This window comes from Pseudomonas sp. YuFO8, assembly GCF_035065025.1.
Taxonomy (GTDB): Bacteria; Pseudomonadota; Gammaproteobacteria; order Pseudomonadales; family Pseudomonadaceae; genus Aquipseudomonas; species Aquipseudomonas putida_AE.
Genome location: NZ_JAXDEQ010000027.1, coordinates 1 through 55,640 on the forward strand (window position 1 = coordinate 1; position 55,640 = coordinate 55,640).

Consider the following 55,640-nt stretch of genomic DNA (forward strand, 5'->3'; position numbering starts at 1 on the left):
GATTTACTCCTGTTTATAGAGGCAGGTAGCAAAATCAGCCTTGCATCCATTCTCCCTATTGGTGCTGTTATCTACGGCATGCTCTCCAACGTCCGAGCCCTGGCCAAAAGCTACCCGGTCCGCTTCAACCGCCAACGCCGCGAAGTCTGCTACATCGACGACACCACCCATCGAGTGCTGATCGTGCCCTGGGAGAGCGTGGTGGCCTGGGTCGCCCGCAGCCAGGGCGTGACCAGCTACGGTGCGATGCGCGATTACACCTTCGGCATGGGGCTGGAGGACGAAGAGCACGACACCGTGCAGTTTGTATTGTCGGCCCAACCCAGCGATGCGCACGCGCTGGGCATGTGGACGTTCATTCGCAATTACATGGAAGAAGGGGAGCAGGTGGATACGCCCAACCCCATGCTTGCCATTCTGGGGCTGACACCCACCGAAGACGAACTCAAGCCTTACGAAGGCCTGCACACCTTTGAGATCGAACGCAAAGGCGCACGCTTCATGGGTTCCTTAGACGATGACGGCGCGGACCTGACCGCCGCGCAACGACACCAATACGGTTACGGCAAGCGAACCCGATGGCCTCTGCGCTGGTGGTACGTCAGACGGGTGATAGTGTTCTGGAAAATGCCCTACCTGATCGCCGAATGGGCCCACCGCAAGGGTCGCCCGACCCTGCCTGAAAACGTGCAAGCGTGGTCGCAACCGTTGCCCCCCGAACAATGGGCCCAGCCCAGCCCCGCCCTGCAAAAAGCGAACAGACTGGTCAAGACCGCCATGGACAAAAAAGGTGCGACCTACGTCGACGCCTGCAAGGCGGCGGGGCTGCATTGAACCCGTCACTGCACACTTGGCCCAGCGGCCGACTGATCGCGGGCGACGGCCGACCATGTGGATCATGTCGCGAGCAACTGAATAGCTACCAGCCTTTGACGCCGCTCATATCGGGTAGCTTGTGGGCAATGCCCTTGTGGCAGTCGATGCAGGTTGCCTCGCCGTTGGCCAATGAGGTCGAGTGCATGGCCGCCGCCCGTTTGCCCTGGCGGGTAAAGTCCATGAACTCGAAATTGTGGCAGTTACGGCATTCGCGCGAGTCGTTGGCCTTGAGCCTGGCCCATTCATGTTCGGCCAGTTCACGGCGCAGGGTGAGGAACTTGTCGCGGGTGTCGATGGTGCCGAACAGCTTGCCCCAGACTTCCTTCGATGCCTGCATCTTACGCGCGATCTTGTGGGTCCATTCATGGGGCACGTGACAGTCCGGGCAGCTTGCGCGCACACCCGAGCGGTTGGTGTAGTGGATGGTGTCCTGCAGTTCGACAAACACGTTGTCGCGCATCTCGTGGCAGGAAATGCAGAATTTCTCGGTGTTCGTCAGCTCCAGGGCCGTGTTGAAACCACCCCAGAAAATGATCCCGGCGATAAAACCTCCCAGCGTCAGAAATCCCAGGCTGAAATAAACACTCGGCCGACAGAGGATGCCCCAGTAGTCCTTAAGCAGGGCGAACAATGCTTTCATGGCGACTCCTCAAGGTTTCTGCGCGGCGTTGGCGTCGTCTTGCAGGATTTTGTCGATGGTCTCGAAGCTGTTGCCCACCAGCGGCAGCACATCTTTTTGCGGCACATGGCACTGGTTGCAGAAGTAGCGACGCGGTGAGACAGCCGCCAGCGCCTGGCCGTCGCGGTCCATGTAGTGGGTGATGCTGATCATCGTCGCCTGGCTGCGTGGACTGTTGGCCCGGCTGTGGCAGGACAGGCATTTGTTGCCGTTCTTGTCGATCTGATAGCCACGAATGCTGTGGGGGATGGTCGGCGGCTGGTCAGGGTAGTTGCGCTCGCGCTTGAGGTCTTTGTTTTCATCGTCGGCCAGTGGCGGCGCAGGCGCGTTTTGCGTCAGGGTGCCGCCGGGCCGGCGTCCGTCCGGGCCCGAAGCATCCAGCGGGTAATCGACCTCGGCGGCGATCACCGCGCCCATCACGGCGAGCAGGAACAACGGCAGGATGCGAAAAGTCATGACGGTTCTCCTCAAGCCACGCTGATCAACTCGATGCGGATCGCGCATTTCTTGTAGTCGGTCTGCTTGGAGATCGGGTCGGTGGCGTCGAGCGTGACCTTGTTGATCAGCTTGTTGGCATCGAAAAACGGCACGAACACCAGGCCGCGTGGCGGTTTGTTGCGTCCACGGGTTTCGATGCGGGCACGGATTTCCCCGCGACGGCTGATCAGTTTCACTTCACTGCCGCGGCGTGCCTTCATGGCCTTGGCGTCCTCGGGGTGCATGTAGACCAGCGCGTCCGGCACGGCTTTGTACAGTTCATCGACCCGTTGGGTCATGGTGCCCGTGTGCCAATGTTCAAGGACTCGGCCGGTGCTCAGCCAGAACGGGTAGTCGGCATCCGGCGCTTCAGCCGGTGGCTCATAGGGCAGGGCGAAGATGATCGCCTTCTTGTCCGGGTAGCCGTAGAACTGCACTTCGCTGCCCGTTTCCACGTAGGGGTCGAGCCCCTCGCGGTAACGCCAGCGGGTTTCCTTGCCGTCAACCACCGGCCAGCGCAGGCCACGCTCGGTGTGGTAACGATCAAAGGCCGCCAGGTCATGGCCATGACCGCGACCAAACTGGGCGTACTCTTCGAACAGACCCTTCTGCAGGTAGAAACCGAAGGCCTTGGCTTCATCGTTCTTGTAGCCGGTCTCGATCTGCTCGACCGGAAACTCGTCGACCTGGCCATTTTTGAACAGCACCTCGAACAGGGTTTTGCCCTTGTACTCCGGTGCCTTGGCCAGCAACTCCGCGGGCCAGGTTTCATCGGTGGTAAAGCGCTTGGAAAACTCCACCAGTTGCCAAAGATCAGACTTGGCCTCTCCGGGGGCGCTGACCAACTGATGCCAGAACTGCGTGCGACGTTCGGCGTTGCCAAAGGCGCCTTCCTTCTCCACCCACATGGCGCTGGGCAGGATCAGGTCGGCGGCCTGGGCGGAAACGGTGGGGTAGACGTCCGAGACGATCACGAAGTTTTCCGGGTTGCGCCAGCCCGGCAGGACTTCCTGCATGATGTTGGGCCCGGCCTGCATGTTGTTGCTGGCCTGGGTCCAGTAGACGTTGAGCACACCATCCTTGAGCATGCGGCTTTGTTGTACCGCATGAAAGCCGACTTTCTCTTGAATGGTGCCGGCGGGCAGTTTCCAGATTTTTTCCGCGGTGGCGCGGTGTTTCGGATTGGTCACCACCATGTCGGCGGGCAGGCGGTGGGAGAAAGTCCCCACTTCGCGCGCGGTGCCACAGGCCGATGGCTGGCCGGTCAACGAGAAAGGGCTGTTGCCCGGTTCGCTGATTTTACCCGTGAGCAGATGGATGTTATAGATCAGGTTGTTGGCCCATACCCCGCGGGTGTGCTGGTTGAAGCCCATGGTCCAGAACGATACGACCTTGCACTTGGGATCGGCATAAAGTTCGGCCAGGGCCTTGATGCGTTCAGGCGCCACCCCGGTTTCCTTCGCGGTACGTTCCAGGGTGTAGGGTTTGACGAACTCAGCGAACTGTTCGAAGGACATGTCCGTCCAGGTATTGGCCTTGTCGGCATTCTTAGCCTGTTTTTCCAGCGGATCATCGGCACGCAAGCCGTAGCCGATATCGTCGGCGCCCTTCGCGAAGCGCGTGTGCTTGCTGATGAAGTCCTGATTGACCGCGCCGCTTTCAATGATGTGGTTGGCGATATAGTTGAGAATCAACAGGTCGGTTTGCGGCTTGAACACCATGGGGATGTCGGCCAGTTCGAAGCTGCGGTGTTCGAAGGTCGACAATACCGCGACTTTCACGTGCGGATAGCTCAGGCGCCGGTCGGTGACACGGCTCCACAGGATCGGATGCATCTCCGCCATGTTCGAGCCCCACAGCACAAAGGCGTCGGTGGCCTCGATGTCGTCGTAGCAACCCATGGGCTCGTCCATGCCAAAGGTGCGCATGAATCCCATCACCGCCGAGGCCATGCAATGACGGGCATTGGGGTCGATGTTGTTGCTGCGAAAGCCGGCCTTCATCAGCTTGTTGGCGGCATAACCTTCCCACACCGTCCACTGACCCGAACCGAACATGCCGACCGATTCGGGCCCCTTGTTTTTCAGGGCCTGCTTGAATTTTTCTTCCATGATGTCGAAGGCCTTGTCCCAGCTGATCGGCTGGAACTCTCCCTGCTTGTCGTACTTCCCGTTGGTCATGCGCAGCAGCGGTTGGGTCAGGCGATCCACGCCGTACATGATCTTGGACAGGAAATAGCCCTTCACACAGTTCAACCCGCGATTGACCTCGGCCTTGACGTCGCCATGGGTGGCGACCACCCGATTGTCCCGGGTCGCGACCATCACGCTGCAACCGGTGCCGCAGAAACGGCAGGGCGCCTTGTTCCAGTCAAGGGTGACCATGTCCGCTTCGGTCACCAGGTTGCTGGCAGTGGTGAAGATCGGCAGGCCGGCCGCGGAGGCTGCGATGGCGGCGGCCTGGGCCTTGACGAATGCTCGGCGCGACATGCTCATTGGATGTCTCCCGCGGGATCGAGAATTTCGTGATAGATCAGCGCGGCGTTGAGCACGCCCGGTAAATTGTTGATTTGATCGATGCGTTGCAGGATCTGGTTTTCGTGTACGGCCTCGAGGACTACCACCAGTTTGCCGGCGGCACTTTCCTGATGTAACTCCACGCCGTCCAATAAACGCAGGTTGGCTTTGACGGCGTCAAACAGTTCAGGTCGGGCAAGTACCACAAGGCTGGCTATGTGCAGGGGTTCATCCATGGCTGACTCCAACAGGCTCTAATGGAAGGCTTTTAGTTGGGTGGTCCGGGCGGGCCGTAGAGCATCTGGAAAAACCAGATGATGAAACCGTAACCGCCGACGATGGCGACTGAAAGTAACGGAAACAGGCAAACGACAAGAAAGAGAAACAGGCGCATTTCCTTGCGTCGCTGCGGTTTTTGCTCTTCGGTCAATGACATGGAGTGCGCTCCAGCCGAACTTGCATTCAGACTAGATCACGGAAATTTAAGAGGGTTATTACTGCAGTTTTTATCGACCGACGGTGGCCTGTAGCTATTGCCCTGAGATAGCTGGCTATAACGTTTCGATCCATTACAGCATTGAGTTACAAAAGGAGAACGGCGTTGAGGCACCGTTCGTAGCAAGGGAGCGCGTTGTTGCGAATCAGGTATGGACCAAGGCGATGGTGAACGAAACCACGATCATGCAGGCGAAGGCGAAATTGATATTCATGACGTTTGTTTCCGATACAGGGGTGATGGCGCTCATCTTGAACAGGTCGGGCGCAAATAAAAAATTCGGCTTGGTGATTTGAAAGATCGAAAGAATTGATACCTGCTGGCGTGTTTGTGTTTCCTGCGTTGTTTGGCTACTCTCGCAAACAGGCAACTTCGCGCACAAACGGGCAATATCATGCACGACCAGCATTCCGCAGCCGAACTCCCGCAACTGCGCCGGCAGAAAATCCTCTTGATCCTGGAACGTGACGGCAAGGTCATGGCGGCCGAATTGAGCCAGCATTTCGCGGTTTCCGAGGACACCATTCGCCGGGACCTTGCAGAGCTGGACAGCGCCGGGCTGGTGCAGCGCGTACATGGCGGGGCCTTGCCACGTCCCAAGGACACGGGCAAGGACTACTTCACCCGGATCAGCGAGACCGACGAAGTCAAAACCCGGTTGGCGCAACTGGCGGCGAGTCGGGTCGAGAGCGGCCAGATCGTGATGTTCGACTCAGGCACCACCACGTTGCAGATTGCGCGGTTGCTGCCACCGGACATCTGCATCACGGCGGTCACCGCGTCGCCGATGACGGCTATTACCTTGTCCGAATTCAAAGGCATCAAGGTGATCCTGGCGGGGGGACAACTCAATCCTGCGACCATGTCGGCCAGCGGCCATGAAACCCTGCGCTTGCTCGAGGGCATCAAGGCGGATCTGTTGTTTACCGGAGTCTGTGCGATTCATCCGCAAGTCGGTATCAGCTCCCTGCATTTCGATGAAGTGCCGGTGAAGCAGGCGATGCTCGACAGCGCGACCCAGGTCATTGCCGTCACCACGGCGGACAAGCTGGGCGCGGTGGAGCCTTTCGTGGTGGCGCCTTGTGAGCGTCTGCACACGCTGATCACCGAGCGTCATGTGGCGACGGGCAACGTTGAGGATTACCGCAAGTTGGGGATCGAGGTGGTGCAGGCGGAGGCTTGAGCGCTATGTCTCAATGAAACACAAACTGTAGGAGCGAGCTTGCTCGCGATGGCGATGTGTCAGGCGACTTCAATGTTGACTGATACACCGCTATCGCGAGCAGCTCGCTCCCCCAGTGGATTGGGGTGTTGCCTCAACTTCGCAGATGACTCAACGCAGTCGCTCCAGCATTTGGTAGTACCACATGCCCGCCGCCAGCATCGGGTTGCCGAGCAGGTCGCCCATGGGCACGCGGATGTGTTGGCAGGCGGCGAAGGTGTCGAAGTGTTCCAGTTGCCCGGTGATCGCCCGGCCCATGATTTCGCCCATGATGTGGGTGGTGGCGATGCCGTGTCCGGAGTAGCCCTGGCAGTACCAGACGTTGTCCGAGAGTTTGCCCAGTTGCGGGATGCGGTTGATCACGATGCCCATCGCGCAGCTCCACTGGTAATCGATGGCCACGCCTTTGAGTGCCGGAAACGTCTGCTCGATGCACGGGCGCAACTCGGCGGCGATGTCGCGCGAATCCTTGCCGCTGTAGTTGGCGCCGCCGCCGAACAGCAGGCGGCCGTCGGCGGTCAGGCGGTAGTAGTCGAGGACGAAGCGGCAGTCGTAGACCGCGAGGTCCTCTGGGTTGATCTGTTTGGCCAGGTCTCCCAGCGGTGCGGTGGTGACGATGCCGCCCATGGCCGGGAAGATCTTGCCCTTGAGCTTGCCCGGTTCCAGCTTGTGGTAGACGTCGCCGGCCAGCAGTACCTGGTTGGCATCGATGCGGCCGTGGGCGGTGCGTATGCCTGGCTTGTCACCGTGAATGATCTCCAGCACTTCGCTGTTTTCGAAGATCAATGCGCCGAGACTTTCCGCTGCCCGCGCTTCGCCGATGCACAGGTTGAGCGGGTGCAGGTGCATGTTGCGCGTGTTCTTGATCGCGCCGTGGTAGAGGTCGCTTTGCAGCAGGTCGCGCACCTGGCTGCGGTCGAGCAGGCTGACGTCATCGGCCATGCCACGGCGCAGCGCTTCGTCATGGTCCTTGCGCAAACCGTCCATGTGGCCGGGCTTGTAGGCGGCGTGCAAGTGGCCGTGCTTGAGGTCGCAGGCGATGGCGTATTTCTCCACCCGTTGCTCGATGATCTGGTGACCGCGCCAGCGCAGGTGCCAGATGAAGTCATCGACTTCTTCGCCGAGGGTGCGGCGCATCTGTTTGCGCATCGCTTCGTCGCCCGAGAGGCTGCCGGTGACCTGGCCGCCGTTGCGCCCGGTGGCGCCCCAGCCGATCTTGTGGCTTTCGACGATGGCGACTTTCAGGCCCTTTTCAGCCAGTTCGACCGCCGTGGCGACGCCGGTAAAACCGCCACCGATGATGACGACGTCGACGCGTTGCTGGCCTTGCAGCGTGGGGTAGTCGGTTTCGTGGTTGAGGGTGGCGCTGTAGTAGGAATTGCAGCGTTGCTGAGTCATGTCAGTGTCCATGCAAAATTTGGGAGATTAGTGCGAACCCTGTAGGAGCGAGCTTGCTCCGGGCGGCGTGTCATTCAACATTGATGTTGGCTGACACGGCCCTTTCGCGAGCAAGCTCGCTCCTACAGTGGGAATGCGTAGGGTCGACCGGGCGGCTCACGCCTCAGTCAGATACCAACGCCAATCCTGCTCACCCACTTCAGCCATGAACTGCCGATACTCTGCACGCTTGACCGCCAGGTAAACCCCCAGGAATTCCTGGCCCAACGCATCCCGCGCCCACACCGAATTTTCCAGCGCCGTCAGTGACGTCAGCCAGTCGGTCGGCAGCAACTGCGTGGCCTGCGCATAGCCGTTGCCTTGCACCGGTTCGCCCGGATCGAGGTTCTCGCTGATGCCGCGATGGATGCCGGCAAGGATCGCCGCCGCTGCCAGGTAGGGATTGGCGTCGGCGCCGCAGATGCGGTGTTCGATGTGCCGGCTGTTGGCCGGGCCACCGGGCACGCGAAGGCTGACGGTGCGGTTGTCGACGCCCCAGGTCGGGGCCAACGGCGCATAGCTGTTGGCCTGGAAGCGCCGGTAGGAGTTGGCGTTAGGGCAGAACAGCAACAGCGAATCGAGCAGGCTGGCGAGCATGCCGCCGATGGCCGTGCGCAGCAGCGGGGTACCGGCCGGGTCCTCGGAAGCGAACAGGTTGCAGCCTTCGGCGTCGGCGATGCTGACGTGCATGTGCATGCCGGTGCCTGCCAGATGATCGAAGGGTTTGGCCATGAACGTAGCTTGCATGCCGTGCTTGTGGGCCACGGCTTTCACCAGGCGTTTGTAACGCACGGCCTGATCCATCGCCTGCAAGGCATCGCCGTGTTCCAGGGTGATTTCCACTTGTCCCGGGGCGTATTCGGAAATCGCCGTGCGCGCCGGAATGCGGTGCAGCTTGCACGCGGCATAGAGGTCGGCGAGGAAGGGTTCGATCTGCTCCAGCTCGCGCAGGCCGTAGACCTGCGTGTGTCGCGGTCGACCACCGTCAGCGTCCAGCGCCGGTTGCGGGCGGCCGTTATGGTCGCGCTTGGCGTCCAGCAGATAGAACTCCAGTTCGCACGCCATCACCGGGTGGTAACCCTCGGCCTTCAGGCGGTCGATGACCTTGATCAGCAGATGACGTGGGTCGGCGATGCTCGCCGGCATGCCTTCTTGCGGGTGCATGCTGACCTGCACCGCCGCCGTCGGAATCTGCCGCCACGGCAAGCGCACTAGGCTGCCTTCGAGCGGATAGGCGCGGCAGTCGATATCGCCCACGTCCCAGACCAGCCCGGAGTTCTCGACGTCATCGCCTTGCAAGGTCAGGCCGAGAATGGTGCTGGGCAGCGGGCGACCGCTTTCATACACCGCCAGCAGTTCCTCACGGTGCAACAGCTTGCCGCGCGGTACGCCATTGGCGTCGAGAATGAACAGCTCGATCATGTCGATATCGGGGTTGTTCGCCAGAAAGGATTGAGCGTCTTCAAGGGCTGCAAATTTCATTGTTCGTCACTCACGTGGGCGTCCCGCGGACGCACGGATTCAGGCCAGGGCGCGACGACGGATAAAGATCCGCCGCGGGCTGGCAGCGATAGCAAAAAGGAGAGGGGCTCGACGAATCGTGGACGCGATCAGGCGAGCAGGTTGCTATCCGGCGGGCGTGCGGAGTGACGCAGTTTGGAGCGGCGCAGGGCCATGGGCAGGTTGACGATGCGTTTCATGGGGCAATGTCACCCACGACCAACACAGGGGTGGTCAGGATCGAGACATCCAGCAAGTGGTGCTCTGACGGTGAGGTGCTCATGACTCAGGTTTCCAGCAGGGGAAATCGTCGGTGGCGGATAACGAGCTATCCGCAGTGACTGGATACTAGGGGTGAAAGCGAAACCTGTAAACGTCTGTTTTCAGCGAAGCAGGTACACGCCCAGTCCGACCAGCCCACAACCAGCCAACACTTCGATCACCCCGCGCTTGAACCGCAGCAAGGCAATCGCCGCCGCGATCGCGATCAACAACGAAGGCCAATCCAGCCGACCGTCGAAGCCGTCAGGCCACAGCACATGGTAGCCAAAGAAACACGCCAGATTGACAATCACCCCGACCACAGCGGCCGTGATCGCTGTCAGTGGCGCGGTGAACTTGAGTTCGTTGTGCGTCGATTCCACCAAGGGGCCACCGGCGAGAATGAACAGGAACGAAGGCAGGAAGGTGAACCAGGTCACCAGCATGGCGGCAACGGCACCGGCGACAAAGGCCTGATCGGGACCGAACACCTGATGCACGTAGCCGCCGATAAAACCGACGAAGGCCACGACCATGATCAGCGGCCCGGGTGTGGTTTCGCCGAGCGCCAGACCATCGATCATCTGCGTCGGCGTCAGCCAGCCATAATGCCCCACCGCGCCCTGGTACACATACGGCAGCACCGCGTAGGCACCGCCGAAGGTCAGCAGCGCCGCTTTGGTGAAGAACCAGCTCATCTGCGTCAGCGTGCCGTCCCAACCGAACAGGGCGGTGAGGGTGGCCATCGGCAGTGTCCACAACACCGCGCCAATGAGGGCCAGGTGCAGCCATTTCCAGCGACTGAAACGGGCGTGTTCGGGTGTCGGTGTGTCGTCGTCGATCAATGCCGCGCCAAAGGTTTTCTGCGCAGCGCCGTGGCCTCCGGTGCGGAACTTTTCCGGTGCCAGGCGCCCGCCGAAATAGCCGATGATTGCCGCGCCCAACACGATCAAGGGAAAGGGCACGTTGAGCGCGAAGATGGCCACGAATGACGCGGCGGCGATGCCCCACATCCAGCCGTTTTTCAATGTCCGGGAGCCGATCCGGTGTGCCGCCTGCAGCACAATGGCGGTCACCGCAGGCTTGATCCCGTAGAACAACCCGGCCACCGCCGGCACCTCACCGAAGGCGATGTACACCCAGGACAGGGCAATCAGGATGAACAGCGACGGCAGCACGAACAGCGTGCCTGCGATCACGCCGCCCCAGGTCCGGTGCATCAGCCAGCCGATGTAGGTCGCCAGTTGCTGGGCCTCTGGGCCGGGCAGCAGCATGCAATAGTTGAGGGCATGCAGAAAGCGTCGCTCGGAGATCCAGCGTCGGCGCTCGACCAACTCCTGGTGCATGATCGAAATCTGCCCCGCCGGCCCGCCGAAACTGATGAAGCCGAGCTTGAGCCAGAAGCGGAACGCTTCGCGCAGGCTGATTGCAGCAGGCTTTGTTTGGTCTGGTTGACTGTTCTGGGAAGGCGTGGGGCTCAAGCGGATGTTCCTTGCGAAGGCGCTTTTAGCCAGTGACTTTAGCAAAGAACCTCGAAGTGAATATCAGTTCTTTGCGGGAAATAACTGCTGCGCTTGTGCGAAACACTTCTCGGCAATCGCCGAACGCGGTTCGGTCTTGCGCATGACCAAACCCAGGGGCGCCAGCACGCTGGCATCGGGCAAGTTGATGAAGGACAGGTGTTCGATCGGCGCTTCCAGGCCACTATCGAGGGGCATGATCGCGCAGCAAAAACCCTCGTGGATCGCCTGGAGCAACTGGTAGGTGGAATCGCTTTCCAGGATCGGCCGCGGGTCGAGCCCGCGGCTGCGGAAACTCAGGTCGATGGATTTACGATAGTGCATGCCGTTGCTGAGCATGCCCAGCGGCAGCTCGGCGGCATCTTCCCAGCTCATTTGCGTGCCGTCGAAACGGAAGTGACGGGTGTCGTAGAGCAGGCCGACGCGGGTTTCGCCGATCTCGAAAAACTCGAAATAGTTCGGGTTGACGTGGTCGAGATAACACACGCCCAGGTCGAGTTGGTTATTGCCCAGCCCCTCGATGATCTGGTCTGAACTGAGTGACGACAGGCTGAACTTGAGTTCGGGAAAGCTGCGCGAAAGCCCCTGGATATAGCTGACCGGATTGAAACTGCTGAGCGGCACCAGGCCCAGGCGTAGGTTACCGACCAATTGGCCACGACACGCGGCCGCTTCGGCTAACAGGCCATCGTGGGCAGCCAGCAGGGTCCGGGCCCACGCCAGTACCCTTTCGCCGGCCTCGGTAAAGCCTTCGAAGCGCTGGCCGCGGGTAACCAGTACCAGGTCCAGTTCATCCTCGAGGTTACGCAGGCGCATCGACAGGGTCGGCTGGGTGATGTGGCAGCGCGCGGCGGCCTGGCCGAAGTGGCGGGTCTGCTCCAGGGCGATCAGGAACTTGAGTTGTTTGATGTCCATGATGGCACCTGCTGGCGGGGGAAGGGTGTAGGAACTGGTAGGCTTGATTTTGAGCGTAGACGATCTCACTGTTGGTTCTGTGCGTCCAATCAGCTGTATTTAAAGGGCAATAGATTCGCTCGATAATGCGGTTGGTGAGAGTGATTAGACAGTGCTTGTTCCAGCGCTTTAGTCTCCGCAAGTTAGTTAATTCCTGTCTGCCGGAGAATCTTGATGAGCGTCAAACCGGATGCATTGTTTGTCCCCTTGAACATTGCCGTACTGACCGTCAGCGACGCACCTCAAATCGGTGCAAGCCTGCGGGACACGGGGGTGAGCAGCGTAAACCTGTGGGAGCGAGCTTGCTCGCGATGAGGCCGGAACATTCAACATCGATGTTGACATAGGCCGCCTTCGCGAGCAGGCACGCTCCCACAGGTTTTGGGTGTTTCTTGAGTGTCAGCTCAACACAAAATCCACCGGTTCAAGCGCCGGTGGCAACTCCGTCACGCCCAGCGCAGCCAGGACATCGCGCTCGATATTGCGCACGATGGCGTCGGTGGGCAGGTCGTTTTCGTCGCGGCCGAAGGGGTCTTCCAGTTCGTCGGCAATCGCATCCAGGCCGAAGAAGGTGTAGCTGACGATCGCGGTGAAGATCGGTGTCAGCCAGCCCAGGGGTTCGGCCATGGCGAACGGCAACAGGATGCAGAACAGGTAGATGGTGCGGTGCAGCAACAAAGTGTAGGGGAATGGCAGCGGGGTGTTCTTGATCCGCTCACAGACTGCCTGGGCATGGGTCAGACTGGTCAAATGGTTGGCCATGAGCGTGTAGCGCCAATCGTTGATCGCCCCGGATTTGTTGAGTGAAGAGCACTGCTGACCCACCTGCAGCAGTATCTGTCCGCTGATATCCGTGGTGTTGCCCTTGGGCATCGGTTGCAGCCAGTCGCCACTGGCGGCCAGTTCGTTTTCCCTGCGTAGTCGCGCGTTGAGCGCATGGGCGAAGCCACACAGGTTGCCGAGGATCGTGTGTCGTTCTGGCGCGTCCTTGATGATCTGGGTTTCGCGAATCATCGAGCGGATGTCCACGATGATCTCGCCCCACGCCTTGCGCGCTTCGTACCAGCGGTCATAGCAGGCGTTGTTGCGAAAGCTCATGAAGATCGACAGTGACAGGCCGAGCAGGGTGAACGGCGTTGCACTGACCTTGGAGAAGTAGCTCGGGTGCAGGGTTTCGATCAGGACGATGGCCGAGGCAAGCAAGGTCACCAACAGGCTGCGCAGGGCAATGCGTTTGGCGATCGAGCCCTTGAGCGAAGTCAGCACGCCGATCAGGTTGGGTTTGGGTCTGACGATCATGGTCTTTCAGCCGCCCGTCATGTTCATGAAGCGAACGACCTGGACATCGTCGTTCACTTCGAAATTGTGCCGATAAGGCTTGAGTTTCATCGCCTCGATGATGGCTTTCTCCAAGCGTTCCGGCTGTCCGGGGTGACTGCGCAACAAGGCCTTGAGATCGACGGAGTGCTCGTTGCCCAGGCACAGCAGCAGGCGACCCTCGACGGTCAGCCGCACCCGATTGCAAGTGCCGCAGAAGTTGTGGCTGTGGGGCGAAATGAACCCCAGGCGAATCTGCGGCGCCTCGGCCAGGCGCCAGTAGCGCGAAGGGCCCTGGGTCGACTCGGCGCAATCAATCAAAGTGTAGCGCTCGGCAATCCGCTCACGGACCTGGGCGCTGGAATAAAACGACTCGGCGCGGCTGTGCTCGCTGATGGTGCCCAAGGGCATTTCTTCGATAAAGGAGATATCCAGATTACGGTCGATGGCGAAGCTCACCAGATCGTTGATCTCGTGATCGTTGCGGCCCTTCATCACCACGCAGTTGAGCTTGGTGTTGCGAAATCCGGCCTTGTTGGCGGCGTCGATGCCCTTGATCACCAGCGCCAGATCACCGGTACGAGTCAATTCGCGAAAGCGTTGCGGGTCGAGGCAATCGAGGCTGATATTGAGGCGCTTGACCCCGGCCTCGAACAAGGGCTCGGCCAGTTTGGCCAGCTGCGAGCCATTGGTGGTCATGCACAGTTCGCGCAGGCCGGGCAGGGCGGCGATCTTCTCGCACAGCTGGACCACGCCCGGGCGGATCAGCGGCTCACCCCCGGTCAGGCGGATCTTGCGCGTACCCAGTGCGACGAAGCTCTCGGCCACCTGGTAGATCTCTTCCAGGGTTAGCACCCGTTGGCGCGGCAGGAACTGCATGTCCTCGGCCATGCAATACACGCAGCGGAAATCGCAACGGTCGGTGACCGACATGCGCAGATAATCCACGCGGCGGGAGAACCCATCGATCAAGACTCGTTTCGACATGACATCCTCGCTTGGCGCTGGGCGCATTAAATGAATTGTGGGAGCCTGCTCGCGATGGTCGTTAACGATGACGCGTGCTTACTGGCTGAACGCGGTGCGCTTGAGTCCATCGCGAGCAGGCTCGCTCCCACAAATTAAACGCAGGCTAAGTGCAACTTGCGAGGGCGTCCAATCACTATTAATAACTGGTTGATCGATGGGCTCTATGATGAAATATCTTCCCTCTGAAAAGTTCGTTATGGCTGATTAAGTAACTGAAATAATAGTAAAAATGTCTTGATAGATATCTTCGATAATCTGGTCATTAATAGCAATTAGACAATATTCAACCCTCATTCCTATGCTTTTCTCCGTCAAACGATCAATGGCCTGAATCAGGTCACGGAGAAGTACCATGTCGCAAGTCGACCGCTACAAACCCTACAAAGGTGCCGCCGCTGGTTGGGGCGCGCTGATCGCCGTTACCAAAACCTGGCTGGGCAGTGAAAACGCCCTGAAGAATATCCGTGCAATGCTCAAGACCAACCAGAATGGCGGCTTCGACTGCCCCGGTTGCGCCTGGGGCGAATCGCCGGAAAACGGCATGGTCAAGTTCTGCGAAAACGGCGCCAAGGCGGTCAACTGGGAAGCGACCGGCCGTTTGGTCGACCCGGCTTTCTTCAACAAATACAGCGTCTCGACACTGTCCGAACAAAGCGATTACTGGCTGGAGTATCAGGGCCGCCTGACCCATCCGATGCGATACGACGCCAGCACCGATCGTTACGTGCAAACGACCTGGGACGAAGCGTTCGCGCTGATCGCCCGGCATCTCAATGCGCTGGAATCGCCGAACCAGGCCGAGTTCTACACCTCCGGCCGCGCCAGCAACGAGGCCGCCTTTCTCTATCAGCTGTTCGTCCGCGCCTATGGCACCAACAACTTCCCCGACTGCTCGAACATGTGCCACGAGGCCAGCGCCGTCAGCATGATCGAGAGCCTGGGTGTGGGCAAAGGCACCGTGGTATTCGATGACCTGGAGCATGCCGACGCGATCTTCGTCATCGGCCAGAACCCCGGCACCAACCATCCACGGATGCTCGAACCGCTGCGTGAAGCGGTCAAACGCGGGGCGCAGGTGATTTGCATCAACCCGCTCAAGGAGCGCGGACTGGAACGTTTCCAGCATCCGCAACACCCGATCGAAATGTTGATGAACGGATCCGAGCCGACCAACACCGCCTACTTCCGTCCGGCCCTCGGCGGCGACATGGCGGTCATGCGCGGCATCGCCAAGTTCCTCTTGCAGTGGGAACGGGAAGCTCAAGCCACGGGTGGTGAGCCGGTGTTCGACCGTGAGTTCATCGCCGAACACACCTCGGGAATGGATGCCTACCTGGCCGAAGTCGATGCCACCGCTTGGGAGCACATCGAGCAGCAATCGGGCATGAGCCTGGCCGACATCGAACTGGCCGCGCGCATGTACGCCCGCGCCAAGCGCGTGATCATGTGCTGGGCGATGGGCTTGACCCAGCACACCCATTCGGTGCCGACGTTGCAGGAAGTGATCAACGTGATGTTGCTGCGCGGCAATGTCGGGCGCCCCGGTGCCGGCCTGTCACCTGTTCGCGGTCACAGTAACGTGCAGGGCGACCGGACCATGGGCATCAACGAACTGGCGCCCACCGAATTGCTCGATGCCCTGGAAAAACGTTTCTCCTTCAAGCCGCCTCGGGAGCATGGCCACAATACCGTGATGGCGATTTCGGCGATGGAGCAGGGCCGTTCGAAAGTGTTCATCGCCCTGGGTGGCAACTTCGCCCAGGCCACCCCCGATACACCGCGCACCCACGCCGCGTTGCGCAAGTGTGAGCTGACGGTGCACATCGCCACCAAACTCAACCGCAGCCACCTGGTCACCGGCCGTGAAGCGCTGATCCTGCCGTGCCTGGGCCGCACCGACATCGACATGCAGGCCGAAGGGCCGCAAGGCGTCACCGTGGAAGACACCTTCAGCATGATCCACATCTCCCATGGCCAGCTGAAACCCAAGTCCAAACACCTGCTGTCGGAGCCGGCGATCATTGCCGGGATCGCCGCCGCGACCCTGGGCAAGCAGCCGATCGACTGGAACTGGGCCGTCGGCGACTACGGCCGCATCCGCAACATGATTGCCGACACCATCCCGGGCTTCGAGGATTTCAATCGGCGCTTGCTTCATCCGGGCGGCTTCCACATGCCGAACAACGCCGCGCAGCGCATCTGGAAAACCGCGAGCGGCAAGGCGCAATTCACCCCCAGCGTGTTGCCCGAACACCTGATCAGCGAAGGCGTGCGCAACCTGGCGGTGAAGCCTCATTTGATCCTGCAGACCATGCGCTCCCACGATCAGTACAACACCACGTTGTACGGTCTGGACGATCGTTATCGCGGGGTCTACGGCATGCGCGATGTGGTGTTCGCCAACGAGCAGGACATCCGCCGGCTGGGTTTCGAGCCGGGGCAGAAAGTCGACCTGGTGGCGCTGTGGGACGACGACCGTGAACGTCGGGTCAGCGGTTTCACCCTGATCGCCTACGACATTCCGGCCGGCCAGGCGGCCGCGTATTACCCGGAGACCAACCCGTTGGTGCCACTGGAAAGCTACGGTGACCGCACGTTCACCCCGACCTCCAAGTTCGTCGCCATCCGGTTGGAGCAGGCAAAAGCGAGCAGCCTCATTTCCACTTCTGCCGCATAAACCTGTAGGAGCCGGCTTGCCGGCGAAGGCGCCCGAAAGAACAATGCATTGTTGAAGGACGCCTTCGCTGGCAAGCCAGCTCCTACAATTTCCTGGCGGTGCTCGAAGGCCTTTGGCTGAAAACCCACAACGACACCTACCGCGATCTCTACCATTTCTGGTCGAAGATCTTCGCCGTCAACTTCGGCATGGGCGTGGTCTCGGGGCTGGTCATGGCCTACGAGTTCGGCACCAACTGGAGCCGTTTTTCCGACTTCGCCGGCAGCATCACCGGGCCGTTGCTGACCTATGAAGTGCTCACCGCGTTCTTCCTCGAAGCGGGCTTCCTCGGGGTCATGCTGTTTGGCTGGAACCGGGTAGGGCGCGGCTTGCACTTGATCTATTTCTCGGGTGGCCAAGGGGCCCAAGCCCCATCACGAGTATGGGCCTGCGGGTCATTCCGATCATGTTCCTCGGCTACCTCGGCCTGGCCTTCAGTCTCTGGCCGAACATCGTGCCGCCGTCAGGATTGGCGATGGCTACCATTGATAAACATCAAGCGGCATCTACTCGGTGGTACTAGCGCATTGGGTGGCTGGTGTTGAGCGGGCCTGTAGGAGCGAGCTTGCTCGCGAAAAAGCTCAGGGCACCGCGGGGTGACAGGCGCCCCGCGTCATCGTTGACCTCCATCGCGAGCAGGCTCGCACACAGTAGATCGGGTACGGCCGTGGGAGATGGGGCGATTCATTGCGCCCCAAACATCACCGTCCAGTAAATCCCCGCATCGCTCTTCGGATCAACCGCATACGCCGCGCCCAGGTCACGGAACTGCGGGTTCATCAGGTTGGCACAATGACCGGGGCTGGTCAGCCAGCCGTCGACCACCTTGCGCACGCTGTCCTGGCCGGCGGCGATGTTTTCGCCAATCTGCTGGAAGTCGTAGCCCGCCAGTTCCGCGCGGTCGCCCGGGGTGCGGCCGTCGCGGTCCTTGTGATCGAAGTAGTTGTTGTTGGCCATGCTGCGCGACTGGGTTTCGGCGGCGGTCGCCAGGGTGGCGTTCCAGGTCAGCGGCGTGGTGGCGTTGAAGGATTGCGCGCCGCACTGGCGGGGCTGGCTGCGTGCGACGTTAAGTTCGGCCAGCATTTTTTGCCCTTCGGCCTGCCAATCGCCCAGGCGTGCGCTCAACAATGGGCGGGCCAGGACGATGCGCCACTCGCGGTCCTGGCGGCTGACGCCGACGTCGACGAACTGCGGGTCGAGCACGATCTGGCAAAAACTTTCCTGGATCGCTTTCATGGCCGAGGGCGCATCTCGCGGCCCGTTCAGGCTGATCGCCTGCACGTTCTTCATCGGATAACCGGCGCTGGCCATGGCCTGCTGCAGGTTGCCGACGCTGGCGGCGGACAGCACCAGCCGTGGGTCGGCCGACAGTGGCGGCAGTTCCGAGGACACCTGGCCGGCGCAACGCTGCAGCTGGCCGCGGTAGAGGTTGATCGATTCGATCAGTTGCGACTCTTCGCTCGCCAGCGCGGTGGCGGCAAACACAAGCCCGAGTGAAAACCCGGCAAGGCGCAGAGTGGATGACAGGAAATGCATGGAAATCCTCCTTGAGCTGACTGCGCCCATGATGCGCGAAGTGCCCCCCTTGAACGCAATGTCTTTTTCGCGATGTCGCCTCCTTTGCGCCATCATTTCACTACTACACTGAGGCGAAACTGCCCACAGAGTAGTGCCCGACCATGCGCCACGACTGGATAGCCGCCTGCCTCGCCCTCACCCTGATCGCTGTTCCGGTATTCGCCACCGACCAGCAGCAAAAACAGAAAGTCGCCGAAGACAAGGCCGAGGTGCTTGAGCACAAGGCCGCCGAAAACAGCAGCCCTGCGTCGGCGTCCAAGTCTCAAGCCATTACCCAGCCCGAGGTCCAGGCCGTGGACCCGGCGGGCAAAGCGCCGCTGGATGACGCCATCACCTGTCTCGCCCGATCGATCTACTGGGAAGCCAAGGGCAAGAACGCGGCGGACATGGAAGCGGTGGCCAATGTGGTGATGAACCGCCTCGGCCACGACGGTTTTCCCGATACCGTGTGCGGCGTGGTCAAGCAGGGCTCGCAGAGCAAAAGCTGCCAGTTCTCCTGGTGGTGCGACGGCCGTGCCGACTCGGTGCAGGAAGAGGTGCCTTATGCGATGGCCAAGGAAATCGCGCGCAAGGCACTGAACAAGCAATTGCCGGATCGCACCAAGGGCGCGTTGTATTTCCATGATCGCACGGTGAAACCGGATTGGGCCAGGGAGTACAACAATACGGCCAACATCGGCTTGTTCAGATTTTACAAACCCAAGGCCGGGGATGCGAAGTAGTCGCAAATTCACCCAGGCGATCATGAACCAGGCCGCGACCTTAAGCCACGCTAAAGAGCATTCGCTCCATGCTGGTGCCTTTACTGGCTTCAGGATGGAGACGCCTGGTCGGTCTCCATTGGCATCGGCCGTTTTAAATCAATTAGATACAGCTGTGCTTATGCGCACGATCGAATATGGCACGCACATTGCTCCACCTCTCCAGCACCTTTTCTGGTGCGATTGATCCGGGACGACCCGGAGGCCTCGCGGCTCTGCGATATCTGGACGACCAGGTGACATTTTGACTAATCATCAGGAGGTTACTTATGGCGCCCACGCCTCGTATTACCCCTCATTCCGCGTTCCAGACCCTGCCTCTGGTCGACATTCAGGGACTGTTTTCCGACTGTGCAGCCGCTCGTATCGAAACCGCCGCTGCCCTGGGGCGAGCAGCCTCGCAGGCAGGCTTTCTGTACGTGACCGGGCACGGTATCGATCCGCAGATCATCAACCGCATCAAACAACGGACGGTGGAATATTTCGCCCAGCCGCTTGAACAGAAGATGAACGATTACATCGGCCTGTCGAGCAACCACAGCGGATATGTACCGGAGGGCGAAGAGCAATTCGTCGAGGGCAGCATCGATCACAAGGAGGCCTTCGATGTCGGTTTCGATTACCGGCTGCCGCACGGGACGCGACCGATGCTGGGTGCCAATCGCTGGCCGGCGTTGCCGGGATTCAAACAGGACGTCAAGGCCTATTACGACGCCGTGTTCAGCCTCAACCTCACGCTTTTTCGAGGTTTCGCACTGGCACTGGGGCTTGCGGAAAATGCCTTCACGCAACGGGTCAACAACCCGCCCAGCCAATTGCGGTTGATCCACTATCCGTTCGCGCCGGATGCGCCGGTGGATCGTCCCGGTATAGGTGCGCACACCGACTATGAGTGCTTCACCATTTTGCTCCCGACCGCGCCGGGACTCGAAGTGTTGAACGGTGCAGGGCAGTGGATCGATGTGCCCTTGGTGGACGGCGCGTTTGTCATCAACATTGGCGACATGATGGAAGTGCTGAGCAACGGCTCCTACGTCGCCACCGCGCATCGGGTACGCAAAGTCGCCCAGGAGCGTTACTCGTTCCCGATGTTTTGCGCCTGTGATTACGACACGGTCATCGAGCCCGTCGCGCAACTGCTCGATCCGGCAACGCCGAGCCGCTATGGACCGGTTGTGTGTGGCGAGCACTTGTACGCGCAAACCCTGCAAACCTTTCGCTACCTCAAGCAGCGCCTGGCTCGCGGTGAACTGAGCTTGCCGGACGGGGCAAAGGGCTTGTCCTCATTCGGCCGTACTGCCTGCGCCATGGAGGTTTGATATGCACCTCAATGAACTTGTCGCTCGTTACCCGCAGCAACCGACCCAAGGCGTTCCAGACTGGATGCTGGGTTTCTACAAGCGCCGGGCAATCAGCTTTGCCGATGGCCTGACCGATACCCAGACCCACGTGTGCTGGTTCCAGAGCCGTAACTTCACCATTGATTTGCGCTTGCCGCTGGAAGAACACCAGGTGCAAGCCAAACCGTTGCTGGCGTACAGCGCGGAAGAACTGCAGCGACTGGCCAACTACGAAGGCTGGGAAGCCTTGTGTTCATGGGAAGGCGAGATTCTCAGTTGGCACACCGACACGTCCTTGCAGTTGCACAATCGCTGGCCCGAGCCAGGGCTGCTCAAGCGTATCGGCAACTGCATGATCGAGTTCTCGCCCAGCGGGGCCTATGTCGAAGACTGGCGTCTGCAATTGTCGGCGCCCGGCGCATTGATAGGCCTGCGGCTGCTGGAGGAAAAGGAGTTGGAGAGCGGCATCGTGCGTCATCGAGGCGGGGGATTGATCGTTTGTGGTGAATATGCGGCGCTGGTGCTGGGGCGTTCACATCCGCTCGAGGGAGGTGTGCCCCTGCGTGAGTTGGTCGCTCAATACGCGGATGACCCGCAATGGCTGCGCCGTGCGTTCAACTTCGAAACATCGGTGGCCCAAGGCTCGCTCGACGAGGGCTACAACGTAACGCTCTCGACCTGTGCCGCGCGCGTGGGGCAGACCCTGATCCCACTGGACGGCTTCGAACTGCAGGCTGACAGCGTTCACATCATCCAGCGATTGCTGGTTGATGGGCTGGCCTGCGAACGCCTGTTCATCATCGACACGCTGGAACCGCACGTCAGCTACGCGCAATCCACCGGGTTCACCCGCAGCGCCGCGCAGTGGAATGAGCGCGAATCCCCGACATTGAGCCGCTATACCCAGCCGCTCGTTTGAACTCATTGCGTCATCCCATTCATAACCCGTGAGGTTCCCATGAAGGTATTCTCGTGTGTGTTTTACCGTTACCCAGACCATGCTGTTCTACACGCCAACCACGGCCTACGAATTCGCCAGCTCCGAGGCTATCCGCCACACCATGGACAAGGTCCGCACCTTTTCCTTCGCCAAGGGTTTGCTGGGTCAAGCGGCCACCAGTGCTGACGCGGTGGGCATGCAGTTCGCCGATGGCTCAACCCTGGGCGACAAAAACAACATCAAGCTGCGCTTCGATACCCGGTTCGTGAACATGGCGATGACCAACCAGCTCTGATCCGGCAGCGTTTTACAGATGAGCGCGGCGCCAGAAGCATCGGGCCAGCAAGGCATCGAGGCTTAACTTTCCAGGGCCGGACAGCAGCAGCGGCACAAGGGCGGCGAGGTAGATCAGCGGCAGTTTGAAATTGCCGAAACCCTTGTTGCTGATGGAGTAACCCTGGGCCAGTTCGCTCAAGGTCGACCAGTCGGCCGGCCAGTGCACCGCGGCGGTCGCGACGATGGTCACCACGATCAGGCTGATCGCCGAGAACCGTGTGGCCAGGCCCACCAGCAGGGCGAGGGCGCAGATCAGCTCCACCCACATCGACAATTCCCAGTTCAACGTGGCCGGCAGGTGGTTGAACGGAAACAGGAAGCGGTCCTGGATGTCGGCGAACCAGTTCTCGCCATTGAATTTCTCCAGGCCTGATTCGAAGAATTCCCAGGCGAGGAACACCCGCAGGGTCAGTGGCGCTATCCAGCTGCCGGCACGGTCAAGGTTCAGGTGCAGGCCTTTGACGGCCGATGAAATAGTGGCGCTCATGGTTGATTTCCTTCGAGGCAGGGAAGTCGGGCGGTGGGGTGCCCGTTGAGATGTATTTCATCAACCGGGTGTATCTGCGGTGTGTCGTTTGTGCGGGGAAATGAAGGCGTGGTGTGTCTGGGGTGGGGCTGTACACACTTTGATACGTAACCAGGTGCAACACTGGGCAGCTGTCTTGGGCGATGGGGGCGGCGGATGACGCTCGGGGACTTTTGCTATACATTTTCCGCCCGCCCTTTGCATGGTGATACCGCTTCATGTCTCTTGCGCTCGAACGTCTAGTCGCTGGCACGCCAATCCCTTTCGCCGGTAACCGTGTCACTGTGGTCAGCCCCGAACTGGCGGCACGCTTCCAGCCCGGTGACCACCTGTTGGTGGAGCAGGTCAGCGGCGAGCTGTTGTTGATCCCGGTGGCGGACCAGCAAGCCGCAGCGGTGGCGATCGAGCGTGCACAAGCGGCGTTCAAGGTGATGTCGACGGTGTCGGACCAGGCCATCAGCGCCTTCTTCGATCTGTTCGCGCAACGCCTGGAGACGCCCGAGTGCTGGGCCCTGATCGAGGCCGCGAACCTGGCCGACATCGAACGGGCCAAGGCCCGTGGCCGCTCGACCACGCGCCTGCTTGCCGATGAGCGCATGCGCCGCGACATGATCGCAGGCCTGCGCGCCTGGCGCGATGCGCCGGCCACCCGCGGCAAAGTGATCAGTTGCGTCGAGCACGACGGCTGGAAAGTCGAACAAGTGGTCTCGCCGTTGGGCATCGTCGCGTTCGTCTTCGAAGGTCGGCCGAACGTTTTCGCCGATGCTGCCGGGGTGTTGCGCACGGGGAACACCGCGGTGCTGCGCATTGGCAGCGATGCGTTGGGCACGGCCCAGGCCATCGTCACCCACGCACTGAACCCGGCGCTGAACGACGCCGGGCTGCCGACTGGTGCGGTTTCACTGGTGGAAAGCGTCAATCACGCCGCCGGTTGGGCGATGTTTGCCGACCGCCGCCTGTCACTGGCCGTGGCCCGTGGTTCGGGACGTGCCGTCAGTCAACTGGGCAGCATCGCGCAACAGGCCGGCACTGCCGTCAGCCTTCACGGAACTGGCGGCGCCTGGTTGATCGCCGACACCGACGCCGATGCCAAGCGCTTCGCCTCCGTGGTGCGCAACTCCCTCGACCGCAAGGTCTGCAATACCCTGAACGTATGCCTGATCCAGCGCGATCGCGCCGCGGAACTGGTACCGCTGTTTCTCGACGCGCTGCATCAGGCCGGCAAGGCACGCAGCCAGGGCTGCAAGTTGCACATCGTCGAAGGTAGCGAAGCGTTCGTGCCGGCGGATTGGCAGACCGCGAGCGTCGAGGTCTACCGCGCCGAAGGCTATCGCACGGAAGCTCAGGCCGAATCCTTGCCGGAAGATCAACTGGGTCGCGAGTGGGAATGGGAAGAGACGCCGGAAGTCAGCCTGAAGATCGTCGACGACCTGGACAGCGCCATCGCCTTGTTCAACCTCTACAGCCCGCAATTCACCGTGTCGCTGCTCAGTGAAGATGCCGCGACCCAGGAACGCTTCTACAACGCGGTCAACGCGCCCTTTGTCGGCAACGGGATCACCCGTTGGGTCGATGGTCAGTACGCACTCAACAAGCCGGAACTGGGCCTGTCGAACTGGGAGAGCGGTCGCCTGTTTGCGCGCAGCGCGATTCTCTCGGGCGATGGTGTGTTCACCATTCGCAGTCGCATGACCCAGGTCGATCTGTCGGTCAAACGCTAAAAAGATTGCCGCAGCGGCTGCCTGGGCGGTCGCTGCGGTCAAGCTCAGGCGGCTTCGACGGCTTTACACCAGATGGGCACTGAATTTTCTTGATCACCACAAATCTCCTTGTGGGAGCGGGCTTGCTCGCGAATGCGGTCTATCAGCTGACATTGACGTTGGCTGACCCGACGCATTCGCGAGCAAGCCCGCTCCCACACTGGATCTGTGGTGGTTAGGAATATCAGGCACTAAAAAGGGCCTGCTCTTATTGGGAGCAGGCCCTTTTTTTAATAAGTTAAATTCTAATCAGTAGAACCGATCAATCACCCGAACTTCGTTCTGGTTCTGCAGCGAGGCCCAGGCCTGTTTTAGCGTTTGCAGAACATTACCGATGAAGTCCTTGTCGGCCGCGGCTTTCTTGCCGACATAGCCCTGGCCGCGACGGTACATCTTCAGTCGGGCAAGCAGGTTCTCGTTGTTCTGGTCGAACTCCGCTTCATGGGCGTGTGGAGACAGGCAGTCGATTTGAACTTCGCCCGACTTGCTGATCCACAGGATATGGCTGTCATGGCTGTCTTTTTGCGCAGCGAACATACGAGCCAGTTCTTCGATAGTTGGTTGATTGTTCAGATTCATCATAAAAACCCCTTGACCATTTGGTGATCTTTCAAAGTTGATTCGCTAATACAGGTAGCCCATCGGTTAGTTGATCCCTGGCACCGAAACCAGGACGTCAGCAGTCGTCCGTCGAAATCGACGGGGTCCCGCGTCTGTTGCATGTAGTCGTGTTGAATAACTGCTACGCAATAGCGTCACAACGAAGAGAAGCGGCGATAACCTTTGGCCCCTGCCGACCTTTTCAGGGTCGGCCACAAGCATCATGAGGATGGATCGCCAGCGCTTCTCGCCCTTGTACTGGACGTTCAGGCCAGGTCAGCTTCTTCAATCTGCCTTGTGGGCAGCGTGTATCCGGAAAAAACAGCTCGGCGGTCAGACGAGCTTGCTCAAGCGTGTTGCCAGTACTCCCGATCGGGGAGACGTCTGCATCATGCAAGGGCAAATCGAAGGCGTCAACGGTTTTGTAGTGAATATTTTTGTTCACTACATATTGTCCGACAAAGCTGATTTGGAATTAGAAAGGGAGGGGGCTTGCCGGCGAAGCTCGCGGCTTTACCCGATCTATTGTGGGAGCTGGCCTGCCGGCGATGGCGTCCTTGAGCCTTGTGTTGGACTTTCAACGCCTTCGCCGGCAAGCCGGCTCCTACAGGGTTTACGGCGTTTCGAAACAATAAACGCTGCACGGCAACCCCTGGATCGACAGCTGATGCAGGCTGAACCGGTTTTGCGTGAGCTCGGGCATCACGGCAGCCCAGAACAGCCGCGCCGGCCGGTTCGCCTCGACATGGAAAATTTGCCATCGACCAGGGAGGCGGTTCAACAGAGTGGACACGACAAATCTGGCGACACCCTGGCCACGAAAGCGCCGACTGACGAACAGGTAACCGATGTTGTGGCGGGCGTCGGGTACATGGACTTCATCATCCACGGTCACGAATCCGGCCAACTCTCCGTCGACCTTGATCAGAAAAGGCTGGGTCGCGGGTTTTCGCCAGTAGTCCGAGAGGGACATCAGGCTGAAAAGACCCTGCTCGCCCAGTGCCAGCGGCACCCACTCGCTGAAGTCATAGGTGTAGAACTGCATCAGGTTTTCAAGGGTCTGCAGCTCATCGCGCCGGGCCGCGTGCAGTTCAATCGAGATCATCTGGAAGGTCCCCGCCGATTGCAGTGCAATACGCGTCATTATGGCCTACACCATCCAGCTTCTTTCGATCACCTTCAGACTTCGTTAAGAAACGCCGTCGATACTCCTCCCCAATAGATCCGGGGGAGGTATTTTCCAATGTCCGATTTCAACTGGAATGTTCAGTTGCCGCTGCAGTTTGGCCAGGCCGAAACGCCGCGGTTGCACCTCGCCAGGGCCTTGCCCTACGACCCGCAACGGTGTGCCTTCGAAACCTTTATCCAGCAACGTTTTCGCAAGGCCCACGGCGCCGACATTCGCCATTTCATGCCTGAACTGTTCGGCATGCTTGATGCCAACGATGCGCTCTGTGCAGTAGTGGGTGTGCGCCTGGCGAGCACCGGACCGCTGTTCCTGGAGTGTTACCTGGATGAAGCGATCGATCCGCTGATCAGCGCCACGGCAGACCAGGCCGTAGAGCGGTCGGCCATCGTCGAGGTGGGCAATCTGGCCGCCAGCGACACCGCAAACGCGCGCATGAGCATCATCGCGATGACCTACCTGCTGGCCATGGGAGGCCTGGAATGGGTGGCCTTTACCGGCAACCTGGGCTTGGTCAACAGCTTTCATCGCCTGGGTTTGAAGCCCGTGACGCTGTGCGCCGCCGACCCTGCGCGGCTCGGCGATGACCGCCACGCCTGGGGCAGTTACTACGAAAGCAAGCCTTGGGTTCACGTTGGCAACATCCGCGCCGGCTTCATTCATTTGCGCAATATCGGGTTGTTCAGTCGCCTGGGTTTGCCGACGTCGAGTGAGGCATGCTGCCATGTCGCCTGAGCTGGAACTGTTCGAACAGACCCTGCGCAGCCATGCCGAGGATCAGGCAAAAGTCACGGCGTTGTGGGGCGATCAGCTGAAACTGGACTACGCCACGCTGTATACCGAAGTGATGAAGCGCCAGCAGCGGCTGCGCGATGAGCAGATCGAGGTCGTGGCCCTGGCGCTGGACAACGGTGTCGAGGCCATGCTCTGGGACTTGGCCGCACTGTTCGCCGGCCTGGCCTGTGTCGCCTTGCCGGGCTTTTTCAGCCCGGCGCAACGCAGGCACTGCCTGGAGCAGAGCCGCGCCGAACGGGTCATCGCCGAACCGCACCTGCACGACGAACTGCAAGCGGCTGGCTATCAAACGGACGGCGACTTCTGGCGCCGTAGTTTCAGCGGTCCGAGTGTGATGCCTGAAGGCACGGCCAAGTTGACCTTCACCTCGGGCACCACCGGTACGCCCAGGGGAGTGTGCCTGAGTGCCGACAGCATCCTGCGGGTCAGCCGCGAGCTGGATCAGGCCAGCAAACCCACCCACCCGCAACACCATCTGGCGCTGCTGCCACTGGCCATCCTGCTGGAGAACATCGGTTGTTATGCCGCGTTGTACGCCGGCGCGACCTTGAGCCTGCCCGGCGCGAAAACCTTAGGGATTGAAGGCGCCAGCGGGGTGAATGTGCCGCAACTGCTGGGGTGCCTGGCCAACCGGGCGCCGCAGAGCCTGATCCTGGTGCCGCAGTTGCTGCTGATGCTGGTCAGTGCTGCCGAACAGCACGCCTTCGACCCACGGCACCTGCGTTTTGCCGCCGTGGGCGGTGCCCGGGTTTCCGAGGATCTGCTGCGTCGTGCACAGCGGGTGGGCGTGCCGGTCTACGAAGGGTACGGACTGTCGGAGTGCGCCTCGGTGGTGTGCCTCAATCGCCCACAGGCGCACCGTCCCGGCAGCGTCGGACAGCCCTTGCCCCATGTAGAGATCCGCCTGGCGGACGACGGCGAAGTGCTGATCAAGGGTTGCACCTTGCTCGGCTACCTGGGCGAGGCGCCCCATACCGCGGCATGGTGGCCCAGCGGTGATCTCGGCGAGTTCGACGCCGAGGGTTTTCTCTACCTCAAGGGCCGCAAGAAACATCAGTTCGTCACCAGTTTCGGGCGCAACGTGAATCCGGAGTGGGTGGAGGCCGAATTGACCCAGCGCGGGCTGATCGCCCAGGCCTTCGTGCATGGCGAGGCGATGGCGCACAACCATGCGCTGCTCTGGCCCCATCGCCCCGATTGCAGCGACGAGCAACTGGCTACCGCCGTCAGCCAGGCCAATCAGGCGTTACCCGACTACGCCCGGGTCCATCGCTGGACCCGTCTCGATCAACCCTTCACGGCCGCCAACGGTTTGCTCACCGCCAATGGCCGGCCCCGGCGGGACGCCATCGTCGAGCGCTACCGGGAGCAACTCAGTGAATACGCATTTTCCGAGGAATCCGCACCATGAGTTTTTTTGACAGGCTGCAAGAAGCCACGCATCAACAACGCACTGAGCTGTTCAACGTGCCGATCATCCGTGATGCCCTGGAGGGCAACGTCAGCCTGGACAGTTACCAGGCCTTCCTGGCGCAAGCCTATTACCACGTGCGCCATACCGTCCCCTTGATGATGGCCTGCGGTGCGCGCCTGCCGTCGCGCCTGGAATGGCTGCGTGAGGCGGTCTGTGAGTACATCGAGGATGAATACGGCCACGAAAAGTGGGTACTCGATGACATCGAAGCCTGCGGCGGTGACAGGGATGCTGTGCGCACCGGGCGTCCGTCCATGGCGATCGAATTGATGGTCAGCTTTCTCTACGACCTGATTGCCCGGGGCAACCCGGTGGGGCTGTTCGGCATGGTCAACGTGCTCGAAGGCACCAGCATTGCCCTGGCCACCCAGGCCGCCGACAGCATCCGCCAACGCCTGTACTTGCCGCAAAGCGCCTTCAGCTACTTGAGTTCCCACGGCTCACTGGATATCGAGCACATGCAGATCTACCGCCGACTGATGAACAGGCTGGAAGATCCGGACGACCAGGCCGCCGTCATTCACGCCTCCACCGTGGTCTACCGGCTGTACACCGATATGTTCCGCGGCCTGCCGCATGACGGGGAGAGCCGGCATGCGCCTGTCTGAAGCCCGCGTGGTGTTGACCGGCGCCAGCGGCGGCATCGGCCTGGCCATTGCCACGGCCCTGTGCGCCAGCGGCGCCCGGGTATTGGCCGTGGCACGCAATCGGCAACCGCTGGCGGCGCTGCTCGAGCAGTATCCGCGCAACCTGTTCTGGATCGGCGCTGACCTGACGCTGCTCGCCGAGCGCCGAGAAGTGCTGGCGGAAGCGGAAAGCATCGGTGGCATCAACCTGCTGATCAATGCCGCCGGGGTCAATCATTTCGCCATGCTCGAACAACTGGACGACAGTGAGATCAACGCGATGCTGGCGGTGAACATCAGCGCGCCGATCTGCCTGACCAAACTGCTGCTGCCACTGCTCAAGCAGGCCGACAGTGCCATGGTGGTCAACGTCGGTTCAACCTATGGCTCCATCGGATACCCCGGATACGCCAGCTATTGCGCGACCAAGTTCGCCCTGCGCGGGTTTTCCGAAGCCCTGCGCCGGGAGCTGGCGGACACCCGGGTCAGCGTACTCTACGTCGCCCCCCGCGCCACCCGTACCAGCATGAACAGCCCGGCGGCCCAGGCGCTCAACGATGCGCTCAAGGCCAATGTCGACGATCCGCGGGCGGTGGCAGCTTCCGTGATTCACGCCATCGCCGGTGACCGTCGTGACCTTTACCTGGGCTGGCCGGAGCGCTTTTTCGTGCGCCTCAACAGTCTGCTGCCGCACCTGGTAGACCGCGGCCTGCGCAAGCAATTGCCGCTGATCCGCCACCTGAGCCAGAAACCCGACGAGGAGAAACTCAAGCCATGAAAAAGATCATCACCTGCCTGCTGTGCGGCGTCTTGAGCCAGAGTGTCTGGGCGCTGGATGCCGCCGACCAGCAACGCCTCAACGGCATCCAGCAAAGCTGGGCGCATATTCAGTACGAGTTGCCAGAGGATCAACGCACCGCGGCCTTCGAAAAACTCGCCGCGCAAGCTGCAAGCTTCACCCAGGAACGCCAGGCAGTCGCAGAGGCCTGGATCTGGTCCGGTATCGTCACCAGCAGTTGGGCCGGTGCCCAAGGCGGGCTCGGGGCGCTGGGCAAGGTCAGGGCGGCCAGGGCCGACCTGGAAAAAGCCCTGACCCTGGACCCCAAGGCCCTGCAAGGTTCTGCCTACACCAGCCTTGGTGCGCTGTACGACCGGGTGCCGGGTTGGCCCATTGGTTTTGGCGACTCGGACAAGGCCGAACAATTGCTCAAGGTGGCCTTGCAAATGAACCCCAACGGTATCGACAGCCTGTACTTTTGGGGCGATCACCTCTACCGTCAAAAGCGTTACGTCGAGGCCAGGGCCGCCCTGCAGAAAGCCTTGCTGGCCGCGCCGCGTCCCGGCCGCGAAAGCGCCGACGCCGGGCGGCGCAAAGAGATTGAAGCGCTGTTGGTGGACGTGAACAAGAAACTCGGCTGACAGGAGTCCGTGTGCGCTTATTACTGATAGAGGATGACGTGGCACTCGGCGAGGGCATTCACCAGGCCCTCAGTCGAGAAGGCTACACCGTCGACTGGTTGCAGGACGGCAGCAGCGCCTTGCACTCGCTGCTCAGTGAAATCTTTGACCTGGCGGTACTCGACCTTGGCCTGCCGCGCATGGACGGCCTCCAGGTGCTCAGGCAGCTGCGCGACGGTGGCTCCAACCTGCCGGTGCTGATCCTGACCGCGCGTGATGCCACCGAAGACCGCATCGCCGGGCTGGATGCCGGCGCCGACGATTACCTGATCAAGCCGTTCGACCTGGCCGAACTGAAAGCGCGCATACGGGCGCTGCTGCGACGCAGCGCCGGCCGTGCACAAGCGCTGATCGAACACGCCGGCATCAGCCTGAATCCAGGCACCCAGCAAGTCAGCTACAAGGGTGAGCCCGTCGCCCTGACACCCAAGGAATACCAGTTGCTCCACGAATTGCTGTCGCCCCCTGGCCGGGTGATGACGCGCGATCATCTGATGCAGTTGCTCTACGGCTGGAACGAGGAGGCCGAAAGCAACACCCTGGAAGTGCACATCCATCACCTGCGCAAGAAGTTCTCCACCGACCTGATCCGCACCATCCGCGGGATCGGCTACCTGGTGGAGGAGCGCCGATGACCTCGATCAGGCGTCGCACCCTGACCTTGATCATTGGCCTGATGCTCGCGGGCCTGACGGTGATCAGCGTGCTCAACCTGCACGACAGCAACCACGAAATCGCCGAAGTCTACGATGCCCAACTGGCCCAGAACGCGCGCCTCCTGCAAGGCGTCATGCGCATGCCCCTGGCGAGCCAGGAGCATGCCGATCTGTACCGGGCCTTCAATCAGGCGCTGAGCGAGGCGACGCCCAGGGTCGACGGGCATCCCTATGAATCGAAGATTGCCTTTCAGGTCTGGAACTTCAAGGGCGAGTTGCTGGTGCACACGGCGAGCTCACCGTCCTTCAGTGCGCCACCGGTTACCCCGGGCTTCAGCGATGTAGTCGACCTGAAAAACCGGCATTGGCGCGCCTTCCTGCTCGAAGACAAACAAAACAACCTGCGCATCTGGGTGGGCGAACGCGACGACGTGCGCTCGGACCTGGTCGATCGGATCGTGAGCCACACGCTGTGGCCCAATGTCCTGGCAAGCCTGATGCTGGCCGCCATGATCTGGCTGGCCATCGGCTGGGGATTGAAGCCTCTGGTCGATATGGCGGCCAAATTGCGGGCCAGGCAGCCCGGCTCACTCGAGCCCCTGCAATTGACGCCGCTGCCCACCGAGCTTGAACCGATGCAGGCCGCCCTCAACCGGATGCTCGCGCAAATCCAGGAAATCATGGGGCGCGAGAGGCGCTTCATCGCCGACGCCGCCCACGAAATGCGCACGCCCCTGGCGGTGCTGCGGGTGCATGCGCAAAACCTGATGGAGGCGGGCAGTGACGCGGAGCGGCGCGTATCCCTTGAACACCTGATTGCCGGTGTCGACCGTACCAGTCGACTGGTCAACCAGTTGCTCACCATGGCGCGTATCGAGCCCAATCCCGGCACGCAACCGCCTGCCCCCATCGACCTGGCCGCCACCGTTCGCGACAGCCTGATCCAGCTGACGCCCTGGTTGTTGAGCAAGGACCTGGAACTGGTGTTCGACGTCAGTGACGACATCGGCCTGATGCGGGTAGACCCCGCCGCGATTGATATCGCCCTGAACAACCTGGTCACCAATGCGGCGAACTTCTCACCGCTGCATGGACTCATCAGGGTCACGCTGGCCGCCAGGCAAAACGTCCTTGAGTTGTCCGTCGAAGATGAGGGGCCGGGCATCAACGAGGACGATCGCGCTCGGCTGTTCGAGCGTTTCTACAGCCGCGGCAATGACCAGGGAGCAGGGCTGGGGCTGACCATCGTCCAGGCCATTGCCGATCGCCTGGGTGGGCAAATCAAACTGGAGAATTGCAGCCCCGCAGGCTTGCGCGCGACGTTGGAAATTGGCCGCGCATAAACCAGGCATTGCCTTCAGAGGGAACGCTGGTTGACCCGGGCCATGAGCTGCTCGGCGGTCTCCTTGCGTTCAGAGTAACGATCCACCAGGAACGCCTGGCGATCACGCAGCAGCAGGGTGAATTTCACCAGTTCTTCCATCACGTCGACGACCCGGTCGTAGTACGGGGATGGCTTCATCCGGCCCGCCTCATCGAACTCCATGTAGGCCTTGGGCACCGAGGACTGGTTGGGGATGGTGAACATGCGCATCCAGCGCCCCAGCACACGCAGCTGATTGACCACGTTGAACGACTGCGAGCCGCCACACACCTGCATCACCGCCAGCGTCTTGCCCTGGGTGGGGCGCACGGCGCCGAGCTCCAGGGGCACCCAGTCGATCTGCGCCTTGAACACGGCCGACATCGCGCCATGCCGTTCCGGCGAACACCAGACCTGGCCTTCCGACCACTGCATCAGTTCGCGCAGTTCCTGGACCTTGGGGTGGGCGACGGGCGCATCGTCGGGCAGCGGCAAACCGGAGGGATTGAAGATGCGCGTCTCGGCGCCGAAGTGCTCCAGCAGGCGCGCGGCTTCTTCGACCAGCAGGCGGCTGAACGAGCGCTCGCGGGTCGAGCCGTACAGCAGCAGGATGCGCGGCTTGTGCGCACTGGGCTGGTTCGGCATCTGCGGGCCGTCGAACAGCGTGAGATCAAGGTTGGGAAGGTGGTCTGACATTTTTCCTCCTGCTCAGAGCGAGCCGATTCGATCCAGCTCGCGTTTCAGTTCATCGCGGCTGATAGTGTTGAAGGGTAGGGCGAGGAAGGCCTTGCAGCGTTGCTCGATGCGCGCCAGGGTGGCGCGGAAGGCGGCGTCGACCAGCGCTTCATCACCCACCACATCGGATGGATCTTCCAGGCCCCAATGGGCTTTCACAGCCTGGCCGAAGTACACCGGGCAGGATTCACCCGCCGCCTTGTCGCACACGGTGATGACGATATCCGGCGGGTTGCCCTCGAAGGCGTCATTGCCCTTGCTGCTCAAGCCGTCGATGGCAATGCCGGCCTGTTGCAGGGTGACAAGACTGCGCGGCAGCACCTGGCCCTTGGGAAAACTCCCCGAACTCACCGCTTCGAAACCGTGCGGCGCCAGGTGATTGAACATGGCCTCGGAAAGGATGCTGCGGCAGCTGTTGGCCGTGCACATGAACAGGACTCGCATGGATTTGCTCCTGCCGCTCACGGCGGCGTCAAAGACTCAGGCTCAGGCGCAGCGCCAGGGCCGAAAGGGTGATCAACAGAACCGGAAGGGTCAGCACGATGCCGATCTTGAAGTAGTAGCCCCAGGTGATGCGCACGCCCTTGCGCTCGAGCACATGCAGCCAGAGGAGGGTGGCGAGACTGCCGATGGGGGTGATCTTCGGGCCGAGGTCGCAGCCGATGATGTTGGCGTAGATCATCGCCTCGCGCACCACGCCGTCGGCGCCGCTGCCCTGGATCGACAACGCGCCGATCAAAACGCTGGGCATGTTGTTCATCACCGACGACAGCAGCGCGGACAGCAGGCCGGTGCCGATGGCGGCGCCCCACAGGCCGTAGTCGGCCAGGCGGTCTAGTACATGGGTGAGCGAATCCGTCAGCCCTGCGTTTTTCAGGCCATACACCACCAGGTACATGCCCAGCGAGAACACCACCACCTGCCAGGGTGCCTCGCGCAACACGCGCCGGGTGGAGATCCGGTGACCCTTGGCCGCCACCGCGAACAGAATCGCTGCACAGGCCGCCGCGACCGCGCTGATGGGAACGCCCAGCGGCTCCAGGACAAACAGGCCGACCAGCAAGCCCAGCAACGTCCACCAGCCGACGACAAAGGTGGCGCGGTCGTGAATCGCCGTTTCCGGCGCCGGCAGCGCATCCACGTCATAGCGCGGTGGCAAGTCCCGACGGAAGTACAGGAACAGCACCAGCAGGGTGGCGGCGACGCTGACCAGGTTCACCGGCACCATCACCGACGCATACTCGGCAAAACCCAGCCCGAAGTAGTCGGCGGACACGATGTTCACCAGGTTGGACACCACCAGCGGCAGGCTGGCGGTGTCGGCGATGAACCCGGCAGCCATCACGAACGCCAGGGTCGCGGCGGGCGAGAAACGCAGCGCCAGCAGCATGGACATGACGATGGGCGTCAGGATCAGCGCCGCGCCGTCATTGGCGAACAGCGCAGACACCGCCGCGCCCAGCAGCACGCAAAACGCGAACAAGCGATAGCCACTGCCCTGCGCCCAGCGCGCCACATGCAGCGCGGCCCATTTGAAGAAGCCGGCTTCATCCAGCAACAGGCTGATAATGATGATGGCGATAAAGGTCGCGGTCGCGTTCCAGACGATGGCCCACACCGTGGGAATATCCTGCAGCGACACCGCACCCACCGCCAACGCGATGATCGCACCGGCCGCGGCGCTCCAGCCCACACCAAGCCCCTTGGGTTGCCAGATGACCAGAATGAGGGTGAAGACAAAAACAGCAAAGGCAATCAGCATCGAAAACTCACTCGATCAGGGATTCAGCAGCAGGCAGCATCGCGCACAGGGCGCCCGTCCATGTTCTGCAGGCGGGACGCGTTGTTTTGCAGCCAATCGGCGTTGCCCTGCAACGTCACCTGCAGGATCTCGTGCACCCAGGCAGGCAGGTCCGGATTCAGCCGGTAATAAACCCATTGCCCCTGACGGCGATCCAGCAACAACCCGCTGCTGCGCAGTTGCGCCAGATGACGGCTGATCTTCGGCTGGCTGTCGTCCAGCGCACACATCAGCTCGCAGACACACAGCTCGCCCTGGTGGGCGATCAGCAAGGTGGCGCGGGCGCGGGTCTCGTCAGCCAGGTTTTTGAATACCTCGGGAGGGGTGAGCATTGGGGTCGGCCTAAAACATATGGATAATCAAATATACGAATATCCATATGTTCTGCGCAAGTAAAGAATCGAACCTTTGCTCCTGATCATTGGCCAATAAGACAGGCCTGGCATCAAAGGCAGGGCACAAACGAGGAACCCCCATGCACCACTACACCGTGCAATACCTGTTCAACGGCAAGCCCCGCAGCCACCTGTTCGAGCTCGAGCCACCTCGGTTGCCCATCCATGAGGCGGCGATGCACCTGCTGCAACTGCATTTTGGCGATGGCGAGAACAGCCTGATCATGCCCAATGCGGATGCGACGCCAGAGGAGGTGCTATGGCAGGCTGAACTGGTGGGGCTGACACAGATCAGGGTCGTCGATGAAGTCGATTGACGAAAGTTGCGGCACCCTCGATGTCGTAATTCATGCAAAAACTGCATTTTTATGGAATTACGTTATGCGTAATGAGTATTTTACGAGAGGTGGTCAGGGCCTCATCGTATAAAGCAGGCCGCATTCAGATGTGATCGCGAAAAAGCTTCGGCATGCCTATCGAGCCCATATCGGCTCGTCCATTCCTGTAAATAGTACCGAGACCGCGCGCGCGGATCGACCTGACTTGCCTGAAAAGGCATCTGGAGACGAACGTGCGTTACCTGACGAAACTGGCGGCCGGGATGGCCGCTGCATGGCTGTGTCTTGCTGCGAACGCGCAATCGCTGGTGGTGGGTGACCAAAGTTACAACGCCCAGGCCGTGATGGAGGCGGCGGGGGTACTTGACGATCTGCCTTATACCCTTGAGTGGAAGCAGTTCACGGCAGGGTCGCCTGTCGCCGAGGCACTCAATGTCGGCAGTCTCGATATCGGGCTGCTCGGTGATGCGCCAGCGCTGTTCCTGGGCGCATTGGGCGCACCGATCAAGGTGATTGCAGTCGGCCGGCAAAGTCTTGGCGGTGTGGCCATTCTTGTGAGCAAGGATTCGTCGATCCACAGTCTTGAGGATCTGAAGGGCAAGCGCGCGGCCATTTGGAAAGGTTCCTGGAGTCAGCAGCTGCTGCTGACCGCGCTGGATAAAGCCGGTGTGCCACGAGACTCGCTGGATTTGCGTTATCTCAGTGCGCTGGATGCCTCCCATGCGCTGGACGGTGGGTCGGTTGACGTCATTGCTACCTGGGAACCCTACGTCACACAACAGGAACGCCAGGGTGCGCGAATTCTGGCCACGGCTGATGGATTGATCCCGGCCCAGAGCTTCATCGCCGCCAACGCCAATTCCGTCGACGCCAAGCGCGCGCAAATCAGTGATTTCCTCCAGCGCCTGAGGAAAGCGCGTGATTGGACGCTGCAAAATCCAGCCAATACCAACGCTTATGCCGATGCCTGGGCCAAACGCACCCGGGCTGACGCTGAAATCGCGCGTGCCTGGTTTGCCCGAGCGCGAACCACTGTCGAGCCACTGAACCCTCAGGCATCTATGGAGGCGCAGAAGACCGTGGACTTTTTCGCAAGCCTGGGACTGGTCAAGTCCTACCCGGCAGCCAACCTGTTCGACAATTCATTCGCTGCCTCCTTGCAGCCAGCCTTGGCCAAATAAGGATATTTTTGCCATGACCAAAAGACAGCTCAAACTGGGCGCGCTGACGATGGGGTGTGGTGGGCCAGGCCGCCACAACCTGTGGCTGGACCCTCAATTGCCCGCCGATGCCAGCGTCAATGTCGACTGGTACATCGACATTGCGCGTCAGGCCGAGGCGGCACTGTTCGACTTGATGTTCATCGTCGACAGCCAGTTCATTACACCGGGCTCGCCATCCCACTACCTGAATCGCCTGGAGCCGCTGACACTGCTGTCAGCGATTGCCGTGAGCACTCGACATATCGGTCTGGTCGGTACGCTGACGACCTCCTACAACTCGCCCTATAACGTCGCGCGGCGCCTGGCATCACTGGACCTGATCAGCAAAGGCCGTGCGGGCTGGAACGTCGTCACCAGCGGCGATGCCGGCACCGCTGGCAACTACAGTCGCGACGAACATTACGATTACGACACCCGCTACAGTCGGGCGGCCGAACACGTCCAGGTGGTCCAGGGCCTGTGGCACTCTTATGAGGAGGATGCGTTCGTGCGCGACAGGGCGACGGGCCAGTTTCTCGACCCAGGCAAACTGCACCGTCTGAATCACCAGGGCGAACACTTCTCTGTGGTCGGCCCGCTGAACATCCAACGCTCACAGCAAGGCCAGCCGGTGATCTTCCAGGCCGGCGATTCGCAGCAGGGCCGCGATCTGGGCGCCGCCACTGCGGATGTGGTCTTCACCCATGCCGCCAGCGTCGAGCAGGGCCAGGCTTTCTACCAGGATATCAAGGGCAGGGCGCAGCGACTTGGCCGCGATCCCGAGCAGTTACTGGTCATGCCCGGTGCCGAAATCCATGTAGGTGACAACGACAAACATGCGCGTGAAATCGAGCAGTACTACCATCAGGCCGACCATAGCTTCGAGCTCGCGCTGAAGGAATTTGGCCGCAACTTCGGTTGGCATGACTTCAGCCAATACGACCTCGATGCTCCGTTCCCTCAGGAGAGTCTGGAGTCTGCGCGCAGCAGTTTTTTCACCGCGGCCAAACGTATTGCCGATCAGGCACGGGAGAAAGGTTTCACGCTGCGCCAGGCCGTAGAGTTCGGTCGACAGCTGCGCCCGGGTGCCTTCGTCGGGTCGGCGGACACGGTTGCGCAGAAGATGGCTGACTGGTTCGAAGCCCGGGCGGTGGATGGTTTCAACATCTACATTGGCCACCCTGAGCAGTTCAACCGTTTTACCAACGAGGTGGTTCCGCTGCTGCAAGAGCGTGGTGTCTACCGCAGGGCGTATGAAGGTACGACCTTGCGTGAAAGCCTGGGTCTGGAGATTCCTCGATTCGGCGGCAAACGCTAGTCACGCTATCGAGTATCAAATGGCCGGCTCGGTGTTGCGCACCGAACCGGCCATTTGCGTCACCGCAGCTACTTGCAGTTTCCTGCCTTGCGATATCCCGCGGATTGGGCTGCAGATTCAGAGTCAAAAGTTATCTGGTTTTTCGTCGACACCTGAGCATACCCAGGACACCCCATTGAGAGGTGATAGATGTGGCTATTGCGGTTGCCGATGATCGAACCTGCTGCGCTCGTACTCGCCAGGGTCGGCTGGGCTGCTGCCCGCGGCGGGTTAACAGGCATCGCGCTGACGACGCCCTCACCGACTGCCTTATACCCTTGCGACCATCGACGCTCGCCCGTCACGAATGGATTGGAGTGCCCCATGATGGCTGCAATACGTCGATCCCGCTCTTTTTCCCAGGACGAAACCGGGTACTGCTTGTCCCAGGCCATCAGTAGCTGTTGCTGCTGACGGGACATGCTCAGCTTGTATCTGTCGAACATGTAGAAGGTTGTTCTTGCGACCAGCCCCTTGACCTCGTCACGGGGTTCCGCAGCACGTTGATCGAAATCAACCCGCGTCTTGCACTGCCCATACTGCGGCGCTACGCCGGCAGCCATGCCGTAGTTGAAATTGCTTCGGTCGCCGTTCACCTCGCCAACGGACGGGTAGAGGTTGAACAGGTCCGCTTCCATGGCGCGAAACACAGGATCATCATCCACGCAGTGTTCCCGACCACCGTTCTTCCAGCATTGGCGTTGGTTACCGAATGTCCAGGCGGGCACGATATGTTCCCACTCAGTGCGCTCTGCCCGATTCTCTTGCTTCCTGGCCTTGAGGCCACAGGACTCGGCATCGATACGTCCGCCTGATTTCCCCACCCACGTCCATTTGCAGCCGCAATACAACTCGCCCATGGAGCTGTTCGCCTGGTCCAGATAGATTTTCTGCTTGGCGATGACCTTGGCCTCGGAAAAGGTCGAGGGTGGGCTTGCGAATGCGCAGGTGATTACCGAGAGGGTCAGCGCTACTACAGACAGCAGTTTTTTCATTGGAAAACATTAGCTTATGAAGGGGCGCGCATTGTACGCACGACGTCGACGGCCGCTGCAGTATTTTCTCGGGTAAACGCAACCTCGATAAATGTTTGCAGCTGCCCGGCTGTCAAGCTGCTCTGAAACCGGTTTCATTTTGTCTCGGTCGTCGATATATTCCCCGCTTTTTCCCAGCCAGTGCGTCCAAAAACCAACAAGATTGATGCGCCACCCAACCGAATTGTTGATGAGGATTTGTGATGTCTGAGCAAGATCAAGACAACCCGCGCCGGGACTTTCTGCGCAAAACGCTGACCCTGATTCCCGTGGTGACGGTGGCCAGTACCGGTTTCGGCATGAACGCACTGGCGGCAACCGATAGCGCCCCGACCGCCAAAGCGCCGATCGCACCCCCCGCGAGCGATTACCCGCCCAGCTTTTTCACCAAGGAAGAGTGGGCTTTCGTCCAGGCGGTGGTATCGCGCCTTATTCCTGCCGACGACCTTGGCCCCGGTGCACTTGAAGCGGGAGCAGCCGAATTTATCGATCGGCAGATGAACACGCCCTACGCAACAGGTGCGCTCTGGTACATGCAGGGCCCATTTGTGACTGATGCTCCCCCTGAACTGGGTTACCAACTGCAATTGGCGCCGCAGCAACTCTACCGCCTGGGCATCGCGGCAACGGACGCGTGGTGCAAAACCACTTACGGCAAAGTTTTTGCTGCGCAAGACAGCGCTACCCGAGACAGTATTCTCCACAAAATGGAGTCCGGAGAGGTGGTTTTCGATGATTTTCCGGTTAAAGCATTCTTCAGCCTGATGGTGCAGAACACCCGTGAAGGATTCTTCTGCGACCCCATTCATGGCGGTAACAAAGGGATGGTCGGCTGGACCCAGATTGGTTTCCCTGGCGCTCGCGCCGATTTCATGGATTGGGTCGAGCGCAACGAGCCGTACCCCTTCCCGGCAGTGTCGATTCGTGGCGAGAGGGCTTGAAGATGGCGACGGTATTGAAAAAGGTTGATGCGGTCATCGTCGGTTTCGGCTGGACCGGGGCCATCATGGCCAAGGAGCTGACCGAGGCGGGACTGCAGGTGGTGGCGTTGGAGCGCGGCCCCATGCAGGACACCTATCCGGATGGAAACTATCCGCAAGTGATCGATGAGCTGACCTACAGCGTGCGCAAAAAGCTGTTCCAGGACATCTCCAAGGAAACGGTGACTATCCGTCATAGCGTCAATGACGTCGCGTTGCCCAATCGGCAGCTTGGCGCGTTCCTGCCCGGCAAAGGCGTCGGTGGTGCGGGCCTGCATTGGTCGGGCGTGCATTTTCGCGTCGACCCCATCGAGTTGAGGATGCGCAGCCACTACGAGGAGCGCTACGGCAAGCACTTCATTCCCAAGGACATGACCATCCAGGACTTTGGCGTCACCTACGAAGAGCTGGAGCCGTTTTTCGATTTCGCCGAAAAGGTCTTCGGCACATCTGGCCAGGCCTGGACAGTGAAAGGCCAGTTGGTCGGTGCAGGGAAGGGCGGTAATCCCTACGCGCCGGATCGTTCCAGTGATTTCCCTCTGGAATCGCAGAAGAACACCTACTCGGCGCAGTTGTTCCAGAAGGCCGCACTCAGTGTTGGCTATAAACCCTACAACCTGCCCTCTGCCAATACGTCGGGACCCTACACCAATCCTTATGGCGCACAGATGGGGCCTTGTAATTTCTGCGGCTTCTGCAGCGGTTACGTGTGCTACATGTACTCGAAGGCCTCTCCCAACGTAAATATCCTGCCAGCCCTGCGCCAAGTGCCGAACTTTGAGTTACGCACCAACGCCCATGTGCTGCGCGTCAATCTCGATAGCAGCAAGCGCAAGGCCACGGGCGTCTCCTACATCGATGCGCAAGGCCGAGAGGTCGAGCAACCGGCGGACCTGGTGATCCTTGGGGCTTTCCAATTCAACAATGTGCGCCTGATGTTGTTATCCGGCATTGGCAAACCCTATGACCCGAAGACCGGGGAAGGGGTAGTGGGCAAGAACTTTGCCTATCAGAACATGGCCACCATCAAGGCCTTCTTCGACAAGGACACCCACACCAACAACTTTATCGGTGCGGGTGGCAACGGCGTGGCGGTGGATGACTTCAATGCCGATAACTTCGATCACGGCCCCCACGGTTTTGTCGGCGGATCGCCGATGTGGGTCAACCAGGCGGGGAGTCGGCCAATCGCCGGTACATCGAACCCGCCAGGCACCCCGGCCTGGGGCAGCAGCTGGAAGAAGGCGACCGCCGATTACTACACCCATCAGGTGTCGATGGACGCGCATGGTGCGCATCAATCCTATCGCGGCAACTACCTTGACCTGGATCCGGTTTACCGCGATGCCTACGGGCTGCCGCTTTTGCGCATGACGTTCGACTGGCAGGAAAACGATATAAAAATGAATCGTTTCATGGTCGAAAAAATGAGCAAGATCGCCCAGGCCATGAACCCTAAAACCATTGCCGTGCTTGGCAAGAAAGTAGGGGATCATTTCAATACGGCGTCCTATCAGACGACGCACCTCAACGGCGGCGCAATCATGGGGACTGACCCCAAGACCAGTGCCATCAACCGTTATCTTCAGTGCTGGGACGTGCACAACGTTTTTGTCCCTGGCGCTTCAGCGTTTCCTCAAGGCCTGGGTTACAACCCAACGGGTCTGGTCGCCGCCCTGACGTACTGGTCGGCACGGGCGATTCGCGAACAGTACCTGAAGAACCCCGGCCCGCTGGTTCAGGCATAAGGAGCGCCAAGTGATGAAAAAAGTATTTGTCGCGGCGTTGATGCTCTGCGCGAACCTCCCGGCATGGGCTGCAGAGTCCACCGATGCCCAAATCAAACAGGGAGAATACCTGGCGCGTGCCGGTGACTGCGTTGCCTGTCATACCGCCAAGGGTGGCAAACCCTTCGCCGGCGGACTTGGCATGGAGACGCCAATCGGCACGGTGTATTCGACCAACATCACCCCTGACGCCAGCGGCATTGGCGGCTACAGCTTTGATGACTTCGACAGGGCGGTGCGTCATGGGATTGGCAAGAGTGGCAGCAGCTTGTATCCCGCCATGCCATTTCCTTCCTATGCACGTGTCAGCCCGGCCGACATGCAAGCGCTCTACGCGTACTTCATGAAGGGCGTGGAACCTGTTGAGCAGCCGAACAAAGAGACCGATATTCCATGGCCCCTGAGTATGCGTTGGCCACTGTCGATCTGGCGGGAACTGTTCGCCCCAAAAGTTGAAACCTATCAGGCTCCAGTGGGTGCAGATCCGGTGGTCAGTCGTGGCGCTTATCTCGTTGAAGGCCTGGGCCATTGCGGTGCCTGCCATACACCCCGTGCAATCACGATGCAGGAAAAGGCCCTGAGTGCCAGTGAGAGCCCGTTGTTCCTGTCCGGCAGCGCGCCATTGGAAGGCTGGATCGCCAAGAACCTTCGCGGTGATCACAAGGATGGACTGGGGAGCTGGAGCGAAGACGATCTGGTGCTGTTTCTCCAGACCGGTCGTAGCGACAGAGGTGCTGTCTTTGGTGGCATGAGTGATGTGGTCGAGCACAGCATGCAATACATGACGGAGGCTGATCTGCGCGCGATCGCCCGATACCTGAAAAGCCTGCCGCCCACCGACCCAGACGACAAGCCCCATCAATATGACAAACAGGTGGCGGATGCTCTATGGCGAGGAGACGACAGCAAACCCGGCGCTTCGGTGTACATCGACAATTGCGCGGCCTGTCATAGAACCGATGGCCAGGGATACGCTCGTGTGTTTCCTGCGTTGGCCGGCAACCCGGTGCTGCAGACTGTGGACGCTACTTCCCTGATCAACATTGTGCTGAAGGGTGGGTCATTGCCAGCGACGCATGCGGCACCCTCAACCTTCACCATGCCTGATTTTGCGTGGCGGTTATCAGACGAGCAAATTGCGGCGGTGGTGACTTTCATCAGGACGAGCTGGGGTAACCAGGGTGCGGCGGTGACGGCGAGCGATGTGAAGAGTCTGCGTGTTGACGGTTTGAGACAGACCACTGGAAATGACCTGGGGCTGACGAGTAGCAAGTAAGGCACGTCTTGGTTTGAGTACGAAGGGCCCCGAGAGGGGCAATGCTGTTCACTTTAGGTTGGAGGGCTTCAGGTGGATATTTGGATTAGGTGTATATCCATTCCTGCGGTAACGGCCACCTATGGTTTCGCTCTTACCTGTAGGAGCGAGCTTGCTCGCGATGGAGGTCAACGATGACGCGGGGAGCCTGACACCCCGCGGTGCTCTCAGGTTTTTCGCGAGCAATCGAGCGTCGACCGGCTGCTCCTACAGGGGAACGTGCTCACTTGAAACCAGGTCGGCTGTCAGGCCGCCTCGCTTTGCTTTTGATCGCGGCGACCCACGGAGCAATGCCGGAGTGAGGGCATGCCGAGCCTAGGCGAGGCACCGAGTGGTGGGGCAAGAGCCTTTTGGTTCCTTTTTGGCGTTTGAAAAAGGGACTCGCCGCAAGGGCGAAACCATAGGTGGCCGTTACCGCAGCAATGGATATCCCCCCAATCCAGTTTTTAACAACCCCATGCTTAAGTGAACAGCATTACCCGAGAGGGGCCCTTTTTGTTGGGCATCTGAATTTTACGTCCCCGCGTGCGCCTGTATATCGACCCACACCGCGCCACCCGGATACTGATAACGCTCCAGTGTCTCAGGGCTCATTTCAATGCTGTACCCCGGCCGTTGCGGCGGCATGTAGCGCCCGCGGCGGATCACCACCGGGTCGAGGAAGTGTTCGTGCAGGTGGTCGACGTATTCCAGGACCCGGTTGTGCAGCGAGGCCGAGACGGCGATGTAGTCGAACAGCGCGATGTTCTGCACGTACTCGCACAAACCGACGCCTCCGCCATGGGGGCAGACCGGGATGTCGAACTTGGCGGCCATCAGTAACACGATCAACACTTCATTGAGCCCACCCAGGCGGGCGGCGTCCAGCTGGCAGAAGTCCAGGGCGCCGGCCTGGAACATCTGCTTGAACATCACCCGGTTGTGGCAGTGCTCACCGGTGGCCACGCCGATCGGTGCGATGCGCTGGCGGATGCTGGCATGGCCGAGGATGTCGTCGGGGCTGGTCGGCTCTTCGATCCACAGCGGATCGAATGCGGCCAGGCGGCGCATGTTGGCGACTGACTCGTCGACGCCCCAGACCTGGTTGGCGTCCATCATCAGGCTCCGTTCCCAGCCGATTTCTTCACGCAGGATGGTGGCGCGGCGGATGTCGTCTTCCAGGTTGGCGCCGATTTTCTGCTTGATGTGGGTCCAGCCATCCTCGACTGCCGACCGCGCCAGTTGGCGCATTTTTTCTTCGCTGTAGCCCAGCCAGCCCGGCGCGGTGGTGTAGCCGGGGTAGCCTTCACGGAGCATTTGCGCCTCACGCTGGGCTTTACCAGGCACCTGGCGGCGCAGTAGAGCGATGGCTTCTTCGGGGGTGAGCACGTCGGTGACGTAGCTGAAATCCAGGCAGCGCACCAGTTGTTCCGGCGTCATGTCGGCCAGCAACTTCCACACGGGTTTGCCTTCGTGTTTGGCCCACAGGTCCCAGATCGCGTTGACGATGGCCGCGGTGGCCAGGTGGATCACGCCTTTTTCCGGCCCCAGCCAGCGCAGTTGGCTGTCGCCCACGGTGAAGTTGTGCCAGAAGGCGCCCATGTCGGCGACGATGTCTTCGAGGGTCAGGCCGACCACCATAGGTGCCAGGGATTGCACGGCCGCGACACAGATTTCGTTGCCACGGCCGATGGTGAAGGTCAGGCCATGGCCTTCCAGGCCGCCAGGCGCGTCGGTGTGCAGCACGACATAGGTGGCGGAGTAGTCCGGCGCGCTGTTCATCGCATCGGAGCCGTCCAGGGACAGGGAGGTGGGGAAACGGATGTCGCGCACGCTCAGGTGAGTGATTCGAATGCTCATGGCGGATTCTTGTTCTGGGTGACCATAGGGAGCCCCGACTGTAGATCGCCAGGCGATACAGGCATAATCGCGAATTCCTAAGTATCGATACCGGATTTGATATGCCTATCGAGCCAGAAACCACGGCGCCCGAGCTGCGCAATTTTGCTGCCCTGAAAATTTCCAGCCGGCAGATCACCTTGCTCAATGCCCTGGGCGAGTTCGGCAACCTGCGCCGGGCGGCCACGGCGATGCACACCTCGCAACCGGCCGCCAGCCTGCTGCTGCAGCAACTGGAGGAGCGACTGGGCGTGCGCCTGTTCGACCGCTTGCCGCGCGGCATGCAGCCGACCCTGTATGGCGAGGTGATGATCCGCTACGCCCAGGGCGCGCTGCATGAGTTCGAGCATGCCCAGGAGCAGATCGCCGAACTGGCGCGCGGGGCCACGGGGCTGGTGCGGGTCGGCAGTGTGATGGGGCCGGTGCCGACGCTTTTGACCAAGGCGGTGCTGGCGTACAAGCGCGAACACCCCAAGGTGCGCATCTCCATTGAGGTCGGGACCAGCGATACCTTGCTGCCGGCCTTGCTGCGCGGCGATTTCGATGTGGTGCTGGGGCGAGTGCCCGATCAGAGCGATAGCCACGGCCTGGACATCGAACTGTTCGACCACGGCGAACAGATGCGCGTGATTGCCCGTGCCGGCCACCCGTTGGCCGGTTCTGCGCCCTTGCAGTTGGCCGATCTGATCGCACAGACCTGGATCCTGCACCCCATGGGCAGCCCCATGCGTCGCCGGGTGGAAAGTGCCCTGCAGGCCGGCGGCATGGTGCAGGCGCTGGATATCGTGGAAACCGCCTCGATCCTGGCCACCACGGCGATGCTCGAAGCCTCGGACATGATCGCGGTGGTGCCCAACGACGTGGCCGAGCATTACGCGCGTTATGGCATGGTCACTGTCCTGCCGGTGGAATTGCCGATCTCCATGGCCAACATTGGCCTGCTGACCTTGGGGTCACGACCCAAGTCGGTAGCGCTCACTAAATTGCTCGACTACTTCAGGGCGCAATAGGTCGAAGTGATAACGTTTGGTTATCAATTGATCGGATCATCTCATTGGGAATCCCGGGGTTGGCTCCTTACAGTTGGCGCAGATTCACCCTCCACAGAAAGGGTGACGCCATAACAAGAAGTCGGCCGCTATACCCTGAGAGGTCCCATGCAACTGATAGCCAGTACACGGACCGGCGACCCTGCCGTGATTCGCCTCAACCCCTTGGACAACGTAGTGATCGCCCGACAGGTCCTGCCTGAAGGCCTGAACCTGGAAGCCGAAGCCGTCACCGTGCGGCAGCCGATTCCGTCCGGGCACAAAGTCGCCACCCAGCGCGTGGAGCAGGGCCAGGCCCTGCGTCGTTACGGGCAGATCATCGGTTTTGCCTCACAGCCCATCGAAGCCGGCGACCACGTGCACGTACACAATGTGGAGATGGGCGACTTTGCCCGTGACTATGCCTTTGGCGTGGATGCCCATGTAACGCCCGCCACCGATGCGGTGTTCCAGGGCATCGTGCGGGCCGATGGCCGCGTGGCGACGCGCAACTATGTCGGCATTCTCACGTCGGTGAACTGTTCGGCGACCGTCGCCCGGGCCGTGGCCGATCACTTTCGTCGCGACATCCACCCCGAAGCACTGGCCGCCTTCCCGAACATCGATGGTGTGGTGGCGCTGACCCACGGTGCCGGTTGCGCAGTGGACCCCAGCGGCGAAGCCTTGGGCCTGTTGCGCCGCACGCTCGGTGGCTACGCCGTTCACCCCAACTTTGCCGCGGTGCTGATCATCGGCCTGGGCTGTGAAACCAACCAGATCGAAAGCCTGCTGGAAACCCAGGGGCTTGCGGCCAGCGACCAGTTGCGCGCCTTCACCATCCAGGGCATCGGCGGCACCTCGAAAACCATCGCCAGTGGCATCGAGCAGGTCAAGGCCTTGCTGCCCAAGGCCAACCAGGTGCAACGCGAACCGGTCAGCGCACGCCACCTGATCGTCGGCCTGCAGTGCGGCGGCTCGGACGGTTACTCCGGCATCACCGCCAACCCGGCGCTGGGCAATGCGGTCGATCGCCTGGTGGCGGCCGGTGGCACCGCGATCCTGTCCGAGACCCCGGAGATCTATGGCGCCGAACATTTGCTCACGCGCCGGGCCGTGAGCCGCGAAGTGGGGGAAAAACTCATCGCGCGCATCCACTGGTGGGAAGACTACTGCCGGCGCATGAACGCCGAACTGAACAACAACCCTTCGGCCGGTAACAAGGCCGGGGGCCTGACCACCATTCTCGAGAAATCCCTGGGGGCGGTGGCCAAGGCCGGCTCCAGCAACCTGGTGGATGTCTACCAGTACGCCGAAGCGGTCCGGGCCAAGGGCCTGGTGTTCATGGACACCCCGGGCTACGACCCGGTCTCGGCCACCGGGCAAGTCGCCGGTGGCGCCAACCTGATCGCCTTCACCACCGGCCGGGGCTCGGCCTACGGCTGCGCGCCCGCACCTTCGATCAAGCTGGCCACCAACAACCGGGTGTTCGAGCACCAGGAAGAAGACATGGACGTGAACTGCGGCGGCATTGCCGACGGTTCCACCAGCATCGAAGAGCGCGGCGCCTACATCTTCGCGCAGATGCTGCGAATCGCTTCCGGCGAACGCAGCAAGAGCGAACAACACGGCTATGGGCAGAACGAATTCGTGCCCTGGCAGATCGGCGCCGTGACCTGACTGACAGCCCCGCAACTTTCACAAGGCGAACACCATGCAATTTTCCGGATACAACTTCATTGCCGGCCAGCGCAGTGCCCTGGGCGACACCCTGGTCCACAGCATCGACGCCCACACCGGCGAACGCCTGCCAGGCGCTTTCCATCAGGCCACCCTGGCGGAAGTCGATGCCGCGGTGGCGGCGGCGAGCGCGGCGTTTGCCTCGTTTCGCACGCTGCCGGCGGTACGCCGCGCGGAATTCCTTGAAGCCATCGCCGATGAGCTCGATGCACTGGGCGAAGATTTCATCGCCCTGACCTGTCAGGAGACGGCGCTGCCGAGCGCCCGTATCCAGGGTGAGCGCGGGCGTACCAGTGGCCAGATGCGCCTGTTTGCCCACGTGCTGCGCCGGGGTGATTTTTACGGCGCACGCATCGACCAGGCGCTGCCGGCACGCACCCCCTTGCCACGCCCGGATCTGCGTCAGTACCGCATCGGCGTCGGCCCGGTGGCGGTGTTCGGCGCCAGCAACTTCCCGCTGGCGTTTTCCACCGCGGGGGGTGATACCGCCGCCGCCCTGGCCGCCGGTTGCCCGGTCGTCTTCAAGGCCCATAGCGGCCACATGGCCACCGCCGAGCGGGTGGCAGAGGCGCTGATTCGTGCGGCCGAGCGCACGGGCATGCCGGCCGGCGTGTTCAACATGATCTTCGGTGCCGGCGTCGGAGAGGCGTTGGTCAAGCACCCGGGCATCCAGGCGGTGGGCTTTACCGGCTCGCTGAAAGGCGGCCGTGCCCTGTGTGACATGGCGGCAGCCAGGCCGCAACCGATCCCGGTGTTTGCCGAGATGTCGAGCATCAACCCGGTACTGGTCCTGCCCCAGGCCCTGGCCAACCGCAGCGCGGCAATGGCCCGGGAGCTGACCGCCTCGGTGGTGCAGGGCTGTGGCCAGTTCTGCACCAACCCCGGGCTGGTGCTGGGTATTCGCTCGCCAGCGTTCAGCGCCTTCATCGAGCAACTGACCAGGCACATGGCCGAACAGGCGCCGCAAACCATGCTCAATCCAGGCACCCTGAACAGTTACGGCAAAGGCTTGCAGGCGTTGCGGGCGCACTCGGGCATCAAGCATTTGAGCGGCCTGTCGCAAGCGGGCAACCAGGCGCAGCCGCAACTGTTCGAGGCCGACATCAGCCTGTTGCTGGAACAGGATGAATTGCTTCAGGAGGAGGTGTTCGGCCCTTGCACGGTGGTGGTCCAAGCGGCGGACAAGGCTGAGCTACTGCGCGCCGTCGCTGCCTTGCGCGGCCAGCTCACGGCCACGCTGCTGGCCGACGGCGATGACCTCACTGTTTTTGGTGAGCTGTTCGGCGCGCTGGAAGTGAAGGTCGGCCGGGTGCTGCTCAACGGTTACCCGACCGGTGTCGAGGTGTGCGATGCCATGGTCCATGGCGGGCCTTACCCGGCCACCTCCGATGCCCGCGGCACCTCGGTCGGCACCCTGGCGATCGATCGTTTCCTGCGCCCGGTGTGCTACCAGAACGTGCCCGATGCGTTGCTGCCCGATGCCTTGAAGAACGCCAACCCGCTGGGCCTGCAGCGCCTGGTCGATGGCAAGCACACCACAGCGGCGTTGAATTGATCCGGGAGCAGCATCTATGAATGAAGCCAAACGCTACGCCGCGCCAACGCTGACCGCGTTTGTCGAGCAACTGTTTGAAAAAGCCGGAGCCGATGCCGAGGTCGCCCAGGTGGTGACGTGGGTGCTGCTCGAAGGCGAACTGCTGGGCCATCGCACCCACGGCCTCAACCTGGTCAGCCGCTATATCGGCGGCATGCTCAGCGGCCAGGTCAAGGCCAGGGCCGAGAACCTCGAACAGGTGTCCGACAGCGGTATTTCCAGCCTGTTCGATGGCCATTATGTGCTCGGTCCCTATTGTGTCAGCCGTGCGCTGGACAGCGCAGCCAAGGGCGCCACGGCGCAGGGCATCGGTATCGCCGTGGTGCGCCGTGCCGCGCACATCGGTTGCCTGGCCGCTTACCTCAAGCCGTTCACCGACCGTGGCCTTATTGCCATGGTCTATTCCTCGGACCCGTCGGTCGGGGTGGTGTGCGCCCATGGCGGCATCGACCCGATCTACACCCCGAACCCGATCGCCGCCGGCATCCCGACCCGGGGCGCACCGATCCTGCTGGATGTCAGCATGTCCACCGTGACCCTGGCCCTGGTCGGTCAATGCCGCGACGCCGGTAGCAACCTGCCGCACCCGGTGCTGATGAGCAACGAAGGCCAGGTGAGCGACGCCCCGGCCGATTTTTTTAGCACCCCGCCGGGCAGCATCCTGCCCCTGGGCGGCCAGGCCTTCGGGCACAAGGGTTTTGCCCTGGCGATCCTGGTCGAGGCCCTGACCTCGGGCCTCGCCGGTCACGGGCGCAAGGACGGCCCGCAGCAGTGGGGCGCCTCGGCCACGACCGTGGTGATCGACCCGCGCTTCTTCGGCGGGCTGGAAGCCTTCACCGACGAAACCTCGTTCCTCAGCAAGCTGATACTGGGCAGTCGTGCGGTCGACCCCCAGCGCCCGGTGCGCCTGCCGGGCCAGGCCGGCCTGAAGTTGCGTGAACAGGCCTTGGACGAAGGCGTGGGCCTGTCGCAGAAGGTGTTCGACGACCTCAACCAGACGGCCGCGCAGTTGCAACTGCCAGCCCTTACCTGATTCCCTTGTAGGAGCGAGCTTGCTCGCGAAGAACTTGAGAACGACGCGTTTATTCAGAAAACACGCGTCATCGTTAACGACCATCGCGAGCAAGCTCGCTCCTACAAAAAAACACAAGAGCGCATCACCGGTGAATGGATCGCCCCGGCATTGCAACCGCTTCAATAACAATAATAAAGGCCATCAGATGACCCCACTGAAGAAGTACCAAAGCATCACCGTTGTCTTCCTGCTATTGATCGGCATCGTCAACTACCTGGACCGTAGTGCGCTGTCGATCGCCAACACCTCGATCCAGAAGGACATGATGATCAGCCCCTCGCAAATGGGCATCCTGTTGTCGGCGTTCTCCATCGCTTATGCGTTTGCGCAATTGCCGATGGGCCTGATCATCGACCGGCTGGGCAGCAAGATCGCCCTGGGCGCGTCCTTGCTGGCCTGGTCGGTGGCGCAGTCGACCTTCGGCATGGTCAACAGCTTTGCCGGCTTCATGGGCCTGCGGGTGTTGCTGGGGATTGGCGAGGCACCGATGTTCCCCTCGGCGGCCAAGGCCCTGTCCGAATGGTTCGATGCCAATGAGCGCGGGACCCCGACCGGCATCGTCTGGTCGTCGACCTGCCTGGGCCCATGCCTGGCACCGCCGTTGCTGACACTGTTCATGGTCAACTTCGGCTGGCGCGGCATGTTCATCATCACCGGTGCGATCGGTATCGTTCTGGCCCTGTGCTGGTTGACCTTCTACAAGAGCAAGGCGCAGTACCTGGCCGAGCTGGCGGCTGAAGGCAAGCCGTTGCCTACCGAGAAACAGCCGCGTGTGCAGGCCGCCGATGCCCAGGCGCCGAAGGTGTCCTACTTCGCCGGCTGGCTTGACCTGTTCAAGCACCGCAGCACCTGGGGCGCAGTCCTGGGCTTCATGGGCGTGATCTACATGCTGTGGCTGCACCTGACCTGGCTGCCCGGTTACTTCGAGCGCGAGCACGGCATGAACCTCTACAAGACCGCGTGGCTGGTGTCGCTGGCCTATGGTTTTGGCGCGGTCGGCACCATCGTGGCCGGGCGTTTCTGCGACATGCTGGTGCGCCGAGGCATGAGCATCCTCGCAAGCCGCAAGTTCGGTGTGATCACCGGCCTGGTGCTCGCCGCGCTGTTCACCTTGCCCCTGTCGTATGTCACCGGCCTCACCGGTTGCATCATCCTGCTGTGCCTGGCGCTGTTCAGCATCAATATGGCCAGCGCCACGGCCTGGATGATCGTCAACACCATCGTCGACAGCCGCCGTGTAGCTTCTTTCGGTTCGATCCAGAACTTCGGCGGCTACATCGCCGGTTCCGTCGCGCCGATCGTCACCGGCTTCAGCATCCAGTACTCGGGATCGTTCAACACGGCGTTCATGATCAGTGCGGTGGTGGCGCTGTGTTCGGCCCTGGCGTACTTCCTGCTGCTCAACGCGCCGATCGGCAGTGCCGAGCCGGCTGCGGAGCACCTGGCAGCGGTGACTGAATAAGAGGGGGCACGGGCGATGAAGCCATCATCGCCCGGGTCATCCACCACTGACTTTCCAGTGTTTGACGTCATCGGCGAACATCATCTGCTTCATCTCATGGGCAATGCCATAGGCCAGGGATTCATGCGCGGCGATGACTTTTTCTTCCGCTGAAAGGCAATGGAAAATATCCAGCTTGGTCTCGGCGTCAGCCGTTTCGATGTTGTAGATCTGCACGTAGCGCGCCAGGTCGTTGTCCAGGCTCGACAGGTATTCACGCAGGCGCTGGTGGTCAACCGATTTCTGGCTGAAGTACCAGTTCATCGGGTGGATCAGGAAGCGTGAGTGGGGCGAGGTGATGCGGCGCCCGGCCGCCAGGAACATGATGATGCCCATGGACTCGATGTTGCCCGCGTTGATCGCGCAGAGCGGTACCGGCAATGACTTGAGGAAGGTGTAAAGGGTGAAGCCAAAGTTGGTGCTGCCCCCGCTCGTGGACAGATTGAGCAGAAGCGAGGTCGCACCCTGGTCGATGGCTTCCAGGCAACAGTCGCGGAAGCGCTCGGTGGTTCCCTGATCGATCTGGCAGTGAAAATGCACGATGTGTTCAGTCATCGATTGACTACCTGGGTGTGAGGCATGAAGGACACCCCAAGTCTAGTAAACATCGAGCAAGTGATCCGGAAACCTTCGCAAATCGCCTCCCCATCAGGTTCCCGCCGTCCATCGTCTGCGTGCATTTTTAATGGAACCAAACGCCCGAATCCACTCGTCGCGAGCAACGTAATTCGGTTCAAACTTTCTGTTTTACTCATCCTCCGACGTATACGAGCCCACGCTCGTACTAACGATGCAGAGGTGAATAGAAATGGCCAATACAGGAAATAAAAATCCCGGCAATCTTTCCACTGATCGGGACAAGGCGGCTGATGCCGGCAAAAAAGGCGGTCAGGCTTCCGGCGGACAACCATCGCGTGACAGCGATCGTATGGCCGGAGGCGGGCAGGGAACCAACCGCGGAGGCGAATGGGCCGACGACAAGGAAAACATGAACAAACCAGGCCAAAAAGGTGGCCAGGCTTCAGGCGGACAACAAGCCAACAAGGCTGATCAATCGTCCACCGGCGGGCAAGGCAGCGGACGCGGCAGCAATACTGCCGATGACCGTGACAAGTCCACTGGAATGGGACGCAAGGATGATGATATGAGTGGAGGCGGGGGACGTAAGTCCTGATACCGTCTGACCATCAAGCCCCGGATCTTCGGGGCTTGATTCGTTATGCTTCTAAAACCATGCACTCAGCAACCCTGCGCCCAATACCACCAACGCGGTATTAAGACAGACCAGCGCGAAACCAAACCTTACCAGTTCGCCTTCTTCCCTGGCCTGGGTTTTAGCCAGTCCCAGAATCAGCATGACGATCGACAGCGAGCCCAGCGCCGCATGCCCGGCCGCGCTGTTCTGTACCGCGGCCAGCAACAGGCGGGAGGACTCGGGCAGCATCGCAATGGCCGGCATGAAGATCGCGTTGCCGCCGACATTCGAGCCGGTCATGTAGCCCGACAGCGCCCCGAGCATGGCAACCAAAGAGGTCGCGGCGGTGGGCGACAGGCCCGCCAACAGTTGCATCAGCCCCGCCAGGAAACCGGCCTTCACCATCATCTGCGACATCGCCAGAAAGAAGAAGATGGTCAGCAATGGCCGCTTCACCCGCGCGACCAACGCAGCAGGCAGCCCCGTCTGGCGTTGTGCACTGCGCGTGTGAAATCCCAGCCCGATCAGCACCAGAATCAGTGCCACACCCGGTGAGGCGAGGGGTTTCCAGGTGACCTGGCTGCCCTGGACGATCCAGCTATCCTGCCAGGCGGTTAGGCTCCAGAGCAGTTTCAAGCCGACGATGTAGGCAATCAACAGCAGGTACGGCCAGGCCTGGCGCGGCCATTGCACCGAGCCACGTTCGCCATCGCTGCGGCGCAGGCGCCACAGCCCGCAAGTGAGTACGGCAACTGCCGTCACCAGCCCCGCGGCAACGCCCGCCACCTCCGGCCCGAACCAGCGGCTGGCACTGTAGAGCACCGCCACGAACAGCAGCCAGAAAACGCCCAGTGTCCGCCATTCACGCGGCTCGCGAACGCCTGCCAGATACAGGGCCAGCGCACTGAGGCCGAAAAACACCGGCGCGCTGATCAAGGCCGAGGTCGCAGCCAGCGCGGATGCGTCCAAATGTGCCAGGGACGCGCCAATGACCGAGGCCAGGCCCAGGGTTCCCCACGGCATGATCGCCATGCCGGTCAGCGCTATTCGCAGCGCGACCCGGCGCTCAAAAAGGCTGAGTAGCAGGGGGACCGTGGCGATCAATGACACGCCAAAACCGGTCATTGCCTCCAGTAGCGGCGCCAGCCCGAGCACGATGAACACGACCTGGTCGCCGCGTCCCAGCCCCAGTGAACGCACCCATTGGCTCAGCGCCAGGTTGACCCCCAGGCGCTCGATGAAAATCACGAAGGCCAGACCCGGCACGATCACGGACGCGGTACTGGCAAACAGCACGGCGGTGTCTCGAGCGGCAGCCAGCACGCTGTCCGGGCGCCATGCGTCGGCAGCACCGGCCAGCCAGAGCACCATCACCAGCAGGGTGCCTGCCATGGCGGCGTGAACGGGCGGCCGGCGCAGCACCACGAGCATGGCGGTCACCAACAGCACAGGGGAAAGATGAAACAGTGCGAGCATGCCAGACGATCCTTGTGTGAGTCTCCAACCAGGCTGCCCATGCGGCCTGCCAGCAAGATAATATTTCTCGCTACTAGATAAAGGGGCGCTGTTTTCTGCTAGTTTTCGAGAAAATTTCTCGCAGGATCACCATGGCAAAACTCGACGTTGCATCTGAATCCCTGGACAAATTCGACCGTGCCATCCTCGACCTGGTCCAGCGCGACAACACCACACCGCTGCGCCTGATGGCCGAGCAGGTCAATCTTTCCACGGCCGCTGTTCAGCGCCGTATCAAGCGGATGGAGGAGAGGGGCGTGATTACGGGCAACGTCGCCATCGTCGATCCCACCGCGGTAGGAAGGCCGATCACCATCATCGTGGAAGTGATGACCGAGCGCACCAGTATCGAGGCGCTGGAGGCGATGAAAGCGCACTTCGCGGTGCCCGAAGTCCAGCAGTGCTACTACGTCACCGGCGAAGTGGATTTCGTCCTGGTGCTGACCGTAACCAGCATGCAGGAGTACCAGGCCCTGGCGCGGCGATTGTTTGCCGAAAATCCCAACGTGACCTGGTTCAAGACCATTGTGGCCCTGGATCGGGTGAAGGTCGGGATGGCGGTGCCGAGCGTGCCTGGGTAACAGCTGGTCAAGCGTTACGTGATCTGCACAATGACCGGACCTTCCGTCACGATCGGCGGCTGCGCGTGAATATCCGATGCATTTTTCTGAATCCATTCCCGCGCGACTTTCAAGCTTGCATCGCTGCCGGCCTTGTCCGTGCAAACAGTCACCGCCGTACCGCCATCACCGGTATTGAGCAGTGTGTAGCTGA

At 61.0% G+C, this 55,640-nt stretch carries 54 protein-coding genes and 2 pseudogenes (1 of these 56 running past the window's edge); 30 read left to right on the forward strand and 26 right to left on the reverse strand.

Annotated elements, in window-relative coordinates; all coding sequences use genetic code 11:
* A partial coding sequence (locus SOP95_RS21590; RefSeq protein ID WP_323608253.1) for a DUF6708 domain-containing protein occupies positions 1 to 834 on the forward strand: 834 nt, incomplete at its 5' end.
* A gap of 85 nt (positions 835 to 919) precedes the next feature.
* On the opposite strand, the gene SOP95_RS21595 is transcribed toward SOP95_RS21590, so the two are convergent.
* From SOP95_RS21595 to SOP95_RS21620, 6 genes are all read right to left on the reverse strand, one after another.
* Positions 920 to 1,516, reverse strand: a complete 597-nt coding sequence (locus SOP95_RS21595) for a cytochrome c3 family protein (protein ID WP_274076691.1) — start codon at positions 1,514 to 1,516, stop codon at positions 920 to 922.
* 9 nt (positions 1,517 to 1,525) lie between these two features.
* The gene (locus tag SOP95_RS21600) at positions 1,526 to 2,011 is read right to left on the reverse strand and encodes a nitrate reductase cytochrome c-type subunit (protein ID WP_274076692.1); all 486 of its coding nucleotides are present in this window, start codon (positions 2,009 to 2,011) and stop codon (positions 1,526 to 1,528) included.
* An 11-nt stretch (positions 2,012 to 2,022) separates the two neighbouring features.
* Positions 2,023 to 4,527 (reverse strand): nitrate reductase catalytic subunit NapA, encoded by a 2,505-nt coding sequence (napA, locus tag SOP95_RS21605; RefSeq protein WP_274076693.1) that lies wholly within the window; start codon positions 4,525 to 4,527, stop codon positions 2,023 to 2,025.
* Positions 4,524 to 4,784, reverse strand: a complete 261-nt coding sequence (locus SOP95_RS21610) for a chaperone NapD (protein WP_077185768.1) — start codon at positions 4,782 to 4,784, stop codon at positions 4,524 to 4,526. The genes napA and SOP95_RS21610 overlap by 4 nt, the downstream gene beginning before the upstream one ends.
* A gap of 32 nt (positions 4,785 to 4,816) precedes the next feature.
* The gene (gene napE / locus SOP95_RS21615; RefSeq protein ID WP_046817268.1) at positions 4,817 to 4,984 is read right to left on the reverse strand and encodes a periplasmic nitrate reductase, NapE protein; all 168 of its coding nucleotides are present in this window, start codon (positions 4,982 to 4,984) and stop codon (positions 4,817 to 4,819) included.
* A gap of 205 nt (positions 4,985 to 5,189) precedes the next feature.
* A complete protein-coding gene (locus SOP95_RS21620) occupies positions 5,190 to 5,546 on the reverse strand; it encodes a hypothetical protein (RefSeq protein ID WP_274076778.1) in 357 nt (118 codons plus the stop codon).
* Here SOP95_RS21620 and SOP95_RS21625 point away from each other — a divergent pair.
* On the forward strand, positions 5,439 to 6,227 hold the full coding sequence (locus SOP95_RS21625; RefSeq protein WP_323608254.1) for a DeoR/GlpR family DNA-binding transcription regulator: 789 nt from the start codon (positions 5,439 to 5,441) through the stop codon (positions 6,225 to 6,227). The two genes, SOP95_RS21620 and SOP95_RS21625, sit on opposite strands and share 108 nt — an antisense overlap.
* 150 nt (positions 6,228 to 6,377) lie before the next feature.
* On the opposite strand, the gene SOP95_RS21630 is transcribed toward SOP95_RS21625, so the two are convergent.
* From SOP95_RS21630 to SOP95_RS21645, 4 genes are all read right to left on the reverse strand, one after another.
* The gene (locus SOP95_RS21630) at positions 6,378 to 7,664 is read right to left on the reverse strand and encodes an NAD(P)/FAD-dependent oxidoreductase (RefSeq protein ID WP_323608256.1); all 1,287 of its coding nucleotides are present in this window, start codon (positions 7,662 to 7,664) and stop codon (positions 6,378 to 6,380) included.
* A 156-nt stretch (positions 7,665 to 7,820) separates the two neighbouring features.
* Entirely contained in the window at positions 7,821 to 9,185 is a 1,365-nt protein-coding gene (locus SOP95_RS21635) for a glutamine synthetase family protein (RefSeq protein WP_323608257.1), read from the reverse strand.
* Between the two features lie 401 nt (positions 9,186 to 9,586).
* A complete protein-coding gene (chrA, locus tag SOP95_RS21640) occupies positions 9,587 to 10,945 on the reverse strand; it encodes a chromate efflux transporter (protein ID WP_323608258.1) in 1,359 nt (452 codons plus the stop codon).
* Positions 10,946 to 11,008: 63 nt separating this feature from the next.
* Complete coding sequence (locus SOP95_RS21645; RefSeq protein ID WP_323608259.1) at positions 11,009 to 11,899, reverse strand: LysR family transcriptional regulator; 891 nt, start codon at positions 11,897 to 11,899, stop codon at positions 11,009 to 11,011.
* Positions 11,900 to 12,112: 213 nt separating this feature from the next.
* On the opposite strand from SOP95_RS21645, the pseudogene SOP95_RS21650 reads away from it, so the two are divergent.
* Positions 12,113 to 12,175, forward strand: a pseudogene (locus SOP95_RS21650) (molybdenum cofactor biosynthesis protein); the annotation flags it as partial.
* Between the two features lie 162 nt (positions 12,176 to 12,337).
* On the opposite strand, the gene SOP95_RS21655 reads toward SOP95_RS21650, so the two are convergent.
* Positions 12,338 to 13,237, reverse strand: coding sequence for a bestrophin family protein (locus SOP95_RS21655; RefSeq protein ID WP_323608260.1), 900 nt, complete (start codon positions 13,235 to 13,237; stop codon positions 12,338 to 12,340).
* 6 nt (positions 13,238 to 13,243) lie between these two features.
* Positions 13,244 to 14,242 (reverse strand): GTP 3',8-cyclase MoaA, encoded by a 999-nt coding sequence (gene moaA / locus SOP95_RS21660; protein WP_323608261.1) that lies wholly within the window; start codon positions 14,240 to 14,242, stop codon positions 13,244 to 13,246.
* A 394-nt stretch (positions 14,243 to 14,636) separates the two neighbouring features.
* Here moaA and SOP95_RS21665 point away from each other — a divergent pair, with 394 nt between their 5' ends.
* Together SOP95_RS21665 and SOP95_RS21670 are read left to right on the forward strand one after the other, a co-directional pair.
* Positions 14,637 to 16,961, forward strand: a complete 2,325-nt coding sequence (locus SOP95_RS21665) for an FdhF/YdeP family oxidoreductase (protein ID WP_323608262.1) — start codon at positions 14,637 to 14,639, stop codon at positions 16,959 to 16,961.
* Positions 16,962 to 17,047: 86 nt separating this feature from the next.
* Positions 17,048 to 17,335 (forward strand): annotated as a pseudogene (locus tag SOP95_RS21670) (cytochrome ubiquinol oxidase subunit I); the annotation flags it as partial.
* 349 nt (positions 17,336 to 17,684) lie between these two features.
* Here the strand turns inward: SOP95_RS21670 and SOP95_RS21675 are convergent.
* Entirely contained in the window at positions 17,685 to 18,536 is an 852-nt protein-coding gene (locus SOP95_RS21675) for a CAP domain-containing protein (protein ID WP_274076702.1), read from the reverse strand.
* Positions 18,537 to 18,679: 143 nt separating this feature from the next.
* Between SOP95_RS21675 and SOP95_RS21680 the strand changes: the two genes are divergently transcribed.
* The 4 genes from SOP95_RS21680 to SOP95_RS21695 all read left to right on the forward strand — a co-directional run bounded on the left by SOP95_RS21680 (position 18,680) and on the right by SOP95_RS21695 (position 21,914).
* Positions 18,680 to 19,300, forward strand: a complete 621-nt coding sequence (locus SOP95_RS21680; protein ID WP_274076703.1) for a cell wall hydrolase — start codon at positions 18,680 to 18,682, stop codon at positions 19,298 to 19,300.
* 308 nt (positions 19,301 to 19,608) lie between these two features.
* A complete protein-coding gene (locus tag SOP95_RS21685) occupies positions 19,609 to 20,658 on the forward strand; it encodes an isopenicillin N synthase family dioxygenase (protein ID WP_323608263.1) in 1,050 nt (349 codons plus the stop codon).
* Position 20,659: 1 nt separating this feature from the next.
* The gene (locus SOP95_RS21690; RefSeq protein ID WP_323608264.1) at positions 20,660 to 21,598 is read left to right on the forward strand and encodes a hypothetical protein; all 939 of its coding nucleotides are present in this window, start codon (positions 20,660 to 20,662) and stop codon (positions 21,596 to 21,598) included.
* Positions 21,599 to 21,653: 55 nt separating this feature from the next.
* On the forward strand, positions 21,654 to 21,914 hold the full coding sequence (locus SOP95_RS21695; RefSeq protein WP_323608265.1) for a hypothetical protein: 261 nt from the start codon (positions 21,654 to 21,656) through the stop codon (positions 21,912 to 21,914).
* Between the two features lie 12 nt (positions 21,915 to 21,926).
* On the opposite strand, the gene SOP95_RS21700 is transcribed toward SOP95_RS21695, so the two are convergent.
* Positions 21,927 to 22,442: an HvfX family Cu-binding RiPP maturation protein gene (locus SOP95_RS21700; protein ID WP_274076707.1), complete on the reverse strand. Its 516-nt coding sequence runs from the start codon at positions 22,440 to 22,442 to the stop codon at positions 21,927 to 21,929.
* Positions 22,443 to 22,699: 257 nt separating this feature from the next.
* Here SOP95_RS21700 and SOP95_RS21705 point away from each other — a divergent pair, with 257 nt between their 5' ends.
* Positions 22,700 to 24,202, forward strand: coding sequence for an aldehyde dehydrogenase family protein (locus SOP95_RS21705; RefSeq protein ID WP_323608266.1), 1,503 nt, complete (start codon positions 22,700 to 22,702; stop codon positions 24,200 to 24,202).
* Between the two features lie 288 nt (positions 24,203 to 24,490).
* On the opposite strand, the gene SOP95_RS21710 is transcribed toward SOP95_RS21705, so the two are convergent.
* The 3 genes from SOP95_RS21710 to SOP95_RS21720 all read right to left on the reverse strand — a co-directional run bounded on the left by SOP95_RS21710 (position 24,491) and on the right by SOP95_RS21720 (position 25,946).
* Positions 24,491 to 24,820: a hypothetical protein gene (locus SOP95_RS21710; RefSeq protein WP_323608267.1), complete on the reverse strand. Its 330-nt coding sequence runs from the start codon at positions 24,818 to 24,820 to the stop codon at positions 24,491 to 24,493.
* A gap of 223 nt (positions 24,821 to 25,043) precedes the next feature.
* Positions 25,044 to 25,286 (reverse strand): hypothetical protein, encoded by a 243-nt coding sequence (locus SOP95_RS21715; RefSeq protein WP_274076710.1) that lies wholly within the window; start codon positions 25,284 to 25,286, stop codon positions 25,044 to 25,046.
* Positions 25,287 to 25,454: 168 nt separating this feature from the next.
* Positions 25,455 to 25,946 carry a GNAT family N-acetyltransferase gene (locus SOP95_RS21720; protein WP_323608304.1) on the reverse strand — a complete coding sequence of 164 codons (492 nt, stop codon included), beginning with the start codon at positions 25,944 to 25,946 and terminating at the stop codon, positions 25,455 to 25,457.
* 138 nt (positions 25,947 to 26,084) lie between these two features.
* Between SOP95_RS21720 and SOP95_RS21725 the strand changes: the two genes are divergently transcribed.
* The 7 genes from SOP95_RS21725 to SOP95_RS21755 are packed head-to-tail and all read left to right on the forward strand — an operon-like array spanning position 26,085 to position 32,379.
* On the forward strand, positions 26,085 to 26,762 hold the full coding sequence (locus tag SOP95_RS21725) for a thermostable hemolysin (protein WP_323608268.1): 678 nt from the start codon (positions 26,085 to 26,087) through the stop codon (positions 26,760 to 26,762).
* Complete coding sequence (locus tag SOP95_RS21730) at positions 26,752 to 28,233, forward strand: AMP-binding protein (RefSeq protein WP_323608269.1); 1,482 nt, start codon at positions 26,752 to 26,754, stop codon at positions 28,231 to 28,233. The genes SOP95_RS21725 and SOP95_RS21730 overlap by 11 nt, the downstream gene beginning before the upstream one ends.
* Positions 28,230 to 28,904 (forward strand): TenA family transcriptional regulator, encoded by a 675-nt coding sequence (locus SOP95_RS21735; protein WP_274076713.1) that lies wholly within the window; start codon positions 28,230 to 28,232, stop codon positions 28,902 to 28,904. Before SOP95_RS21730 ends, SOP95_RS21735 begins: the two co-directional genes overlap by 4 nt.
* Complete coding sequence (locus tag SOP95_RS21740; protein ID WP_274076714.1) at positions 28,891 to 29,700, forward strand: SDR family oxidoreductase; 810 nt, start codon at positions 28,891 to 28,893, stop codon at positions 29,698 to 29,700. Before SOP95_RS21735 ends, SOP95_RS21740 begins: the two co-directional genes overlap by 14 nt.
* Entirely contained in the window at positions 29,697 to 30,341 is a 645-nt protein-coding gene (locus SOP95_RS21745) for a tetratricopeptide repeat protein (RefSeq protein WP_323608270.1), read from the forward strand. The genes SOP95_RS21740 and SOP95_RS21745 overlap by 4 nt, the downstream gene beginning before the upstream one ends.
* An 11-nt stretch (positions 30,342 to 30,352) precedes the next feature.
* A complete protein-coding gene (locus SOP95_RS21750; RefSeq protein WP_274076716.1) occupies positions 30,353 to 31,015 on the forward strand; it encodes a response regulator in 663 nt (220 codons plus the stop codon).
* Positions 31,012 to 32,379, forward strand: a complete 1,368-nt coding sequence (locus tag SOP95_RS21755) for an ATP-binding protein (protein WP_323608271.1) — start codon at positions 31,012 to 31,014, stop codon at positions 32,377 to 32,379. The genes SOP95_RS21750 and SOP95_RS21755 overlap by 4 nt, the downstream gene beginning before the upstream one ends.
* Positions 32,380 to 32,393: 14 nt before the next feature.
* On the opposite strand, the gene arsH is transcribed toward SOP95_RS21755, so the two are convergent.
* The 4 genes from arsH to SOP95_RS21775 are packed head-to-tail and all read right to left on the reverse strand — an operon-like array spanning position 32,394 to position 35,267.
* Positions 32,394 to 33,095: an arsenical resistance protein ArsH gene (arsH, locus tag SOP95_RS21760; protein ID WP_323608272.1), complete on the reverse strand. Its 702-nt coding sequence runs from the start codon at positions 33,093 to 33,095 to the stop codon at positions 32,394 to 32,396.
* A 12-nt stretch (positions 33,096 to 33,107) separates the two neighbouring features.
* Positions 33,108 to 33,578, reverse strand: coding sequence for an arsenate reductase ArsC (locus SOP95_RS21765; protein WP_274076719.1), 471 nt, complete (start codon positions 33,576 to 33,578; stop codon positions 33,108 to 33,110).
* A gap of 28 nt (positions 33,579 to 33,606) precedes the next feature.
* Positions 33,607 to 34,896 (reverse strand): arsenic transporter, encoded by a 1,290-nt coding sequence (locus SOP95_RS21770; protein WP_274076720.1) that lies wholly within the window; start codon positions 34,894 to 34,896, stop codon positions 33,607 to 33,609.
* 23 nt (positions 34,897 to 34,919) lie between these two features.
* Positions 34,920 to 35,267 (reverse strand): metalloregulator ArsR/SmtB family transcription factor, encoded by a 348-nt coding sequence (locus SOP95_RS21775; protein WP_323608273.1) that lies wholly within the window; start codon positions 35,265 to 35,267, stop codon positions 34,920 to 34,922.
* A 143-nt stretch (positions 35,268 to 35,410) separates the two neighbouring features.
* On the opposite strand from SOP95_RS21775, the gene SOP95_RS21780 reads away from it, so the two are divergent.
* The 3 genes from SOP95_RS21780 to SOP95_RS21790 all read left to right on the forward strand — a co-directional run bounded on the left by SOP95_RS21780 (position 35,411) and on the right by SOP95_RS21790 (position 38,188).
* Positions 35,411 to 35,647, forward strand: coding sequence for a hypothetical protein (locus tag SOP95_RS21780; RefSeq protein WP_323608274.1), 237 nt, complete (start codon positions 35,411 to 35,413; stop codon positions 35,645 to 35,647).
* A gap of 254 nt (positions 35,648 to 35,901) precedes the next feature.
* Positions 35,902 to 36,849 (forward strand): ABC transporter substrate-binding protein, encoded by a 948-nt coding sequence (locus tag SOP95_RS21785; RefSeq protein WP_323608275.1) that lies wholly within the window; start codon positions 35,902 to 35,904, stop codon positions 36,847 to 36,849.
* Between the two features lie 13 nt (positions 36,850 to 36,862).
* The gene (locus tag SOP95_RS21790; RefSeq protein WP_323608276.1) at positions 36,863 to 38,188 is read left to right on the forward strand and encodes an LLM class flavin-dependent oxidoreductase; all 1,326 of its coding nucleotides are present in this window, start codon (positions 36,863 to 36,865) and stop codon (positions 38,186 to 38,188) included.
* A gap of 68 nt (positions 38,189 to 38,256) precedes the next feature.
* On the opposite strand, the gene SOP95_RS21795 is transcribed toward SOP95_RS21790, so the two are convergent.
* On the reverse strand, positions 38,257 to 39,222 hold the full coding sequence (locus SOP95_RS21795) for an endonuclease (protein ID WP_323608277.1): 966 nt from the start codon (positions 39,220 to 39,222) through the stop codon (positions 38,257 to 38,259).
* A 242-nt stretch (positions 39,223 to 39,464) separates the two neighbouring features.
* Between SOP95_RS21795 and SOP95_RS21800 the strand changes: the two genes are divergently transcribed.
* From SOP95_RS21800 to SOP95_RS21810, 3 genes are read left to right on the forward strand one after another with little or no spacing between them, the layout of a single operon-like run.
* Positions 39,465 to 40,202 carry a gluconate 2-dehydrogenase subunit 3 family protein gene (locus tag SOP95_RS21800; RefSeq protein WP_323608278.1) on the forward strand — a complete coding sequence of 246 codons (738 nt, stop codon included), beginning with the start codon at positions 39,465 to 39,467 and terminating at the stop codon, positions 40,200 to 40,202.
* 2 nt (positions 40,203 to 40,204) lie between these two features.
* Positions 40,205 to 41,989, forward strand: a complete 1,785-nt coding sequence (locus tag SOP95_RS21805) for a GMC family oxidoreductase (protein WP_274076727.1) — start codon at positions 40,205 to 40,207, stop codon at positions 41,987 to 41,989.
* Positions 41,990 to 42,002: 13 nt separating this feature from the next.
* Positions 42,003 to 43,304 (forward strand): c-type cytochrome, encoded by a 1,302-nt coding sequence (locus tag SOP95_RS21810; protein ID WP_323608279.1) that lies wholly within the window; start codon positions 42,003 to 42,005, stop codon positions 43,302 to 43,304.
* A 552-nt stretch (positions 43,305 to 43,856) separates the two neighbouring features.
* On the opposite strand, the gene SOP95_RS21820 is transcribed toward SOP95_RS21810, so the two are convergent.
* On the reverse strand, positions 43,857 to 45,182 hold the full coding sequence (locus SOP95_RS21820; protein ID WP_323608280.1) for an L-fuconate dehydratase: 1,326 nt from the start codon (positions 45,180 to 45,182) through the stop codon (positions 43,857 to 43,859).
* 101 nt (positions 45,183 to 45,283) lie between these two features.
* Between SOP95_RS21820 and SOP95_RS21825 the strand changes: the two genes are divergently transcribed.
* From SOP95_RS21825 to SOP95_RS21845, 5 genes are all read left to right on the forward strand, one after another.
* Entirely contained in the window at positions 45,284 to 46,231 is a 948-nt protein-coding gene (locus SOP95_RS21825) for a LysR family transcriptional regulator (RefSeq protein ID WP_323608281.1), read from the forward strand.
* A 147-nt stretch (positions 46,232 to 46,378) separates the two neighbouring features.
* Positions 46,379 to 47,926, forward strand: coding sequence for a UxaA family hydrolase (locus SOP95_RS21830; protein ID WP_323608282.1), 1,548 nt, complete (start codon positions 46,379 to 46,381; stop codon positions 47,924 to 47,926).
* A 34-nt stretch (positions 47,927 to 47,960) separates the two neighbouring features.
* Positions 47,961 to 49,541: an aldehyde dehydrogenase (NADP(+)) gene (locus SOP95_RS21835; protein WP_323608283.1), complete on the forward strand. Its 1,581-nt coding sequence runs from the start codon at positions 47,961 to 47,963 to the stop codon at positions 49,539 to 49,541.
* A gap of 16 nt (positions 49,542 to 49,557) precedes the next feature.
* Positions 49,558 to 50,613: an Ldh family oxidoreductase gene (locus SOP95_RS21840; protein ID WP_323608284.1), complete on the forward strand. Its 1,056-nt coding sequence runs from the start codon at positions 49,558 to 49,560 to the stop codon at positions 50,611 to 50,613.
* Positions 50,614 to 50,800: 187 nt separating this feature from the next.
* On the forward strand, positions 50,801 to 52,117 hold the full coding sequence (locus SOP95_RS21845) for an MFS transporter (RefSeq protein WP_274076734.1): 1,317 nt from the start codon (positions 50,801 to 50,803) through the stop codon (positions 52,115 to 52,117).
* 36 nt (positions 52,118 to 52,153) lie between these two features.
* Here SOP95_RS21845 and SOP95_RS21850 read toward each other — a convergent pair whose 3' ends face one another.
* A complete protein-coding gene (locus SOP95_RS21850) occupies positions 52,154 to 52,711 on the reverse strand; it encodes an ATP-dependent Clp protease proteolytic subunit (protein ID WP_274076735.1) in 558 nt (185 codons plus the stop codon).
* A 253-nt stretch (positions 52,712 to 52,964) separates the two neighbouring features.
* Between SOP95_RS21850 and SOP95_RS21855 the strand changes: the two genes are divergently transcribed.
* On the forward strand, positions 52,965 to 53,330 hold the full coding sequence (locus SOP95_RS21855; RefSeq protein ID WP_274076736.1) for a KGG domain-containing protein: 366 nt from the start codon (positions 52,965 to 52,967) through the stop codon (positions 53,328 to 53,330).
* A gap of 51 nt (positions 53,331 to 53,381) precedes the next feature.
* Here the strand turns inward: SOP95_RS21855 and SOP95_RS21860 are convergent, their stop codons facing one another.
* Positions 53,382 to 54,827 carry an L-lactate permease gene (locus SOP95_RS21860; RefSeq protein WP_323608285.1) on the reverse strand — a complete coding sequence of 482 codons (1,446 nt, stop codon included), beginning with the start codon at positions 54,825 to 54,827 and terminating at the stop codon, positions 53,382 to 53,384.
* Between the two features lie 131 nt (positions 54,828 to 54,958).
* Between SOP95_RS21860 and SOP95_RS21865 the strand changes: the two genes are divergently transcribed.
* Positions 54,959 to 55,447, forward strand: coding sequence for an Lrp/AsnC family transcriptional regulator (locus SOP95_RS21865; protein WP_323608286.1), 489 nt, complete (start codon positions 54,959 to 54,961; stop codon positions 55,445 to 55,447).
* Between the two features lie 14 nt (positions 55,448 to 55,461).
* Here the strand turns inward: SOP95_RS21865 and SOP95_RS21870 are convergent, their stop codons facing one another.
* On the reverse strand, positions 55,462 to 55,640 hold the 3' portion of the coding sequence (locus tag SOP95_RS21870) for a hypothetical protein (protein ID WP_323608287.1). Its footprint extends 112 nt past the window's final position; only the last 179 of its 291 coding nucleotides appear in the window; its start codon lies beyond the right edge, outside the window; the stop codon is at positions 55,462 to 55,464.

Bases quoted from the DNA above. Each gene is read 5' to 3' on its own strand.
- SOP95_RS21855 (WP_274076736.1), top strand. From the start codon at position 52,965: ATGGCCAATACAGGAAATAAAAATCCCGGCAATCTTTCCACTGATCGG.
- SOP95_RS21735 (WP_274076713.1), top strand. From the start codon at position 28,230: ATGAGTTTTTTTGACAGGCTGCAAGAAGCCACGCATCAACAACGCACT.
- SOP95_RS21800 (WP_323608278.1), top strand. From the start codon at position 39,465: ATGTCTGAGCAAGATCAAGACAACCCGCGCCGGGACTTTCTGCGCAAA.
- SOP95_RS21685 (WP_323608263.1), top strand. From the start codon at position 19,609: ATGGCGCCCACGCCTCGTATTACCCCTCATTCCGCGTTCCAGACCCTG.
- SOP95_RS21810 (WP_323608279.1), top strand. From the start codon at position 42,003: ATGAAAAAAGTATTTGTCGCGGCGTTGATGCTCTGCGCGAACCTCCCG.
- SOP95_RS21740 (WP_274076714.1), top strand. From the start codon at position 28,891: ATGCGCCTGTCTGAAGCCCGCGTGGTGTTGACCGGCGCCAGCGGCGGC.
- SOP95_RS21790 (WP_323608276.1), top strand. From the start codon at position 36,863: ATGACCAAAAGACAGCTCAAACTGGGCGCGCTGACGATGGGGTGTGGT.
- SOP95_RS21865 (WP_323608286.1), top strand. From the start codon at position 54,959: ATGGCAAAACTCGACGTTGCATCTGAATCCCTGGACAAATTCGACCGT.
- SOP95_RS21710 (WP_323608267.1), bottom strand. From the start codon at position 24,820: ATGAATCTGAACAATCAACCAACTATCGAAGAACTGGCTCGTATGTTC.
- SOP95_RS21775 (WP_323608273.1), bottom strand. From the start codon at position 35,267: ATGCTCACCCCTCCCGAGGTATTCAAAAACCTGGCTGACGAGACCCGC.
- SOP95_RS21830 (WP_323608282.1), top strand. From the start codon at position 46,379: ATGCAACTGATAGCCAGTACACGGACCGGCGACCCTGCCGTGATTCGC.
- SOP95_RS21755 (WP_323608271.1), top strand. From the start codon at position 31,012: ATGACCTCGATCAGGCGTCGCACCCTGACCTTGATCATTGGCCTGATG.
- SOP95_RS21795 (WP_323608277.1), bottom strand. From the start codon at position 39,222: ATGAAAAAACTGCTGTCTGTAGTAGCGCTGACCCTCTCGGTAATCACC.
- moaA (WP_323608261.1), bottom strand. From the start codon at position 14,242: ATGTCGAAACGAGTCTTGATCGATGGGTTCTCCCGCCGCGTGGATTAT.
- SOP95_RS21850 (WP_274076735.1), bottom strand. From the start codon at position 52,711: ATGACTGAACACATCGTGCATTTTCACTGCCAGATCGATCAGGGAACC.
- napE (WP_046817268.1), bottom strand. From the start codon at position 4,984: ATGTCATTGACCGAAGAGCAAAAACCGCAGCGACGCAAGGAAATGCGC.
- SOP95_RS21765 (WP_274076719.1), bottom strand. From the start codon at position 33,578: ATGCGAGTCCTGTTCATGTGCACGGCCAACAGCTGCCGCAGCATCCTT.
- SOP95_RS21635 (WP_323608257.1), bottom strand. From the start codon at position 9,185: ATGAAATTTGCAGCCCTTGAAGACGCTCAATCCTTTCTGGCGAACAAC.
- SOP95_RS21700 (WP_274076707.1), bottom strand. From the start codon at position 22,442: ATGAGCGCCACTATTTCATCGGCCGTCAAAGGCCTGCACCTGAACCTT.
- SOP95_RS21620 (WP_274076778.1), bottom strand. From the start codon at position 5,546: ATGCTGGCTCAATTCGGCCGCCATGACCTTGCCGTCACGTTCCAGGAT.
- arsH (WP_323608272.1), bottom strand. From the start codon at position 33,095: ATGTCAGACCACCTTCCCAACCTTGATCTCACGCTGTTCGACGGCCCG.
- SOP95_RS21825 (WP_323608281.1), top strand. From the start codon at position 45,284: ATGCCTATCGAGCCAGAAACCACGGCGCCCGAGCTGCGCAATTTTGCT.
- napA (WP_274076693.1), bottom strand. From the start codon at position 4,527: ATGAGCATGTCGCGCCGAGCATTCGTCAAGGCCCAGGCCGCCGCCATC.
- SOP95_RS21625 (WP_323608254.1), top strand. From the start codon at position 5,439: ATGCACGACCAGCATTCCGCAGCCGAACTCCCGCAACTGCGCCGGCAG.
- SOP95_RS21645 (WP_323608259.1), bottom strand. From the start codon at position 11,899: ATGGACATCAAACAACTCAAGTTCCTGATCGCCCTGGAGCAGACCCGC.
- SOP95_RS21675 (WP_274076702.1), bottom strand. From the start codon at position 18,536: ATGCATTTCCTGTCATCCACTCTGCGCCTTGCCGGGTTTTCACTCGGG.
- SOP95_RS21860 (WP_323608285.1), bottom strand. From the start codon at position 54,827: ATGCTCGCACTGTTTCATCTTTCCCCTGTGCTGTTGGTGACCGCCATG.
- SOP95_RS21725 (WP_323608268.1), top strand. From the start codon at position 26,085: ATGTCCGATTTCAACTGGAATGTTCAGTTGCCGCTGCAGTTTGGCCAG.
- SOP95_RS21655 (WP_323608260.1), bottom strand. From the start codon at position 13,237: ATGATCGTCAGACCCAAACCCAACCTGATCGGCGTGCTGACTTCGCTC.
- SOP95_RS21780 (WP_323608274.1), top strand. From the start codon at position 35,411: ATGCACCACTACACCGTGCAATACCTGTTCAACGGCAAGCCCCGCAGC.
- SOP95_RS21770 (WP_274076720.1), bottom strand. From the start codon at position 34,896: ATGCTGATTGCCTTTGCTGTTTTTGTCTTCACCCTCATTCTGGTCATC.
- SOP95_RS21690 (WP_323608264.1), top strand. From the start codon at position 20,660: ATGCACCTCAATGAACTTGTCGCTCGTTACCCGCAGCAACCGACCCAA.
- SOP95_RS21820 (WP_323608280.1), bottom strand. From the start codon at position 45,182: ATGAGCATTCGAATCACTCACCTGAGCGTGCGCGACATCCGTTTCCCC.
- SOP95_RS21680 (WP_274076703.1), top strand. From the start codon at position 18,680: ATGCGCCACGACTGGATAGCCGCCTGCCTCGCCCTCACCCTGATCGCT.
- SOP95_RS21720 (WP_323608304.1), bottom strand. From the start codon at position 25,946: ATGATCTCGATTGAACTGCACGCGGCCCGGCGCGATGAGCTGCAGACC.
- SOP95_RS21745 (WP_323608270.1), top strand. From the start codon at position 29,697: ATGAAAAAGATCATCACCTGCCTGCTGTGCGGCGTCTTGAGCCAGAGT.
- SOP95_RS21630 (WP_323608256.1), bottom strand. From the start codon at position 7,664: ATGACTCAGCAACGCTGCAATTCCTACTACAGCGCCACCCTCAACCAC.
- SOP95_RS21835 (WP_323608283.1), top strand. From the start codon at position 47,961: ATGCAATTTTCCGGATACAACTTCATTGCCGGCCAGCGCAGTGCCCTG.
- SOP95_RS21845 (WP_274076734.1), top strand. From the start codon at position 50,801: ATGACCCCACTGAAGAAGTACCAAAGCATCACCGTTGTCTTCCTGCTA.
- SOP95_RS21705 (WP_323608266.1), top strand. From the start codon at position 22,700: ATGTCTCTTGCGCTCGAACGTCTAGTCGCTGGCACGCCAATCCCTTTC.
- SOP95_RS21730 (WP_323608269.1), top strand. From the start codon at position 26,752: ATGTCGCCTGAGCTGGAACTGTTCGAACAGACCCTGCGCAGCCATGCC.
- SOP95_RS21805 (WP_274076727.1), top strand. From the start codon at position 40,205: ATGGCGACGGTATTGAAAAAGGTTGATGCGGTCATCGTCGGTTTCGGC.
- SOP95_RS21665 (WP_323608262.1), top strand. From the start codon at position 14,637: ATGTCGCAAGTCGACCGCTACAAACCCTACAAAGGTGCCGCCGCTGGT.
- SOP95_RS21610 (WP_077185768.1), bottom strand. From the start codon at position 4,784: ATGGATGAACCCCTGCACATAGCCAGCCTTGTGGTACTTGCCCGACCT.
- SOP95_RS21600 (WP_274076692.1), bottom strand. From the start codon at position 2,011: ATGACTTTTCGCATCCTGCCGTTGTTCCTGCTCGCCGTGATGGGCGCG.
- SOP95_RS21840 (WP_323608284.1), top strand. From the start codon at position 49,558: ATGAATGAAGCCAAACGCTACGCCGCGCCAACGCTGACCGCGTTTGTC.
- SOP95_RS21595 (WP_274076691.1), bottom strand. From the start codon at position 1,516: ATGAAAGCATTGTTCGCCCTGCTTAAGGACTACTGGGGCATCCTCTGT.